This is a genomic window from Streptomyces sp. NPDC012510, from assembly GCF_042955065.1.
GTDB lineage: Bacteria > Actinomycetota > Actinomycetes > Streptomycetales > Streptomycetaceae > Streptomyces.
Window position 1 is genome coordinate 57,672 of the sequence record NZ_JBIBEN010000021.1, and the last position, 49,264, is coordinate 106,935.

General features: G+C 69.6%; 45 protein-coding genes and 2 pseudogenes (1 of these 47 running past the window's edge). 11 read left to right on the top strand and 36 right to left on the bottom strand.

What is annotated here, in order from left to right; all coding sequences use genetic code 11:
- From ACFY9I_RS32020 to ACFY9I_RS32035, 4 genes are all read left to right on the top strand, one after another.
- A protein-coding gene (locus ACFY9I_RS32020) for an ATP-binding cassette domain-containing protein (protein WP_391007914.1) crosses the window boundary here: on the top strand, positions 1 to 2 show a 2-nt sliver of it. 970 nt of this gene lie to the left of the window's left edge; a 2-nt sliver of its 972-nt coding sequence is all that appears in the window; its start codon lies off the left edge, out of view; the stop codon is cut by the window's left edge — 2 of its three bases fall inside, at positions 1 to 2.
- A gap of 4 nt (positions 3 to 6) precedes the next feature.
- Complete coding sequence (locus tag ACFY9I_RS32025) at positions 7 to 777, top strand: ABC transporter permease (RefSeq protein ID WP_391007916.1); 771 nt, start codon at positions 7 to 9, stop codon at positions 775 to 777.
- A gap of 168 nt (positions 778 to 945) precedes the next feature.
- Positions 946 to 2,211, top strand: a complete 1,266-nt coding sequence (locus tag ACFY9I_RS32030; RefSeq protein ID WP_391007918.1) for an ATP-binding cassette domain-containing protein — start codon at positions 946 to 948, stop codon at positions 2,209 to 2,211.
- Entirely contained in the window at positions 2,208 to 3,074 is an 867-nt protein-coding gene (locus tag ACFY9I_RS32035; protein WP_391007920.1) for an ABC transporter permease subunit, read from the top strand. Before ACFY9I_RS32030 ends, ACFY9I_RS32035 begins: the two co-directional genes overlap by 4 nt.
- A gap of 16 nt (positions 3,075 to 3,090) precedes the next feature.
- On the opposite strand, the gene ACFY9I_RS32040 is transcribed toward ACFY9I_RS32035, so the two are convergent.
- Positions 3,091 to 3,432, bottom strand: coding sequence for an ATP/GTP-binding protein (locus ACFY9I_RS32040; protein WP_391007922.1), 342 nt, complete (start codon positions 3,430 to 3,432; stop codon positions 3,091 to 3,093).
- Between the two features lie 221 nt (positions 3,433 to 3,653).
- On the opposite strand from ACFY9I_RS32040, the gene ACFY9I_RS32045 reads away from it, so the two are divergent.
- Positions 3,654 to 4,682 (top strand): LLM class flavin-dependent oxidoreductase, encoded by a 1,029-nt coding sequence (locus ACFY9I_RS32045; RefSeq protein ID WP_391007924.1) that lies wholly within the window; start codon positions 3,654 to 3,656, stop codon positions 4,680 to 4,682.
- 144 nt (positions 4,683 to 4,826) lie between these two features.
- On the opposite strand, the gene ACFY9I_RS32050 is transcribed toward ACFY9I_RS32045, so the two are convergent.
- Positions 4,827 to 5,219: an SCO5389 family protein gene (locus ACFY9I_RS32050; protein ID WP_005480204.1), complete on the bottom strand. Its 393-nt coding sequence runs from the start codon at positions 5,217 to 5,219 to the stop codon at positions 4,827 to 4,829.
- Positions 5,220 to 5,627: 408 nt separating this feature from the next.
- Between ACFY9I_RS32050 and nucS the strand changes: the two genes are divergently transcribed.
- A complete protein-coding gene (gene nucS, locus ACFY9I_RS32055; protein WP_391007926.1) occupies positions 5,628 to 6,299 on the top strand; it encodes an endonuclease NucS in 672 nt (223 codons plus the stop codon).
- A gap of 215 nt (positions 6,300 to 6,514) precedes the next feature.
- On the opposite strand, the gene ACFY9I_RS32060 is transcribed toward nucS, so the two are convergent.
- The 4 genes and pseudogenes from ACFY9I_RS32060 to ACFY9I_RS32075 form a co-directional block, all read right to left on the bottom strand.
- On the bottom strand, positions 6,515 to 9,070 hold the full coding sequence (locus tag ACFY9I_RS32060) for a PT domain-containing protein (RefSeq protein WP_391007928.1): 2,556 nt from the start codon (positions 9,068 to 9,070) through the stop codon (positions 6,515 to 6,517).
- Positions 9,071 to 9,389: 319 nt separating this feature from the next.
- Complete coding sequence (locus tag ACFY9I_RS32065; RefSeq protein WP_033526497.1) at positions 9,390 to 9,713, bottom strand: STAS domain-containing protein; 324 nt, start codon at positions 9,711 to 9,713, stop codon at positions 9,390 to 9,392.
- Positions 9,714 to 9,897: 184 nt separating this feature from the next.
- On the bottom strand, positions 9,898 to 10,746 hold the full coding sequence (locus ACFY9I_RS32070) for a 3-hydroxybutyryl-CoA dehydrogenase (protein ID WP_391007930.1): 849 nt from the start codon (positions 10,744 to 10,746) through the stop codon (positions 9,898 to 9,900).
- 129 nt (positions 10,747 to 10,875) lie between these two features.
- A pseudogene (locus ACFY9I_RS32075) lies at positions 10,876 to 11,141 on the bottom strand (TetR/AcrR family transcriptional regulator); the annotation flags it as partial.
- A gap of 31 nt (positions 11,142 to 11,172) precedes the next feature.
- Here ACFY9I_RS32075 and ACFY9I_RS32080 point away from each other — a divergent pair.
- A pseudogene (locus tag ACFY9I_RS32080) lies at positions 11,173 to 11,388 on the top strand (ABC transporter permease); the annotation flags it as partial.
- Between the two features lie 13 nt (positions 11,389 to 11,401).
- Positions 11,402 to 11,974: a cob(I)yrinic acid a,c-diamide adenosyltransferase gene (locus tag ACFY9I_RS32085; protein ID WP_391007932.1), complete on the top strand. Its 573-nt coding sequence runs from the start codon at positions 11,402 to 11,404 to the stop codon at positions 11,972 to 11,974.
- A 30-nt stretch (positions 11,975 to 12,004) separates the two neighbouring features.
- Here ACFY9I_RS32085 and ACFY9I_RS32090 read toward each other — a convergent pair whose 3' ends face one another.
- The gene (locus tag ACFY9I_RS32090) at positions 12,005 to 12,214 is read right to left on the bottom strand and encodes a DUF5708 family protein (RefSeq protein WP_391008076.1); all 210 of its coding nucleotides are present in this window, start codon (positions 12,212 to 12,214) and stop codon (positions 12,005 to 12,007) included.
- Between the two features lie 8 nt (positions 12,215 to 12,222).
- Positions 12,223 to 12,813, bottom strand: a complete 591-nt coding sequence (locus tag ACFY9I_RS32095) for a hypothetical protein (RefSeq protein WP_391007934.1) — start codon at positions 12,811 to 12,813, stop codon at positions 12,223 to 12,225.
- A 152-nt stretch (positions 12,814 to 12,965) separates the two neighbouring features.
- On the opposite strand from ACFY9I_RS32095, the gene ACFY9I_RS32100 reads away from it, so the two are divergent.
- From ACFY9I_RS32100 to ACFY9I_RS32110, 3 genes are all read left to right on the top strand, one after another.
- On the top strand, positions 12,966 to 14,162 hold the full coding sequence (locus ACFY9I_RS32100) for a histidine kinase (RefSeq protein WP_391007936.1): 1,197 nt from the start codon (positions 12,966 to 12,968) through the stop codon (positions 14,160 to 14,162).
- Complete coding sequence (locus tag ACFY9I_RS32105; protein ID WP_391007938.1) at positions 14,159 to 14,800, top strand: response regulator; 642 nt, start codon at positions 14,159 to 14,161, stop codon at positions 14,798 to 14,800. The genes ACFY9I_RS32100 and ACFY9I_RS32105 overlap by 4 nt, the downstream gene beginning before the upstream one ends.
- 138 nt (positions 14,801 to 14,938) lie before the next feature.
- On the top strand, positions 14,939 to 16,759 hold the full coding sequence (locus tag ACFY9I_RS32110) for a glycosyl hydrolase family 18 protein (RefSeq protein ID WP_391007940.1): 1,821 nt from the start codon (positions 14,939 to 14,941) through the stop codon (positions 16,757 to 16,759).
- Between the two features lie 118 nt (positions 16,760 to 16,877).
- On the opposite strand, the gene ACFY9I_RS32115 is transcribed toward ACFY9I_RS32110, so the two are convergent.
- From ACFY9I_RS32115 to lysA, 28 genes are all read right to left on the bottom strand, one after another.
- Positions 16,878 to 18,092, bottom strand: a complete 1,215-nt coding sequence (locus tag ACFY9I_RS32115) for a peptidoglycan-binding protein (RefSeq protein ID WP_391007942.1) — start codon at positions 18,090 to 18,092, stop codon at positions 16,878 to 16,880.
- 17 nt (positions 18,093 to 18,109) lie between these two features.
- Positions 18,110 to 19,384, bottom strand: a complete 1,275-nt coding sequence (locus tag ACFY9I_RS32120; RefSeq protein ID WP_391007944.1) for an IPT/TIG domain-containing protein — start codon at positions 19,382 to 19,384, stop codon at positions 18,110 to 18,112.
- Positions 19,385 to 19,550: 166 nt separating this feature from the next.
- Positions 19,551 to 20,297, bottom strand: a complete 747-nt coding sequence (locus ACFY9I_RS32125) for an IPT/TIG domain-containing protein (RefSeq protein WP_391007946.1) — start codon at positions 20,295 to 20,297, stop codon at positions 19,551 to 19,553.
- Between the two features lie 461 nt (positions 20,298 to 20,758).
- Positions 20,759 to 21,799 (bottom strand): right-handed parallel beta-helix repeat-containing protein, encoded by a 1,041-nt coding sequence (locus tag ACFY9I_RS32130; protein ID WP_391008078.1) that lies wholly within the window; start codon positions 21,797 to 21,799, stop codon positions 20,759 to 20,761.
- Positions 21,800 to 22,355: 556 nt separating this feature from the next.
- Complete coding sequence (locus ACFY9I_RS32135) at positions 22,356 to 22,808, bottom strand: DUF2550 family protein (RefSeq protein WP_391007948.1); 453 nt, start codon at positions 22,806 to 22,808, stop codon at positions 22,356 to 22,358.
- Positions 22,809 to 22,956: 148 nt separating this feature from the next.
- Positions 22,957 to 23,331 (bottom strand): F0F1 ATP synthase subunit epsilon, encoded by a 375-nt coding sequence (locus tag ACFY9I_RS32140; RefSeq protein WP_230220410.1) that lies wholly within the window; start codon positions 23,329 to 23,331, stop codon positions 22,957 to 22,959.
- Between the two features lie 131 nt (positions 23,332 to 23,462).
- On the bottom strand, positions 23,463 to 24,899 hold the full coding sequence (gene atpD, locus ACFY9I_RS32145; protein WP_391007950.1) for a F0F1 ATP synthase subunit beta: 1,437 nt from the start codon (positions 24,897 to 24,899) through the stop codon (positions 23,463 to 23,465).
- Positions 24,899 to 25,816, bottom strand: coding sequence for a F0F1 ATP synthase subunit gamma (locus ACFY9I_RS32150; protein WP_184899449.1), 918 nt, complete (start codon positions 25,814 to 25,816; stop codon positions 24,899 to 24,901). Before ACFY9I_RS32150 ends, atpD begins: the two co-directional genes overlap by 1 nt.
- 21 nt (positions 25,817 to 25,837) lie before the next feature.
- A complete protein-coding gene (atpA, locus tag ACFY9I_RS32155) occupies positions 25,838 to 27,433 on the bottom strand; it encodes a F0F1 ATP synthase subunit alpha (RefSeq protein ID WP_391007952.1) in 1,596 nt (531 codons plus the stop codon).
- Between the two features lie 134 nt (positions 27,434 to 27,567).
- Positions 27,568 to 28,383 (bottom strand): F0F1 ATP synthase subunit delta, encoded by an 816-nt coding sequence (locus tag ACFY9I_RS32160; RefSeq protein WP_391007954.1) that lies wholly within the window; start codon positions 28,381 to 28,383, stop codon positions 27,568 to 27,570.
- Complete coding sequence (locus ACFY9I_RS32165) at positions 28,380 to 28,928, bottom strand: F0F1 ATP synthase subunit B (RefSeq protein WP_391007955.1); 549 nt, start codon at positions 28,926 to 28,928, stop codon at positions 28,380 to 28,382. Before ACFY9I_RS32165 ends, ACFY9I_RS32160 begins: the two co-directional genes overlap by 4 nt.
- Before the next feature lie 40 nt (positions 28,929 to 28,968).
- Positions 28,969 to 29,202, bottom strand: coding sequence for an ATP synthase F0 subunit C (atpE, locus tag ACFY9I_RS32170; protein ID WP_003997868.1), 234 nt, complete (start codon positions 29,200 to 29,202; stop codon positions 28,969 to 28,971).
- 76 nt (positions 29,203 to 29,278) lie between these two features.
- Complete coding sequence (atpB, locus tag ACFY9I_RS32175) at positions 29,279 to 30,049, bottom strand: F0F1 ATP synthase subunit A (protein WP_391008080.1); 771 nt, start codon at positions 30,047 to 30,049, stop codon at positions 29,279 to 29,281.
- A gap of 273 nt (positions 30,050 to 30,322) precedes the next feature.
- On the bottom strand, positions 30,323 to 30,760 hold the full coding sequence (locus tag ACFY9I_RS32180; protein WP_391007957.1) for a hypothetical protein: 438 nt from the start codon (positions 30,758 to 30,760) through the stop codon (positions 30,323 to 30,325).
- Positions 30,761 to 31,193: 433 nt separating this feature from the next.
- A complete protein-coding gene (locus ACFY9I_RS32185) occupies positions 31,194 to 32,477 on the bottom strand; it encodes an MraY family glycosyltransferase (RefSeq protein WP_391007959.1) in 1,284 nt (427 codons plus the stop codon).
- 129 nt (positions 32,478 to 32,606) lie between these two features.
- Positions 32,607 to 33,869 carry a serine hydroxymethyltransferase gene (gene glyA, locus ACFY9I_RS32190; RefSeq protein WP_391007961.1) on the bottom strand — a complete coding sequence of 421 codons (1,263 nt, stop codon included), beginning with the start codon at positions 33,867 to 33,869 and terminating at the stop codon, positions 32,607 to 32,609.
- A 68-nt stretch (positions 33,870 to 33,937) separates the two neighbouring features.
- The gene (locus tag ACFY9I_RS32195) at positions 33,938 to 34,609 is read right to left on the bottom strand and encodes a low molecular weight phosphatase family protein (protein WP_033526518.1); all 672 of its coding nucleotides are present in this window, start codon (positions 34,607 to 34,609) and stop codon (positions 33,938 to 33,940) included.
- A complete protein-coding gene (locus ACFY9I_RS32200; protein WP_391007963.1) occupies positions 34,606 to 35,253 on the bottom strand; it encodes an L-threonylcarbamoyladenylate synthase in 648 nt (215 codons plus the stop codon). The genes ACFY9I_RS32195 and ACFY9I_RS32200 overlap by 4 nt, the downstream gene beginning before the upstream one ends.
- Before the next feature lie 86 nt (positions 35,254 to 35,339).
- Complete coding sequence (gene prmC, locus ACFY9I_RS32205) at positions 35,340 to 36,179, bottom strand: peptide chain release factor N(5)-glutamine methyltransferase (RefSeq protein WP_391007965.1); 840 nt, start codon at positions 36,177 to 36,179, stop codon at positions 35,340 to 35,342.
- 81 nt (positions 36,180 to 36,260) lie between these two features.
- Entirely contained in the window at positions 36,261 to 37,337 is a 1,077-nt protein-coding gene (prfA, locus tag ACFY9I_RS32210; protein ID WP_391007967.1) for a peptide chain release factor 1, read from the bottom strand.
- A 106-nt stretch (positions 37,338 to 37,443) separates the two neighbouring features.
- Positions 37,444 to 37,665: a 50S ribosomal protein L31 gene (rpmE, locus tag ACFY9I_RS32215; protein ID WP_028804216.1), complete on the bottom strand. Its 222-nt coding sequence runs from the start codon at positions 37,663 to 37,665 to the stop codon at positions 37,444 to 37,446.
- Between the two features lie 361 nt (positions 37,666 to 38,026).
- The gene (locus ACFY9I_RS32220; RefSeq protein ID WP_391007970.1) at positions 38,027 to 39,169 is read right to left on the bottom strand and encodes an LCP family protein; all 1,143 of its coding nucleotides are present in this window, start codon (positions 39,167 to 39,169) and stop codon (positions 38,027 to 38,029) included.
- A 223-nt stretch (positions 39,170 to 39,392) separates the two neighbouring features.
- Positions 39,393 to 41,090, bottom strand: coding sequence for a trypsin-like serine protease (locus ACFY9I_RS32225; protein WP_391008082.1), 1,698 nt, complete (start codon positions 41,088 to 41,090; stop codon positions 39,393 to 39,395).
- Between the two features lie 213 nt (positions 41,091 to 41,303).
- Positions 41,304 to 43,346, bottom strand: coding sequence for a transcription termination factor Rho (gene rho, locus ACFY9I_RS32230; RefSeq protein WP_391007972.1), 2,043 nt, complete (start codon positions 43,344 to 43,346; stop codon positions 41,304 to 41,306).
- Positions 43,347 to 43,754: 408 nt separating this feature from the next.
- Positions 43,755 to 44,708: a homoserine kinase gene (gene thrB / locus ACFY9I_RS32235; RefSeq protein ID WP_391007973.1), complete on the bottom strand. Its 954-nt coding sequence runs from the start codon at positions 44,706 to 44,708 to the stop codon at positions 43,755 to 43,757.
- 322 nt (positions 44,709 to 45,030) lie between these two features.
- Positions 45,031 to 46,089, bottom strand: a complete 1,059-nt coding sequence (gene thrC, locus ACFY9I_RS32240) for a threonine synthase (RefSeq protein WP_391007975.1) — start codon at positions 46,087 to 46,089, stop codon at positions 45,031 to 45,033.
- A gap of 6 nt (positions 46,090 to 46,095) precedes the next feature.
- Positions 46,096 to 47,388: a homoserine dehydrogenase gene (locus ACFY9I_RS32245; protein WP_391007977.1), complete on the bottom strand. Its 1,293-nt coding sequence runs from the start codon at positions 47,386 to 47,388 to the stop codon at positions 46,096 to 46,098.
- A 161-nt stretch (positions 47,389 to 47,549) separates the two neighbouring features.
- Positions 47,550 to 48,941: a diaminopimelate decarboxylase gene (lysA, locus tag ACFY9I_RS32250; RefSeq protein WP_391007979.1), complete on the bottom strand. Its 1,392-nt coding sequence runs from the start codon at positions 48,939 to 48,941 to the stop codon at positions 47,550 to 47,552.
- Between the last annotated feature and the right edge of the window lie 323 nt (positions 48,942 to 49,264).

Sequence of the window (49,264 nt, forward strand, 5' to 3'; positions counted from 1 at the left end):
GAGAGTATGGCCGCCACCCAGGTCGTCCGCTCGGAGTGGACCAAGATCCGGTCGGTGGCGTCCACGGTGTGGACGCTGTCGTTGGCCGTGGTCGTCACCATCGCGCTCGGTGTCCTCCTCTCCCTGCTGTCGAAGCACGAGTTCGACAGCATGAGCCGCGAGGACCGGCTCTCGTTCGACCCGACGTTCATCAGCTTCGCGGGGATGGGCCTGGGGCAGTTGGCGATGATCGTGTTCGGGGTGCTGGTGGTGTCGAACGAGTACAGCACCGGCATGATCCGGACATCGCTGGCCGCCGTGCCGCAGCGGGGCACCTTCCTCTTCGGCAAGATCGCGGTGGCCACCGCCCTCGCCTTCGTGGTGGGGCTCGCGACCAGCTTCGCCGCGTTCTTCCTGGGGCAGGCCATGCTCGGCGAGCACCGAGCCGGGATCGGCGACCCTGGCGTCCTGCGCGCTGTCTTCGGCGGCGGGCTCTATATGACCCTCATCTCCGTGTTCTCGATGGGCGTCGCGGCGATGCTGCGCAGCCCGATGCTGTCGCTCGGCATCCTGATGCCGTTCTTCTTCCTGATCTCCAACATCCTCGGCAACGTCGACGCCACCGAGAAGATCGGCCGGTACCTGCCCGACCAGGCCGGCAGCCGGATCATGCAGGTGGTCACCCCGCTCGACGACGACACCCCGTACGGGCCCTGGGGCGGTCTGGCCATCATGACGCTGTGGGTGGTGGCGGCCCTGCTCGGCGGTTATCTGACGCTGCGGAGGCGTGACGCATGACGTGCGGTTACGTACATGCCACATCGAACGCCGATGACCTGCGAGGTTTTACTTCGCCTTGGGCGGAACCGTCAACGCCCCGATAAGCTCCTACTCCTTACGGGGGCGTGTGCCCCGACGTCCTGAGACGAGTCCGAGACGTCCTGAACCGTTCGATGGGTGCGGAGCATGATCGAGGCAGTCGGCCTGACGAAGCGCTACGGCGCCAAGACGGCCGTGTACAACCTTTCCTTCCAGGTGCGGCCGGGGGCCGTCACCGGCTTCCTCGGGCCCAACGGCTCGGGCAAGTCGACGACGATGCGCATGATCCTCGGCCTGGACAATCCGACCTCCGGGCAGGTGACGATCGGCGGCTATCCGTACCGCAAACTGCCGAACGCGGCCCGTCAGGTCGGTGCCCTCCTCGACGCCAAGGCGGTGCACGGCGGCCGGCACGCCCGCAACCACCTGCTGTCCCTGGCGCAGCTCTCCGGCATCCCGGCCCGCCGGGTCGACGAGGTGCTCGGTGTCGTCGGCCTCCAGGACGTCGCCAAGAAGCGGTCCAAGGGCTTCTCGCTCGGTATGGGCCAGCGGCTCGGCATCGCCGCCGCCCTGCTCGGCGACCCCCAGGTGCTGCTCTTCGACGAGCCGGTCAACGGCCTCGACCCCGAGGGCATCCTCTGGGTCCGCAACCTGATGAAGGCACTCGCCGCCGAGGGCCGCACGGTCTTCGTCTCCTCGCACCTGATGAGCGAGATGGCGCTGACCGCCGACCATCTGATCGTGATCGGGCGCGGGCAACTGCTCTCCGACATGAGCGTCAAGAACTTCATCTCGGCGAACTCCGCCGACTTCGCGCGCGTACGGACGCCGGACGCCGAGCCACAGCAGCGCGAGAAGCTGTCGGCCGCGCTGACCGAGGCGGGCGGCCAGGTGCTGCCCGAGCAGGACGGCGCGCTGCGCGTCATGGGTCTGCCGCTCCCCCGGATCAGCGACCTCGCGCACGGCGCGGACGTACGGCTGTGGGAGCTGTCGCCGCACCAGGCCTCGCTGGAGGAGGCGTACATGCGGATGACGCAGGGCGCCGTCGACTACCGCTCGACGATCGACCAGAAGGCCGGTCTCCAGCAGCCCCTGCCGCCCGGCGCCCAGCCGCCGATGCCGGTGCCCGGGCAGGGCCAGCCGGGCTGGTACGCCCCGCCGGCACCGCAGAACGGCGGCCAGCCGTACGCGCCGCAGGGCCAGCCCGTACCGCAGGGGCCGCCGGCCGGTCCGTACGGGGCCCCGGCGCCCGCCGCCCCGGCTCCCGCACCCGGGCAGGCCCAGCCGAACCCGTACGCCCAGGCCGCGCCCCAGGCCCCCGCGCAGCCGTCCGCCGCGCCGGCCCCGGCACCGGCCGCCCCCGCCGCCCCCGCGCCCGCCGCCGACCTGACGAAGTCCGAGGACGCCCGATGAGCACGCCCCAGCCACCCGTCACCCAGCAGCCGCCGACCCCCAACTGGCAGGGGGTGCCCGCCGGTTCGTACACCTCGCCGATCCCGGTGGTGCGCACGCACCTCGGCCATGCGATCTCCTCCGAGTGGACGAAGATCAAGTCGGTCCGCTCGACGATGTGGACCCTGGGCGTCTTCGTCGCCCTGGTGATCGGCCTCGGCCTGCTCTTCGCGCTCATCGCCGCTAACACGGGCGCCAACATGGAGGGCGAGTCCCCGCTGGTCCTCGGTCTGTTCGGGCTGATGATCGGCAGCGTCTGCGTCATCACGCTCGGCGTGCTGACCACCGCCTCCGAGTACGGCACGGGGATGATCCGGACTACGATGACCGCGTGCCCGAGCCGTGGCCGGGTGCTCGTCGCCAAGGCGATCGTGTTCTTCGCGCTCTGCTTCACGGTCACCCTGGCCTCCACCGCGTTCGTCGGCTTCGCCCAGGTGGCGATCATGGAGGGCGACGGCGCCGCGAGCCCCGACGGCGAGGAGTGGTTCAAGGCCACGGTCGGCGTGAGCCTGTTCCTGGCGCTGTTCGGACTGCTGGCCCTGCTGGTGGGATCGCTGATCCGGCACTCGGCGGGCGCGATCACCATCATGCTCGGTGTCTTCCTCGCCCCGCTGGTCATCGCGATCTTCATGTTCTCGGAGTCGCTGAGGGAGGTGCAGGAGTTCCTGCTGGAGTACTCGATCCCGAGCCAGCTCAGCGTCTTCTACGGCTCGGAGCTCAGCCAGTCCGGCCCGTCCGGCTGGGACCCGCTGTGGATCATGCTCGGGCTGGTGGCGGCCGTGTTCGTCGGCGCTTGGGCCCTGCTGGAGAAGCGGGACGTGTGACAGGAGTCCGAGGGAATCAGAACCTCGGCGCGTTACGGGACCGCCGCACCCTCGTGGTGCGGCGGTCCTTCGCGTTCCAGCAGGCCTTGTGCCAGTGACGTCGCTCGTCCACGCCCGAGTGCTCGGGCCAGGCCACGACATGCGGCACCCCGGAAGGGATCATCTGGTCGCAGCCGGGGCAGCGGTAGGTCTTGCCCGCCGTGCTCGCGCCCGCCACATGACGCACGCTCCACTCCTCACCCTGCCAGGGCTCGCTGGTCTGCCAGCCGCCGTACCGGTCCGACCGGTCGCCATCCGCGCCGCGGCCTGAAGAACCCGACGGACCGTCGCCCTTGGGGCGGTTGCGACGCGGGGACAAGGGACACCTCACGGGGCTATACAGGGAGCAGGACGGGTGTCCAGCCTACGCGCGCCCGGTGGGGGTACGCGTACGTCACCAAACCCCTCAGAACGCCCTCCGTCCGGCGCATTCTGCAGACAATCCGCAAATCTCGTCGCCAGGCCGTGTCTTCGGCACGTGTCATGCGGTTATGCCGGTGGGGGAGCTCCCGAGTCGGAGCCGAGGAAGCAGGAAGAGCGATGCACGTAGGAACATTTGTACTGGGAGCCCAATTCCCCGGCCAGGGCCAGGGGGAAGCGCTCCACCGGGCGGTACGGACTGCGGAAGTGGCCGACGAGACCGGGCTGGACGCGGTCTGGCTGGCCGAGCACCATTTCGTGCCGTACGGCACCTGCCCGTCGGCCATCACCCTCGCCGCGTTACTGCTGGGGCGCACCCGGCGGATCCGGGTCGGCACGGCGGTCAGCGTGCTGCCGACCGTCCATCCCGTGGCCCTGGGCGAACAGGCCGCCCTGCTGCATGTCACCTCCAGCGGACGCTTCTCGCTGGGCGTCGGACGCGGCGGCCCCTGGGTCGACCTGGAGGTGTTCGGCTCCGGGTTGGAGGCGTACGAGAAGGGGTTCCCGGAATCACTCGATCTGCTCATGCGCTGGCTGCGCGACCCCACTGTCTCGGCGTCGGGGGAACGATTCAGCTTCCGTGCGGTCCCCGTCGTACCGAGGCCCTCGGAGGACCTGGACGAGACCCCGGGGCCCGAGGTCGTCGTCGCCTGCACCTCGCCGGCGAGCGTACGACTGGCCGCCGAACGCGGGCTGTCGATGCTCCTCGGGATGCACGTCGGGGACGAGGAGAAGGCCGAGATGGTCGCGATGTGGCGCAAGTGCGCCCGGGAGGCGGGCCGTTCACCGGAGGAGATCTCCGGCGCGGCCCATGTCTCGGCCGGTGTCTGCCAGATCGCCGACCGGCGCACCGACGCCGTGGAGGCGCTCACCAAGGCCATGCCGGGCTGGCTGAAGCAGGGCCTCGACGCGCATGTGACCGTCGACGGCCGCGCCCGCTCCATGCGGGACCCACTGGCCTACACCGAACTGCTCTGCGGGCTGCACCCGGTGGGGACTCCCCGGCTGTGCGCCGACCGGCTCGCGGCGACCAGCGAACGGACGGGCATCTCCCGCTTCGCGCTGCTCGTCGAGGGCACCGGCGATCTGTCGGCGACGGAGGAGAACGTACGGCGACTCGGTGCCGAGGTGCTGCCTCACCTCGGCTGAGCCAGGCCGTCCTGCTGAGCCTTGCCAAACCTTTCCTTGTGGTACCGGGTCAGTCGGACGGACCATGCCCGGCGTGGAGCTTGCCGCCCCGGTTACTGATGCACCTCCCGCGGTTGGAGCGGCAAGCCGTGCTGCCTCATGGCCTCAGCAGTCCCGGAGTTCCGGGGACTGGTTGAGGAGCTGGCCACGGATCGAGGTGAAGCGGGCCAGCCGGTCGTCCACGGACGGGTCCAGTGGGAACACCGCCACCCGGTGGCAGTTCTGGAAGGCCAGCCGTACACCGAAGTGCCGCTGCAGTGCGCCGCGAATCGCGTCACTGGCGAGCGCGCGCAGCAGTTGCCCGCGTGCCTGCTCGTCCGGCGGGGGCGTCTGGTTGTCGGCGAACTCTCCGCCGTCGACCTTCAGCTGGGCCACCAGAGAGCTGATCATCTCCCACGCGTAGGGCAGGGAGGTCCGGACGCAGTCGACGAAGGCGGCTTCGTCGACCTCGCCTCGCTCGGCCTGTTCGAGTAGGGCCGGTGAGACGTCGAGCGACATGGGTTCTCCTCTCGCACCCCCACAACAACAGGGGTTGACGGACAAGGTCGGAGATCGGGTCGACGAACACGCAGAGTGCACGCTTCACGACCTCCAGTTTCTACCGTAGGCAACCGGAGGGGGCGGCACTAGGAGGTTGCGCGCACCGACAGGGTGCAGGACGCACACAATCAGCCAATGCCGAACACAAGTTGACAGCGGCACATGCCGGGGGACGACGGAGGCCCACGTGAGGGGCAGGGGAGCGTGACGGAGGGCGACGGTCGTCCCGGAGTGCCCGACCGGTGTCGAAGCGAGCGTCGAATCGGTCGGTACGGCAGCCGTCACGTGGATCGGTGCGGCCGCCGAATCGGTCGGCACCGCCGTCGAATCGCGCGCACCCACCGGTGTCGAGTAGCGTTGCCGACCATGCGTCTCGTCATTGCCCGCTGTTCCGTGGACTACGCGGGCCGGCTCACCGCCCATCTTCCCTCGGCCCCTCGCCTGATCCTGGTGAAGGCGGACGGCAGCGTCTCGATCCACGCGGACGACCGGGCCTACAAGCCCCTCAACTGGATGTCGCCGCCCTGCACGCTGAAGGAGGGCACGGGTGACGAGGCGGGCGTCTGGACCGTCATCAACAAGGCGGGCGAGAAGCTCATCATCACCATGGAGGAAGTCCTCCACGACTCCTCGCACGAACTGGGCGTCGACCCCGGTCTGATCAAGGACGGCGTGGAGGCGCACCTCCAGGAACTCCTCGCGGACCGCATCGAGACCCTGGGTGAGGGCTACACCCTCATCCGCCGCGAGTACATGACCGCGATCGGACCCGTCGACATCCTGTGCCGGGACGCCGACGGCGCGACCGTCGCGGTGGAGATCAAGCGGCGGGGTGAAATCGACGGTGTCGAGCAACTCACGCGCTATCTGGAGCTGTTGAACCGCGACCCGCACCTCGCGCCGGTCCGCGGTATCTTCGCGGCCCAGGAGATCAAGCCCCAGGCCCGCGTCCTCGCCACCGACCGCGGCATCGGCTGTGCGGTCCTGGACTACGACGCCCTGCGCGGCATCGAGGACGACAAGCTCCGCCTCTTCTGAGGACCGGGCTTCCACCGGACCGTTCCTCTTCACCGGCCACGTCACTTGGCCGCTGTTTTCTGTCCGCCGCGACGGGCTCAGCCACGCGGCGGTCAGCCACGTCGGAGACCGGCGGCGCCGAACCGACCTGAGGTGGGTTCGGCGCCGCCGGGCAACACCGTTCGGGCCGATCCGCCGTCGCGGCGGACCCATGGGGCCGTAGCGGATCCGCGCCGTCAGGCCACCGTGCCACCGGGCGGGCCCACGTCACTCTCCGAGGCGCTCGGCGGGTCGACGGGGCCACCGGAGGCGGACGCGCTCGCGCTGGTGGTGGTGTCCGGCGGCGTGGGGTCGTCGGTCGGGTCGTCCGTCGGATCGTCGGTGGGATCGTCCGTCGGGTCGTCCGTCGGATCGTCGGTCGGGTCGTCGGTGGGATCGTCCGTCGGGTCGTCCGTGGGGTCGTCGGTCGGGTCGTCCGACGGTGTCGGCTTGGGGGACTTGGACGGGGACGACGTCGGGTCGTCCGGCTTCTTCGTCCCGGTCGGCCCGTCCGACGGCACCGCGCTGTTCGAGGGGGTCGGGTCGTCCGCGGTGCCGTAGGTGCCGTCGGGGCCCGGGTCCGTCGGCTCGGGCACCGTGCCCGGTTCGTCTGTGTCGCCGCCCTGCTTGGCCCGGTCGGCGTCGAGCCCGTCGTCGCCCACGCCCTCGCTCACCGACGGGTTCACCCCCACCCGCTCGGCCGGGGTCTCCCCGTTGCCGTCGGAGGTCGCGCCGAGGGTCACGACGGTGCCGAAGACGGCGGCGAGCAGCGCGCCCGCTCCGACGGCCACCAGGTTGCGCCGGGCGCCGCTGATGACACCCATGAGGCCGCCGGCCTTGTGCACGGGCGACGCGCCGATGCCGGGCCGGTGTGTGACGAGCGTCGTGTCGGGGGTCGGGGGCGGCCCGCCCAGCCCGGTCGCGCCGAAGGCCGCCGGTACATAGCCGGAGGGCACGCCCCCGGGCGGTGAGGCAGACTCCTCGTGCCGGGCGTCCGGCACCTCCTCCCCCGCGGCCGTACGCACGCCGGGCGGTGTCGCCCCGGAGCGGTCGGCGACGAGGGCGAGGGCCCTGCGGCCCGCGACCGTGCCGCGCTTGTCGGCGAGGACACCGCGCAACCCGATGGACGCCTCCAACTCGGCACGGGCCCGCTCCGGCTGCCCGGCGCAGAGCGCGAGGACACCCAGCTCGTGGTGGAAGTAGGCCTGTTCGCCGGTCTCCTCCGCCAGCCGGGCCGCCTCCGCGCCGGACCTGAGCGCCCCTTCCCAGGCACTCCAGGACAGCCCGGCCGCGAACGCGGGCGCCGCCTGGCGGGCGAGCTGCACCGCGACGCTCTCCTCACCCTCGCCGGGCGGGACCGTGGCGGGCACGAGCGCGGTCAGGGTGGCCAGTACGGCGTCCGCCTCGGCCGAGACCCGCTCGGGCGTGACCGAGGGGTGTCCGGCCCACCAGGCGTAGTGCCGGGCGGCGCTGCTGGCGCGCGACTCGACGTCGTCGGCGTACCCGGCGGCCTCCAGTTGGGTCCGCACGCCGGCCGCGAGCCGGTAGCGGGACCCGACCGGTGTCACCAGGGCGCACCCGACCAGTTCACCGAGGGCCGCGTCGGCGTGGGTGTCGCCGACCAGTGCGGGCAGATGGGCCTGGTGCGGTACCTCCCCGCCGAGCGCGACGGCGAACCGCAAGGTCTCGCGGGCCGAGTCGCTGAGCCGGGACGCGAGCAGCGCGGCGGGCGCGGCGCCCTCGGCGAGCGACGGCAGCGGTGGGTCGTGCTCGTCCGCGAGGGAGTCGAAGAACGCGTCGAGCGGCGGCGCGTCCTCGTAGACCCCGAACTCGTCGACGGCGCCGGCGCCGGCCCGGAGCCGGTCCCGCTGCCTGAGCAGCGCACCGGCCTGGGTGAACCGCAGCGGCAGCCCCTCGGACTCGAACCAGAGGTCACCGGCCCAGTTGGACTCCTCCTCGCTGAGCGCCCGCCCGACGGCGCGCTCCAGCAACCGCTCGCTCCCGGCTCGGTCGAAGCCACCGAGCACGATCTCTTCCAGCGGCGCGTCGGCGGACGGCAGCGGGGTGTCGGGGGTGGCGGCGATCAGGAACGCGCACTCGGGGGTCGCGTCGAGCAGCTCGTCGAGCGCGGCGCCGCCGAACTCGAGATCGTCCAGGACTACGACGGCGCCGATGTCCCGCACGATGTCGAGGATCTGCCGCTGGGCCGGCCGGAACAGCGGTGTGCTGTACACAGATGCGAACAGCTCGTACAGCAGGTCGTCGACCGAGCGCCGGAAGCCGCTGAGCCGTACGACGCCGTCGGGGGCGAGGTCGGCGCAGTCCTCGGCCACCGCGTCGAGGAGTGTGGTGCGACCGGAGCCGGGGGCTCCGGTGAGGCGGACGGAGCGGCCGCGCGCGAGGAGCCGTACGAGCCGCGCTCTCTCCTCGTCGCGCTGGAGCGGGGGCAGCCGGGGCAGCGAGGGGCCCGGAGGCACCGGCGGCCGGGCGGCGCGGTCGATCTCGGCGCGCTCGGCGGGCAGGTGTTTGACGGGCGGACCAGGCAGTTCGCTCGGCGGGCAGTTCTCTATCTCGCTGCCGTCGACGGGGTTGACGGTGAGCAGGAGGTCGCCCGAGACAAGCTGGACGGTGCGGGCGAGTGACGGTGCGTGCTGGGCGAAGTCCTGCGTCAGGGCATCACGGGGCGGCCGCTTGCTCGGCGCCCGTCCGTCGTCGTGGCCGTACTGCTCGGGTCCCCGGTTGGTCGGGTCCATCGGTTCTAGCCCCCCAAAAGCGTCTCGTGTGCTGGAGCCCCTCCCGGCCTTGTCGCACACCGCGCTGTCGCTTCTGGTCCGGAGCCCGCTCGAGGGTAGCTGGCAGCGGGCAGCCGAACCCTAAACCTTCGCACAGTATCTCCGACAGTCCGGGGTCCCACGCCGTCCGAGACATCACAGTCTCGTGAGGATTGCGCGCATGGTGCGTTTCGCCCTCATGGTTCCCACGATCCTCGTGGCTCCCATGGCGACCGGAAGCGACCATGCCGACCGGGTGTCCCGCACACACCGAGCCATACGTACGGGCCCGCACGCGCGTTCACACTCTGGGCAGGGATTCCAGTCCGATACCGCCCTCGATCGCCAGGATCCGGTGCAGCCGGGTGGCCACGAGCAGCCGCTGCATCTGCGGCGGCACATCGCGCAGCACCAGCCGCCGTCCGCACCGTCCCGCCCGCCGGTGGGCTCCCATGATCACCCCGAGTCCGGTGGCGTCCCAGGAGTCCAGCTCTGACAGGTCGAGCACCAGGTCGCCGGCTCCGTCGTCGACGGCCGAGTGCAGGACCGTACGGGCGTCCGCCGCGCTGCGTACGTCGAGGCGGCCCCCGACGACCAGCTCGGCGTGGTCGCCCCTGATGTACATAAGCGCTCCCCGTGAGTGCGTCTCGTACTCCGTGATGTGGGTGATGCAACGTCTGACGGCTTTTGACACCCTCAGGTTGCCGTCTGTGAGCGAACCGATACCGAATTCACCTCAAGGGGTGAGACCCGAGAGGCTCATGCGTTCACATGCGTGGGAAGTGCCGCTCGTGACACGCGCGTCGGCGTCAGTACGAGTAGAAGCCCTGCCCGCTCTTGCGTCCGATGTCACCGGCGTCCACCATCCGGCGCATCAGCTCCGGAGGGGCGAACTTCTCGTCCTGGGACTCGGTGTAGATGTTGCTGGTGGCGTGCAGCAGGATGTCGACGCCGGTGAGGTCGGCCGTGGCCAGCGGTCCCATCGCGTGACCGAAGCCCAGCTTGCAGGCGAGGTCGATGTCCTCGGCGGTGGCGACGCCCGACTCATAGAGCTTCGCGGCCTCGACGACGAGGGCGGAGATGAGACGGGTCGTCACGAAGCCGGCGACATCGCGGTTGACGACGATGCAGGTCTTGCCGACCGACTCGGCGAACTCCCGCGCGGTGGCGAGTGCCTCGTCGCTCGTCTTGTAGCCGCGGACCAGTTCGCAGAGCCGCATCATCGGCACCGGCGAGAAGAAGTGCACGCCGACGACCCGCTCGGGCCGCTCGGTGGCCGCCGCGATCTTGGTGATCGGGATGGCGGAGGTGTTCGAGGCGAGCACGGTGTCGTCGCGGACGATCTTGTCGAGGGTCCGGAAGATCTCGTGCTTCACTTCGAGCTTCTCGAAGACGGCCTCGACGACGATGTCCGCGTCGGCCGCCGCGTCGAGGTCGGTGGTGGCGGTGATCCGCCCCAGCGCCGCCTCGGCATCCTCGGCCGCCAGCTTCCCCTTGCCCACGAACTTGTCGAACGACGCCGTGATGCCGCCGATGCCACGGTCCAGCGCCTCGTCGGTGACGTCGCGCAGGACGACGTCCCAGCCCGCCTGCGCGGACACCTGGGCGATACCGGACCCCATGAGCCCGGCTCCGATGACGGCGAGCTTCCGTGCCACTGTGCGACTCCCCTGGTACGCGCTGTCGATGACTGACCTCTCGGCCGGACACTAGCGCTCACGAGCGGCTGTGTGAGCGCTTAGTAACGCGAGTCACGTCTCAAAGGACGGACATCACACCGGCGACACTCACTTGAAGGGTCGTACGGCGTAGTTGAGCACCTTCTCGCTCAACAGGCCCTCCATGTCGTCCAGGAGAAGAAGCACCTCTCGGGACACTTCGTCCGGATTGCGCCCGGCGAGCATCTCGCGCCCGATGACGGCCATCACCGTCTGGTGGACCCAGTTGATCTGACCGGCGATCAGGGTCGGGAGGGGTAGCCGGCAGGGGCGCCGGCCTCCTCTCCGAGGGCAGCCTCCAGGTTGTCCTGGACCTCCTGCTGGATGCTCCACAGTCAGGACCGCAGGGCGGGGCGCCTCGTGGACCTCTCGGGACTGATGCTCCCGATGTCACTGGCCCCCGGCTGGCTGGACGTCCTGTCGCACCTCGTCCCGTTCCGCTATCTGGTGGACGCGGTGCGGGACGCGTACGTCGGCGCGTACGCCACCCCGACCATGCTGTACGGCGTCCTGGTGGCCGTCGGCCTCACGGCGCTCCCCGTGACGGTGGGCACACGTGTCCTCCGGACGGCCGGGGCGTAACTACGCTGGTCGCATGGTCAATCTGACGCGCATCTACACCAGGACCGGCGACCAGGGCACCACCAACCTCGGCGACATGAGCCGGGTGCCCAAGACCGATCCGCGGATCTCGGCGTACGCGGACGCCAACGAGGCCAACGCGGCGATCGGGACGGCGATCGCGCTGGGCGGGCTGGAGGAGGAGATCGTCAAGGTCCTCGTCCGGGTCCAGAACGATCTGTTCGACGTGGGCGCCGACCTCTCCACACCCGTCGTGGAGAACCCCGAGTTCCCGCCGCTGCGGGTCGAGCAGTTCTACGTCGACAAGCTGGAGGCGGACTGCGACCGCTTCAACGGGGAGCTGGAGAAGCTGCGCTCCTTCATCCTGCCCGGCGGCACCCCCGGCGCGGCCCTGCTGCACCAGGCCTGCACGGTCGTACGCAGGGCCGAACGCTCGACCTGGGCGGCCCTCGAGGTCCACGGCGAGACGATGAACCCCCTCACCGCGACCTACCTCAACCGCCTCTCCGACCTCCTGTTCATCCTCGCGAGGACGGCGAACAAGGAGGTCGGGGACGTCTTGTGGGTGCCCGGCGGGGAACGGTAGCCGCTTTCGGCCGCGCTCACGCACTGCGGCTCAGCCACCGCCCGCCGTTCCGCGAGCCCGCTGGTAGAGACCCGTGGCGATGAGGACTCCCCCTACGCACATCATCACCAGGCCTACCTTGGTCAGGGTGACGACCGGGACCTCCACCCCCTCGGTGAAAAGCCACAGCACCAGGCCGATCACGAAGGTGCCGGCCCCTTCCACCAGGTTCCTCGTCGCCCGCCCGGCGGCCCTGTCCATCGTGCCGCTCATCGTCCGACCCGGTCCTTCGCGTACCCGGAGCCCCGGTCCTCGTCCTTCCGGCCGTCCGGTTCCTTCTTCGGCCAGATCGTGTAGGCGAGGGCCACCAGGCCGTGGATGCCCGCGACCCTGAGCGCGATCCACTGGAACGACCGCAGCGAGTCGATGTCGCCGTCGTCGCCGACGTACCAGACGGCCGCCTGGAGCAGCGCAAGCGCCACCCCGGTCGCCACCAGCGTCCGCGTCCACAGCCTGCCCTCGTGGCGGGCCCTGGCCAGGCCGTACTTCGGCGGCCCCACCGGCTTGGGCCCGCCCGCCAGGCGATGCGCCGCGTGGCCGTCCAGCCAACGGATCATGTAGTGGCCGTAGCCCACGGTGAAGCCGATGTAGAGCGCCGCCACGCCGTGCTCCCAGCTCGGCTCGGCGCCGTTCTTCAGGTCGATCGCGGTCACGACGAACAGCACCAGCTCCAGCACGGGCTCGCAGAGCAGCAGCACGACACTGGCCCGGCGCCGGTTCAGTAGGTAGCGGACGGCCAGGGCGAGTGCCAGCAGTACCCAGAAGCCGACCTCGCAGGCGATGATCAACGCGACGATCACGATGCGCTCCTCTCGTTCACCCTCCCAGACTCCCGGCAACCCGCCCCCGGTGCGTCGTCGGCGGTGACGAACCCGCCGTACATCGAAAGATGCAGTCAGGACCGTTCGCGAGCACAAGGCGGCGGGGGCCCGTCCCGTGTTGGATGGAGGACATGCCCGTACGACCGCCCCGCCCGCACCGCTTCGACCTGTACGCCGCCCTCGCCGGGCTGCTCGGCGGACTGCTGCTGTGGGCCCTGGGCCTCGACACCCGCACGGCCCGCGACGGGATCGTGGTGCTCGAGGACCACTGGTGGGTCCTGCCACCCCTCGTCGCGACGGCCGGCTGCGAGGCGCTGCGCCGCGTCATGCCGCGCACGGCCCTGCTGGTCGGATGGGCCGCGCTGACCCTGGACACCATCACCCAGGGCAACCTGATCACAGTCCTGATGTTCACCGACCTGGTCTACGCGGCCGTGCTGTACGGCCCGCCCGCCACGGCCCGCCGGGTGCCCTGGATCTCCGGACTGGTGACCGTCGCCTTCACCGTGGTCCCGATCGCGGCCTTCCGGAAGCCGGAGGCGCTGCTGATCGGGGTGGTCGTCGGCCTGGTCTCCCTGACGCCCGCCATCACCGGCTGGATCGTCCGCAACCACCGCGACGCCGCCGAGGCCGCGAGGCTGCGCGCCGAGCAGACCGCGTTGCTCGCCGAGATGGACCGCAGCCAGGCCGTGGTCGCCGAACGGGCTCGTATGGCACGGGAGTTGCACGACATGGTCGCCAATCACCTCTCGGCGATCGCGATCCACTCCACGGCCGCGCTCTCCCTCGACGACCCGGGCACCTCCACGCAGGCCCTTCGAGTCATCCGCGAGAACAGCGTGGAGGGGCTCGCCGAGATGCGGCGGCTGATCGGCATCCTGCGGGATTCGAGCGACGACACCGAGCCGTCCGTCGCGCCCACGCTCGACGGACTCGGCACGCTCGTCGACGGAGCCCGCACCAACGGGCTCGACGTCACCCTGGACGCCGACCACGGCGACACCCTCCCCGCCCCCGTCGAACTGGCCGCCTACCGCATCGTCCAGGAGTCGTTGACCAACGCCCTGAAGCACGCCGGCCCCGGCCGGGTCACGGTGGCCCTGCACCAGGCGGACGGTTCCCTCGCCATCGCCGTGACCAGCCCGTACGGCGACCGGGACGGCCCGAGCGCGCCCGGTTCGGGCGCGGGCCTGGTGGGCATGCACGAGCGCGTCGCGCTGCTGAACGGCACCTTCGAAGCAGGCCCCACGGTGGATCCGGCGGCGGCCGGGGGCAAGAGCTGGGCCGTACGCGTCACCCTTCCCGTCACCGAAGGAGAACCCGCATGATCCGCGTCCTCGTCGCCGAGGACCAGTCCGCCGTACGGGCGGGGCTGGTCCTCATCCTGGGCAGTGCGCCGGACATCGAAGTGGTCGGTGAGGCGGCGGACGGCGAGCGGGCGGTGGCGCTCGCACGGGAGCTGCGGCCGGACCTGGTGCTGATGGACGTCCAGATGCCCAGGCTGGACGGGGTGTCGGCGACCCGGCAGGTGGTCTCCGAGGGCCTGGCCGATGTGCTCGTGCTCACCACCTTCGACCTCGACGAGTACGTCTTCGGGGCGCTGCGGGCGGGCGCCTCCGGGTTCCTGTTGAAGAACACGGAGGCGAAGGACCTGATCGAAGCGGTACGGACGGTGGGGCGCGGCGAGGGGCTGATCGCGCCGACGGTGACCCGGCGGCTGATCGCCGAGTTCGCCGGCCGGACCGTGCGCGCGCCCTCGGTCGATCCGGCGGTCCTCGACACCCTGACCCGCCGTGAGCGGGAGGTGCTCTCTTGTCTGGGCGAAGGGCTGTCGAACGCGGAGATCGCGGCCCGGCTGGACATGGCCGAGGCGACGGTGAAGACGCACGTCAGCCGCCTGCTGGGGAAGCTCGATCTGCGCAGCCGGGTACAAGCGGCCGTACTGGCCCGGGAGTTGGGGGTCTGATCGCGGGCTGCCGTCCCCGGGGGGCCCGGCGTGAGCGCATTGGTCCAGACCCATTGACCTCTGGTCCAGACCTTTCTATATTCGGCCGCACCGCGCCACGTCATGCTCATGCTGAAGACATCCCACAAGGAGGCGCACATGCGCTTCAGGCACAGAGCCATAGCGGGCTTCGCCGCCCTCCTCCTCCCCCTCGCCGGGCTGGTCGGTCTCGCCACCCCCGCGCAAGCGGCCACGGCGGCGACCGCCACCTACGCCAAGACCCAGGACTGGGGCACCGGCTTCGAAGGCAAGTGGACCGTCAAGAACACCGGGACGACCACGATCAGCTCCTGGACGGTCGAGTGGGACTTCCCCTCCGGCACGTCCGTCACCTCGGCGTGGGACGCCGACGTCACCTCCTCCGGCACCCACTGGACCGCGAAGAACAAGGCCTGGAACGGCACCCTCGCGCCAGGCGCCTCCGTCTCCTTCGGTTTCAACGGGAGCGGCTCAGGCTCCCCGGCCAACTGCGCGCTGAACGGCACAAGCTGCGACGGCGGCCCGTCCGTCCCCGGTGACGCGGCACCCTCCGCCCCCGGCACCCCGACCACGTCGAACATCACCACCACCTCGGTCCGGCTGAGCTGGAGCGCGGCCACCGATGACAAGGGCATCAAGAACTACGACGTCCTGCGCGGCGGCACCAGGGTCGCCACCGTCGCCGGCACCACCTACACGGACACCGGCCTGGCCGCCGGCACGGACTACTCGTACGCCGTCCGGGCCCGCGACACCGCCGACCAGACCGGCCCGGTGAGCGGCGCCGTCACCGTCCGCACGACCGGCGGCACCGAACCGAACCCCGGCTCGAGGATCAACCTCGGCTACTTCACCGAATGGGGTGTCTACGGCCGCGACTACCACGTGAAGAACCTGGTGACCTCGGGCTCCGCCGCGAAGATCACGCACATCAACTACGCCTTCGGCAACGTCAAGAACGGTCAGTGCACGGTCGACGACACCTATGCCGCCTACGACAAGGCCTACACCGCCGACAAGTCCGTCAGCGGCACCGCCGACACCTGGGACCAGCCGCTGCGCGGCAACTTCAACCAGCTCCGCCAGCTCAAGGCCAAGTATCCGCACATCAAGGTCCTGTACTCCTTCGGCGGCTGGACCTACTCCGGCGGCTTCGGCCAGGCCGCGCAGAACCCGGCCGCCTTCGCCAGGTCCTGCAAGGCCGTCGTGGAGGACCCGCGCTGGGCCGATGTCTTCGACGGCATCGACATCGACTGGGAGTACCCGAACGCCTGCGGTCTGACCTGCGACACGAGCGGGCCCGCCGCCTTCAGGAACCTCATGTCCGCCCTGCGTACCGAGTTCGGCGCGAACTACCTGGTCACCGCCGCGATCACCGCCGACGGCTCCTCCGGCGGCAAGATCGACGCGGCGGACTACGGCGGCGCCGCGACCCATCTGAACTGGTACAACGTGATGACGTACGACTACTTCGGCGCCTTCGACGCGGACGGCCCGACCGCCCCGCACTCGCCGCTCACCGCGTACCCCGGCATCCCGGCGGCGGGCTTCAACTCCGCCGACGCCATCGCCAAGCTGAAGTCGAAGGGCGTCCCCGCCTCGAAGCTGCTGCTCGGCATCGGCTTCTACGGCCGCGGCTGGACCGGCGTCACCCGATCCGCTCCCGGAGGCTCGGCGGCCGGCGCGGCCGCCGGCACCTATGAGGCGGGCATCGAGGACTACAAGATCCTCAAGAACTCCTGCCCGGTCACCGGCACCATCGCCGGCACGGCGTACGCGCACTGCGGCACCAACTGGTGGAGCTACGACACCCCGTCCACCATCGCCGGAAAGATGACCTGGGCGAAGAGCCAGGGCCTGGGCGGCGCGTTCTTCTGGGAGTTCAGCGGCGACACGAGCAAGGGAGAGCTGGTGAACGCGATCAGCAACGGACTCAAGTAGACCGGCTACCGGCTGAAGCAGTCGACCGTCGAAGGATCAGGCTCAGTGACGCTGCCCCGGACTTCGTCCGGGGCAGCGTCACGTGAGGCAACCGGTCATCACTTCGCCCCTTTTCCGTTCATCCGATGACGGTGAAGCCATGTCTGTCGCCGAGCCGGGCCAAGGAGTCCCTGCCCGGTACCCCGTCGGCGTCACTGCCCCGGTACGAGCCGCCTGCTCTGCTGCGCTGCCATGCGGCGTAGGCCGCGAGGGTCCGGGTCCCGAACGAGCCGTCCACATACTCGTGTTCCAACAGCCCCTCGGCGGCGAGCGCCTCCTCCACCAGGCGGACGTCCCTCGGATACGTGCGGTGACGGCCGGGTGCCGGGGGGTCCTCCTTGGCGGCCGCCACGACCCGAGCGAGGCTCACCCCCGGACGGGTTCCACCCTGATTGCCGGTGCCCGTTCCCAGGGACAGAACCTTCGCGGTGTCGATCGCTCCCGGATCACCATGGTCGTTGCCGGGTATGTGACAGTGGCCGAAGTGTCCGCCCTCGGACTGCCACACCGAGCGGGTGCGGGCCGACGAGCCTTTGGGGTACGGCACGGGAGGGCCCATCGGCCAGTCGTCCGGCACTCCCCAGGAGCGGATGGCGGCCCGAATCCGCTGCCATCCCGGCTTCTCCCGTGGGTCCCAGGCATCGGTCCAGGGCGTGGAGGCGCGCCCGAGGACCTCGATCTGGACACAGACCAGGCCCTCTCGATTCGTACGACGAGAACCGTCGTTGCGCAGGGCGCGGGCCGAGTGGTGCAAGGGGCCGAACTGGCCGACGCGATCGGTGACGGGGCAGTACACGAGGTGCGGTTCGGCGGCCACTTCGATCAGGTACGACGCCACCGCCTCCAGGTACTTCCCTCCGGCCGGGGACTCGGTGGTGTGGTGAACCACCCGGGGCGGATTGCGGGGCGTGTCCATCGGGCCGCCGATCACTCCGTCACCGAACCGGATGACGGCATCGATCCACACCGTGCCCGGGTCCCGGACGGTGAGCGGAACCTCGCCGGTGATCGCGCCGGCCCCGTCCCGTTCCTGCCCGAAAACGTGGGCGGGCGGTGCCGGGGCCCGGGGGCGTACCAAGGGCGGGGCGGTGTCGACGGGCTGGTACCAGTCCAGGTCGCCGTCCGCGCGCAGGACGAACACCGAGCCGGGACGGCCCGGATGCTCGACGACGTGGTGGGGCGTGGCGGGCAGAGCGGCCATGGCTCGCACGGTCCGCAGATGGTCCGTGCCGACGGTGCCGCAGTAGGTGACGGACCGATCGGCGTGGACGACTGCGGCGTGGAAGGACCTCATCTCGGAATCCCGGCGCATCAGATGCTGGGCGCGGCGAACCGCGTGTACGTCAAGCCGTTGCTGGTGCCGGCGGGTGTGGTCACCGTGACGGGGACCGGCCCGGGGGGGCCGGTCGGAACAACGGCCGTGATCTGCGTCGGTGAGGCCACGATGAACGACGCCGAGAGGGCACCGAAGTGGACTGCGGTGGCGGTCGCGAGATCGCTGCCCGTCAGCGTGACGATCGTAAAGGTGTCCGTCGGCCCCAAGGCAGGCACGAGGGAGACGAGCACGGGAGCGTTGAGGTAGACGTAGTCGACGGGGTTGCTGGTGCCGCCGGGGGTGGTCACCGTGACCGCCACGGCGCCCGCCGCATGGGCGGGAGCCACCGCCGTGATCTGCGTACCGCTGTCGACGGTGAACGACGCCGCCGCCACCCCGCCGAACTGCACCGCCGTCGCGGCAAGGAGGTCGCTGCCGGTGAGTGTGACCGCGGTGCCGCCCGCCGTGGGTCCGGAGGGAGGCGCGAGGACCGTCAGCAGGGGCTGCGCGGCGTAGAAGAAGAACGCGTTGGGATCGGCGGCGCTGCTGGTGCCGCCGGGGGTGGTCACCGTGACGGCCACGGCGCCGGCCGCATGGGCGGGAGCCACCGCCGTGACCTGCGTACCGCTGTTGACGGTGAAGGACGCCGCCGCCACCCCGCCGAACCGCACCGCCGTCGCACCGGAGAAGTTCGCGCCCGTCAGCGTCACCGTCGTCCCCCCGGCCACCGGGCCCTGATTCGGCGACACGCCGGTGACCGAGGGAGTGGCGATGTAGGTGAAGGTGAGCGCGTTGCTGGTGCCACCGGGGGCGGTCACCGTGACCGCCGCGGCGCCGGCCGCATGGGCGGGAGCCACCGCCGTGATCTGCGTACCGCTGTTGACGGTGAAGGACGCCGCCGCCACCCCGCCGAACTGCACCGCCGTCACACCGGAGAGATTCGCGCCCGTCAGCGTCACCGTCGTGCCCCCGGCCACCGGGCCTTGGTTCGGCGACAGGCCCGAGAGGGAGGGGGTTGTGACGTAGGTGAACAGCGCCGCCTGGGAGCTCGTGCCCTGGTTGGTGCTGACGGTGACGTTCACGGTGCCTAGGCCCGAGGGCGTGACCGCCGTGATCTGGGTGGAACTGTCGACGGTGTACGACGTGGCCGGCTTGGCTCCGAACCGGACGTTGGTCACTCCTGTGAAACCGGATCCGGTCACGGTGACCGTCGTACCACCCAAGGTCGATCCCTGGTTGGGACTGACCGAAGAGACCACAGGGGGAGCCATGGCTGTACTCCTTCCGCTGGAACGGGGTTGAGGAGGCGGCCACGTCGCGGCGCGGCCACGTCGCGGCGTGGCCGCGGGGGGGTTCGAGCCCGTCCGGGCGGAGGGGGGACTGCCGCCCGGACGGGTGTTCCTCGGCCTCCCTGTGTCACGGAGGCGCTGGGACCGGTCAGATACCGGGGCCGGCGACGTAGGTGAAGCCGCCGACCGCGGTGGCCGATCCCGCGGGGTTGGTCAGGACCACGTCGACCGCTCCCGCGGTACCGGGCGGAGTGACCGCGGACAGCGTCGTCGAGTTGATCACCGAGAACGGCGCCGGGACGCCGTCGAAGGTGACCGAGTCCGTGCTGTCCAGGTTGGTGCCGGCGATGGTCACCGCCGTCCCACCCGAGGTCGGACCCTCGTCCGGGGCGATGGTCCCGATCGTGGGGGTGTCGACGTAGGTGTAGCTGAGGCCGTTGTTGGTGCCGCCCGCGGTGGTGACGCTCACCGACACCGGCCCGGCCGCAGCGCCCGCCGGCACGGTGACGCTGAGAGAGCTGTCACTGGTCACGGTCGGCGTGGCGGTGACCCCGCCGAAGGACACACTGGTGGCCGTCGACAGGCCGGTACCGTTGAGGGTGATGGTGTTGCCGCCGGCCAGCGGCCCGGAGTTGGCGCCCAGGGACGACTTGAACGGGGCGCCGATGTAGAAGAACGACAGCGGGTTGCTGGTCCCGCCCGGGGTGGTCACCGTGACGCCGACCGTGCCGGTCCCCGAGGGGGAGACGGCGGTGACCTGCGTCGGGGAGACGTTGGTGATGCTCGTGGCGGACTTGCTGCCGAACTTCACGTCGCTGGTGTTGGACAGGTTGGTGCCGGTGATCGTCACCGGGGTCCCGCCCCCGGTGGAACCCTGATTGGGAGAGATAGGCATGAGGAAGCTCCTCGCTGGTTGATGGGGACATGCGAGAAACCGGCAGGAGCGGCCAGCCATCGACTGAGACGTCCTCAGGAGGGGACCCGCCGACGGGACGCACGTCGACCTCTGCCCGACTCCTTGATGCGGCGAGCACTGAGCAACAGCGCGTCCGCCCCCGGGTGAACGAACCCACACAGGCGCCCTCGCCCGCCCGGCCGAGCGGACAAGCAGCCTCCGCCATCTCCTCTGGGCAAGGAAAAACCGGCAAGCGCTGCCTGATCGAACGTTCCCCCGGCTCGGGGATGGGCAGCCCGCCGGTTCACACTCTTAGTGACCCACGCATCCAATCGAGTGACAAGACATCGTCCCCCACATCACCCGAAAGGAGTAATGTTTCGTTCCTTTCCCTAGCTTCGTTTCCTTCTGCCGACCCGGACGGCCAAGCTCCGGGCGCCCCGGGGCCTGGCCGGCCGCCGTTACGCCGCGCAGCCGGGGACTCCGGGCGGCGGTGCGCAGTTGTCCGGGGTGTTGTTCACGACGGGCGTTCCGGTCAGGACGACCGAGCCGCCGCCCCGGAAGATCCCACCGCCCTGGCCACCCGCGACATTGTTGGTGACCCTGCCGCCGATCAGGATGGACGTGCCTGCCTGCTGGTAGAGACCGCCGCCGTCGAGGCTGCTTTCGTTGTCGTCCACGATGGTGCTCTGCAGTCGCAGGGCGCTTCCGGAGTTGGCGATGCCTCCGCCGTACGAGGCGGTCTGGTTCCCCGTCACGAAAACGCCGTTCAGGGTGAGGGGACCTTGCCCCGTATAGATGCCGCCACCCTCGAAGTTCTCGGTACGGTTGCCCCTGACTGCCGTGCCGTTGAGGACCGTGGTGCCGAAGTTGGCCAGCCCTCCACCGAGGAACGTCGCCTCGTTGCTCTGGATGGACCCTGCGGTCATGGTCAGCCGCGCGGAACCACCCACATGAACGCCTCCACCGTCACCGGCGCCGTTGTCGGACACGGTCGTGCCGGCGAGGCGCGCCGTCGCACCGGACGCGACCGCGATCCCTCCGCCTAGGACGGAAGCGGTGTTGCCCGTGATCCGGCTCGCGACCAGGGCGAGCGTCCCCTCGGTGAGGATGCCGCCGCCGACCGTGGCGGAGTCCCCGGTCGCGCTGCCGCCCGACACGGTGATCCCGCTGAGGGTGAGGTATCCCTGCGGAGCGACTTCGGCGATCCGGAACGGCGTGGATGACTGACGGGTGATCGTCACTTGACTACCGGTGACGGCGACGTTGCCGGTGATGGTCGGCAGCCCGTTGGCGCCACCCGGCACGGCCGGAGCAGTGAGCGCGTATGTGCATCCCGACGACAGCACGATACTTCCCCGCCCCCGTGCGTTCGCCTCGTTGATCTGCTCGATCAACTCCGCGATGTCCCCGCACGGCACCGCTCTCGCCTGGAGCGCGGGCGAAGACGCTGTGGCCGGTGTGGCAACAGCGGACACGGCTGCGCCCACCAGCGTGGCCACGGCCAAGATCCGAGTGTTCTTCCAGGACAGCACCGGTTCTCCCTTCGGTCGTTGTGGTTCAACCTGATCGGGAGCGCCGCCTCTCGGCACCCAGTGAGATCCGGACGGGTGAAGGAGTACGGCGGTGTGACCCAGCGGTCGCGGTGTCCCGCCAACGGTCGCGTCACGGATGTCACGGATGTCACTGCTGTGAGCTGAGGAAATCGGTGCGTGACAGCAACGGCAAGCGGTGCGAGCGATGGACCATTCGAGTGACATATGCGAGAACGCTCGCAACTGTCGGCGCGAGCGTGGGTTACTGAGATGGATCCGACCGGTGGGCGGCCCATTCTCACCGGGGGGTGCGGGAGTCGGACTGCCTGCCGCCTTTCTGCAGAGGCACAGGTGACCGCGCCGACATACCGCGATGGGCACCCCCGTGGAGAATTTGGATCCCGATCAGCCGACGCTGTTCGCGGCGCCGGCTGATCGGCAAGCTGATCCCGACCGCCGCCCCCGCCTCACACCCGGGCCGCGAGCCCGCCGCATTGAGGGCCGCAGGATTCCTAACCGGAGGCTACGCCACATTCACGCGCTGTCCGGGCGGGGCTGCCTCCAGCCACGCGAGGAAACCGGTCAGCGCGTCCTCGCTCATCGCCAGCTCCAGACGGGTCCCCCGGTGCAGACACGCGAGGATCACCGCGTCGGACAGCAGCGCCAGTTCCTCCTCGCCCTCGGGGGTACGCCGGCCGGCCACCTCGATCGACGCGCGCTCCAGGACGCGGCGGGGGCGGAGGGAGTACGAGAAGACGCGGTACCACTCGATCCGGTCGCCGTTGTAGCGGGCGACTCCGTAGCCCCAGCCCTTGCCGTTCTCGTCGTCGCCGGGTTTCTCGGGGGCGTTCCAGCGCAGACTGCAGTCGAAGGTGCCGCCGGAGCGCTGGATGAGACGGCGGCGCAGTCCGAAGACGAAGAGCCCCACCACCACGAGCGCGATCACCGACCCGCACACAGTCAGAGCGAGGACCATCGACACCGACCTCCTCGTCTCCTGGGTAAGGGAACTGCTAGGTAATGAAACGTAAAAAACACCCATATTTGCCTCAGCCGCGGCTGGGTCGGGATGAAACATCCAGACCCAGCCGCGGCTGAGGTACAGCATCACACGGCGTTCGCGCTCAGCGCGCACCCGCCGTACGCAGTCGTACATCCGCGCGGCGCTCGGCGGCGGCGTCGCCCTCCGCCTTCGCACGCTCCAGCTCGCGCTGGGCGCCCTGGACGTCGATCTCGTCGGCCAGCTCGGCGACCTCGGCCAGCAGGGACAGCTTGTTGTCCGCGAACGAGATGAATCCGCCGTGCACGGCGACGACGACGGTGCCGCCCTCACTCGTACGGATGGTCACCGGGCCCGACTCCAGCACACCGAGCAGCGGCTGGTGACCGGGCATGACGCCGATGTCGCCGGACGTGGTGCGCGCGACGACCAGAGTGGCCTCGCCCGACCAGACCTCTCGGTCGGCCGCGACCAGCGCGACGTGCAGCTCAGCAGCCAAGGTGGCTCCTCGGGTCACCACCCGGCGCCTCCGCCGGGTGTTGGGATCAATTCTAGAGGGAGTACAGAGGGGGGCGGGACGCACCCCATGAGGTGTGGTCTCGCCCCCCACTGTTCACAAGTCGCCGGGCGTCAGCTGACGCCGAGCTCCTTCGCGTTCTTCTTCAGGTCCTCGATACCACCGCACAGGAAGAAGGCCTGCTCGGGGAAGTGGTCGTACTCGCCGTCGATGATCGCGTTGAACGCGGTGATCGACTCGTCCAGCGGGACGTCCGACCCGTCGACGCCCGTGAACTGCTTGGCGACGTGGGTGTTCTGGGACAGGAAGCGCTCGACGCGACGGGCACGGTGGACGGTGAGCTTGTCCTCCTCGCCCAGCTCGTCGATACCGAGGATCGCGATGATGTCCTGGAGGTCCTTGTACTTCTGCAGGACCGTCTTGACGCGCATCGCGGTGTTGTAGTGGTCCGCCGCGATGTAGCGGGGGTCCAGGATGCGGGACGTGGAGTCCAGCGGGTCCACGGCCGGGTAGATGCCCTTCTCGGAGATCGGACGGGAGAGAACCGTCGTCGCGTCGAGGTGGGCGAACGTGGTGGCCGGGGCCGGGTCGGTCAGGTCGTCCGCGGGGACGTAGATCGCCTGCATCGAGGTGATCGAGTGACCACGGGTCGAGGTGATGCGCTCCTGGAGGAGACCCATCTCGTCGGCCAGGTTCGGCTGGTAGCCCACCGCGGAGGGCATACGGCCGAGCAGGGTCGACACCTCGGAACCGGCCTGGGTGAAGCGGAAGATGTTGTCGATGAAGAACAGCACGTCCTGCTTCTGCACATCGCGGAAGTACTCCGCCATGGTCAGACCGGCGAGGGCCACGCGCAGACGGGTGCCCGGGGGCTCGTCCATCTGACCGAAGACCAGGGCGGTCTTGTCGATGACGCCCGAGTCGGCCATCTCCTCGATGAGGTCGTTGCCCTCACGCGTGCGCTCACCGACACCGGCGAACACGGAGACACCGTCGTGGTTGTTGGCGACGCGGTAGATCATCTCCTGGATGAGCACCGTCTTGCCGACGCCGGCACCACCGAACAGGCCGATCTTTCCACCCTTGACGTACGGGGTGAGAAGGTCGATGACCTTGACGCCGGTCTCGAACATCTCGGTCTTCGACTCGAGCTCGTCGAAGTTGGGGGCCTTGCGGTGGATGCCCCAGCGCTCGCCCGTGTACTGCTCGTCAGTGTTCAGCACCTCACCGAGGGTGTTGAACACCTTGCCCTTGGTGAAGTCGCCGACCGGCACCGTGATGGAGGCGCCGGTGTCGGTGACCGGGGCCTGGCGGACCAGACCGTCGGTGGGCTGCATGGAGATCGTGCGGACCAGGCCGTCACCCAGGTGCTGGGCGACCTCCAGGGTCAGCGTCTTCTTCGCGCCGTCCTCGGCCGGGTCGGCCACCTCGACGTGAAGGGCGTTGTAGATGTCGGGCATGGCGTCGACGGGGAATTCCACGTCGACGACCGGGCCGATGACCCGGGCGACGCGGCCCGTGGCAGCGGCCGTCTCAACTGTCGTCGTCATTACTTGTCACTCCCCGCGTTCGCGTCGGCCAGGGCTGCGGAGCCACCGACGATCTCGCTGATTTCCTGGGTGATTTCGGCCTGGCGGGCCGCGTTGGCAAGGCGGGAGAGCGTGTTGATCAGCTCGCCCGCGTTGTCGGTGGCCGACTTCATCGCGCGGCGGGTGGCGGCGTGCTTGGAAGCGGCCGACTGGAGCATCGCGTTGTAGATACGGCTCTCGACGTAGCGCGGCAGCAGGGCGTCGAGGACGTCCTCCGCCGACGGCTCGAAGTCGTACAGCGGAAGGATCTCGCCCTTCGGCGTGGCCTCCGCCGCCACCTCGTCGAGGCTGAGCGGCAGCAGCCGGTCGTCGAGCGCCGTCTGCGTCATCATCGAGACGAACTCGGTGAAGACGATGTGGAGTTCGTCCACCCCGCCGTCCGCCGTGTCCTTCTCGATGGCCTCGATCAGCGGAGCAGCGACCTTCTTGGCGTCCGCGTAGCTGGGCTCGTCGGTGAAGCCCGACCACGACTCCACGACCTTGCGCTCGCGGAAGTTGTAGTGGGCCAGACCGCGGCGGCCGACGATGTACGTGTCGACCTCCTTGCCCTCCGCCTCAAGGCGCGCCGTCAGCTGCTCGGCGACCTTGATGGCGTTGGAGTTGAAGGCGCCGGCCAGTCCGCGGTCGCTCGTGAGGAGCAGCACCGCGGAACGGGTCGCCGTCTCCGCCTCCGTGGTCAGCGGATGCTTGGTGTTCGAACCGGTACCGACCGCCGTGACCGCGCGGGTGAGCTCGGTCGCGTACGGCGTGGAGGCCGCCACCTTGCGCTGCGCCTTGACGACGCGCGAGGCGGCGATCATCTCCATCGCCTTGGTGATCTTCTTGGTCGCGGTGACGGATCGGATGCGACGCTTGTAGACCCGGAGCTGGGCTCCCATGAGTCAGGTCCCTTCCTTACGTCACTTGGAGACGTTGACGGCCGGGGCGTCCTCGCCGAGCAGCTTGCCGTCCGAGGTCTCGAACTGCTTCTTGAACTCGGCGATCGCGTCGGCGACAGCGGTCAGGGTGTCGTCCGACATCTTGCCGCCCTCCTTGATGGAGGTCATGAGGCCCTGCTCCTTGCGGTGCAGGTACTCCAGCAGCTCCTTCTCGAAGCGGCGGACGTCGGCGACGGGGACGTCGTCCATCTTGCCGGTGGTACCGGCCCACACGGAGACGACCTGGTCCTCGGTCGGCATCGGCTGGTACTGCGGCTGCTTCAGCAGCTCGACCAGACGCTGACCGCGCTCCAGCTGCGCCTTCGACGCGGCGTCCAGGTCGGAACCGAAGGCGGCGAACGCCTCCAGCTCACGGTACTGGGCGAGGTCGAGGCGCAGACGGCCGGAGACCTGCTTCATCGCCTTGTGCTGCGCGGAACCACCGACTCGGGAGACGGAGATACCGACGTTCAGCGCGGGGCGCTGACCGGCGTTGAAGAGGTCCGACTCCAGGAAGCACTGGCCGTCGGTGATGGAGATGACGTTGGTCGGGATGAACGCCGAGACGTCGTTGGCCTTCGTCTCGACGATCGGCAGACCGGTCATCGAGCCGGCACCCAGGTCGTCGGAGAGCTTCGCGCAGCGCTCAAGGAGACGGGAGTGCAGGTAGAAGACGTCACCCGGGTAGGCCTCACGGCCCGGCGGGCGGCGCAGCAGCAGCGACACGGCGCGGTAGGCGTCGGCCTGCTTCGAGAGGTCGTCGAAGATGATGAGGACGTGCTTGCCCTCGTACATCCACTGCTGACCGATGGCCGAACCGGTGTACGGCGCCAGGTACTTGAAGCCGGCCGGGTCGGACGCCGGGGCGGCGACGATGGTCGTGTACTCCAGCGCGCCGGCCTCTTCGAGGGCGCCACGCACGGAGGCGATGGTCGAGCCCTTCTGGCCGATGGCGACGTAGACGCAGCGGACCTGCTTGTTCACGTCACCGGAACGCCAGTTGTCGCGCTGGTTGATGATCGTGTCGACGGCCAGGGCGGTCTTGCCGGTCTGGCGGTCACCGATGATCAGCTGACGCTGGCCGCGGCCGACCGGGGTCATGGCGTCGACGGCCTTGTAACCGGTCTCCATCGGCTCGTGCACCGACTTACGGGCCATGACGCCGGGAGCCTGCAGCTCCAGGGCGCGGCGGCCGGTGGTCTCGATCTCGCCGAGGCCGTCGATCGGGTTGCCGAGCGGGTCGACGACGCGGCCGAGGTAGCCCTCGCCCACGGCGACCGACAGCACCTCGCCGGTACGGCTGACCGGCTGGCCCTCCTCGACACCGCTGAACTCACCGAGGACGATCGCGCCGATCTCGCGCTCTTCCAGGTTGAGCGCGAGGCCGAGGGTGCCGTCCTCGAACTTCAGCAGTTCGTTGGCCATGGCCGAGGGAAGACCCTCGACCTTCGCGATGCCGTCGCCGGCAAGGGTGACCGTACCGACCTCCTCGCGCGAGGCCGCGTCCGGCTGGTACGACTGGACGAAGTTCTCCAGCGCGTCCCGGATCTCCTCCGGCCGGATCGTGAGCTCCGCCATCTGGGTTCCCTGCTCTCCTTGTTGGGCCCGAAGTTTCACTTTGGGGGGATGGGGACTCCCCCCTGAAAGAGGTGAATCCTCTGCACGGCCCAACCGGGCCGCAGACATACGTACGTACTGCTATGAAGTTTGTGCTAGCTCGCCAGGCGGCGGCCGGCGTCCTCAAGTCGGTCCGCGATCGAGCCGTTGATGACCTCGTCGCCGACCTGGACCCGGATCCCGCCGAGGACACCGGGGTCCACGTCGAGGTTCAGGTGCATGGGACGGCCGTAGAGCTTCGCCAGGGCGGCGCCGAGGCGTCGCTTCTGCGGGTCGCTCAGCGGGACCGCCGAGGTGACGACGGCGACCATGCGGTCCCGGCGCTCGGCGGCGAGCTTGGACAGGGACTCGAGTCCCCCCTCCAGGCTACGTCCACGCGGCGCGGTCACGAGGCGCGTCACCAGACGCTCGGTGGTGGCCTTGGCACGGCCGCCGAGCAGGCTGCGCAGCAGCTCGCCCTTGGCCGAGGCGCCGGCGGCACGGTCGGTCAGCGCGGACCGCAGCTCGGTGTTCGAGGCGACGATCCGGCCGAAGCGGAACAGTTCGTCCTCGACGTCGTCGAGCGTGGCCGACTGCTGCGCGGCCGTGAGGTCGGCGATGTCGGCCAGCTGCTCCAGCGCGTCCACCAGGTCGCGGGGCTGCGACCAGCGCGAACGCACCAGGCCCGACACCAGGTCGGCGGTGGTCGCGCCGACCTGGCCGCTGAGGATGCGGCCGACCAGCTCGGCCTTGGCCTCGCCGGGCTGCGCCGGGTCGGTGAGGACCCGACGCAGCGACACCTCGCGGTGGAGCAGAGCGGTGACGGCGGCCAGCTCGTCGGCGAGCCGCGCCGCGTCCGCGGACGTGGAGTCCGTCAGCGCGTCGAGACGCTCACGTGCGGCTGCCAGGGCCTCGCGGCTCGCTCCGTTCATCGCGTGGCCTCGGCCTTCTCCTCGAGGTCGTCGAGGAAGCGGTCGATGACACGGCTCTGCCGGGCGTGGTCCTCCAGGGACTCGCCGACGAGCTTGCCGGCCAGGTCGGTGGCGAGCTTGCCCACGTCCTGACGCAGCGCCGAAGCGGCGGCCTTGCGGTCGGCCTCGAGCTGCGAGTGACCGGCGGCGATGATCTCCTCGCGCTGCCGCTGGCCCTCGGCCCGCATCTCGGCGATGAGCACGGCGCCCTGCTCCTGCGCCTCCTGGCGCAGCCGCGCGGCCTCGTGCCGAGCCTCGGCGAGCTGAGCCTTGTACTGCTCAAGGACGCTCTGGGCCTCGACCTTCATGCGGTCGGCTTCTTCGATACCGCCCTCGATCGCCTCGCGGCGCTCTTCCAGAACCTTGTTGATGTTCGGGAGCGCCTTCTTCCAGAAGAAGAAGAAGACGATGGCGAAGGCGATGGCGCCCACGAGCAGCTCGGGGCCCGGCGGGATGAGCGGGTTCTGCTCTTCCCCGGCCGCCAGCTGTACCAGGTTGGCGATCACATCAGTGCCTTTCGTTGAAAGGTTTGCTCGTCAGGGTTCGTCAGTTGTAGACGAACGGCATGACGATGCCGATGAGGGCGAGCGCCTCACAGAAGGCGAAGCCGAGGATCTGGTTGGCACGGATCAGGCCGGCGGCCTCGGGCTGGCGGGCCAGGGCCTGGGTGCCGTTGCCGAAGATGATGCCGACGCCGACGCCGGGGCCGATGGCGGCGAGGCCGTAGCCGATGGAGCCGATGTTGCCGTCGACGGCGGCGAGGGTCTCAAGGGCAGCCATGCTGATTCTTCCTTCTCTTTCAGGACCGGCGGGGGTTGGCCACCGGACGTTCTGGGGGGTTGGTGGAGCGCGGTGCTCAGTGGTGCTCGGCGAGCGCGCCCTGGATGTACGAGCAGGCGAGGAGCACGAAGACGTACGCCTGGACGGCCTGCACGAAGAGCTCGAAGAGGATCATGACGATGGTCATGATGAAGGAGACACCGGCCGCCGGGATCATCCAGCTGTTCAGCAGGTACCAGGAGGCGACGGTGAACATGACCAGCATCAGGTGGCCGGCGAACATGTTGGCGAACAGTCGCACCGCGTGCGTGAACGGGCGGACCAGCAGGTTCGAGAAGAACTCGATGACCACCACGAGCGGCAGCACCGGGCCGAGCGACTTGTCGTAGCCGGTGACGTTCTTGAAGAAGCCGACGAAGCCGTGCTTCTTGAAGGTCAGCGAGACCCAGACCACGTAGACGACGGCGGCCAGAACCATCGGGTAGGCGATGATCGACGACACCGGGAACTGGGCCAGCGGGATCACGGACCAGATGTTCATGAGCCAGATGAAGAAGAACAGCGAGACCATCAGCGGGACGTACTTCTCGCCCTCCTTCCGGCCCAGCGTCTCGTAGACGATGCCGCGGCGTACGAAGTCGTAGCCCGCTTCGCCGATCATCTGCAGCTTGCCCGGGACCACCTTCGCCTTGCCGAAGGCGAGGGTGAAGAAGGTGATCACCAGGAGGGTGGTGATGAGCGCGAGCAGCATCACCTTGTTGAACTCGAACCCGCCGACCGTGGCGATCGGCTTGAAGAGGAACGAGTGCAGGCCCGGAGCCGGGAAGCCACAGCCGTTGTCGGACATGATCCGACAGCTCCAGTCAAAGGCGAGCTGGGTCTGGTCAGCACTCACCGCGGGCTCCTTCGGCGTGACGCATGGGTACGGCAACCTCGTTGTGTCGGCGCGGCGCGCAGCCGCGGGTCGGCACCGGACAGGTGTTACGGATGTGGGGGCGGCTGGGGGGCATCGAGCCTCGCGATTGAGCAGGCGTCAGCTCAGATGCCCGCGCCCGCGATGCCGCAGTTGGCACCGGACGATAGCAGGAGTTCGCACACGCCCTTATCCCGGCCCTACTCCTCACGACGAGTGCCCCGATTTTTCGGGCTTGTTGCCCGTCGGCGCATCGGGTTCGACATAGAGGATCTTGGCCTTCATATGGGCACGCGTCTGTGCGGTGATCCACACGAGAGTGGTGCCGACGAGCGTGAACGCGAAGGCCCTGGGGTGGAACAGAGTCGTGTCCTTGAAGGCGGACAGGAAGATGAACAGCAGCAGGATCTGTGCCGCGTAAAGCATGAGGCCCATCATCTGGAACAGATGAGGAAGCGATTTGGCAGTGCGCTGCAGAACGTAGAGCCCGATTCCCATGAAGAGGATCGTGATCACCGCCGCGACGATGGCGCCGACGGCCCCCTTGCCCCCGACGACCACACCGCTGACGACGGCGCCGATCGCGCCGGCGGCAGCCGTGGGCACGGCAGCTTGAAGGAGGATCCGGACGTCATTGGACGGCATGGCGGCAACTCCGCTTGCTAAGGGGGCAGGGTGTCGTCATGGACGAGCGTAGACCCCGGGGGCGAGCGGAAACCTCGCGCCAATGGACCGTCGCAGTGCGGTCCTTCGACTCTGTCCCGGGTTCTCGTGAACCGTATCACAAACTATTTGATGAGGTCTTTACCTGAATGCTGTGCCAGGTGTCACACATGAGAGTGAACCTGCCCGCCTGAGCAAAAACAGCACCGACTTGTCTGGTATAAGGGCGGTTTGCACCACCAGGCTCATGCATGGCCTCGGCAAAGCGTTAGTCAGATTCTTACCTTCCCGTCAGCGCGACGCCCCGCCGTGCGTCCGCACGACGGACGGCCGGAGGCCGTGTGCGAGATGCCGCACACGGCCTCCGGCCGGTTCTCCGATCAGGGCGACGAGGATCGCGACGCGAGAGTGACTCTCAGTGGCGCGCACCCGCGGGGCTGCGTTCCGCTTCGTGGGCCCGGGCGCCGATCGCCGTCGCGCCGTTGAGGGAGGGCGTCCAGTCGGGGAGGGGCTCCGCTGCGACCGGAGGGACCACGCGCCGACGGTAACGGGGCGGTACGAAGCGCTGAGCCCAGCGCGGGGCGCGGGGGGTGAAGCGGGGCAGCAGGAGAAGGAAGAGGCCGACACCGCTGAGCATGGCGATGGCGAGGACGATCCACATCGACGCCGCGTTCACCGTGTAGGCGAGAGTGCCGAAGGCGATCACCGCCGACCAGAAGTACATGATCAGCACGGCCCGGCTGTGCGAGTGCCCGACCTCCAGGAGCCGGTGGTGCAGGTGGCCCCGGTCGGCGGCGAACGGCGACTGCCCACGCCAGGTGCGGCGCACGATCGCGAGGATCAGGTCGGCCGCCGGGATCGCGATGATGGTCAGCGGCATCAGCAGCGGGATGTAGACCGGCACCATCGAGTAGACCGTGGTGCGCTCCGAGCCGTACAGGTTCATCACGTCCGGGTCGACCTGCCCCGTGATGGAGATCGCGCCGGCCGCCAGCACCAGGCCGATCATCATCGAACCCGAGTCGCCCATGAAGATCCGGGCCGGGTGCATGTTGTGCGGCAGGAAGCCCAGGCACATGCCCATCAGGACGGCAGCGAACAGTGTGGCGGGGGCCGCGGCCTCGATGCCGTAGCTGTACCAGAGGCGGTAGGCGTACATGAAGAACGCGGCGGAGGCGATGCAGACCATGCCGGCCGCGAGACCGTCGAGGCCGTCGACGAAGTTCACCGCGTTGATGGTGATGACGACCAGGGCGACCGTGAGCAGGGTGCCCTGCCACTGGGTCAGCGCGACGATCCCCACGCTGGGGATGGGCAGCCACAGGATCGTCAGACCCTGCATCACCATCACACCGGCGGCGATCATCTGGCCGCCGAGCTTGATCAGGGCGTCGATCTCGAACTTGTCGTCCAGGACGCCGATGAGCCAGATCAGCGCTGCCCCGGAGAGCAGCGCACGTGGTTCGTTGGACTCGGCGAAGACCTCGCTGAGGTTGGTCAGGTGGTCGGCGACCAGCAGACCTGCGCAGAGACCGAAGAACATCGCGATGCCGCCGAGGCGGGGCGTGGGCTCACGGTGGACGTCGCGCGCACGGATCTCCGGCATGGCTCCGGCCACGATCGCGAACTTCCGTACCGGCCCTGTCAGCAGGTACGTGACCGCGGCCGTGATGCAGAGCGTCAGGAGGTATTCACGCACGGGCTTCCCCACAGGTCTCGCTGGCCATCACAGCCCCACACCCTAGCGATGCGCGCATATGGTTGGGGACTTCCGGGTAGCGACGATGGTTGCACGTGATGCTGTGTGCAGTGGTGCGTCTACCCCACCTCAGCGCGGATACGGCGGAAATCTTCCGGCCAGGTCCCGCACTTCTTCACGGGTCCGCCTGCCGTCGACGCCGTCCCGCAGCACCTGCGCGAACAGCGTGGCAAGGCGGGTCATCTCCGCCTCGCCCATGCCCTGCGTGGTCAGCGCGGCCGTGCCGAGCCGCAGGCCACGGGCGTCTCCGGCGGTGACGTCGATGGCGCCGCCATGGGGCAGCGCACAGCAGTCCAGGACGATCCCGGCGGCCGCGAGCCGTCCCCGCGCGGTGCGGCCGTCCACACCGAGTGGCGCGGGATCGACGGTGAGGAGATGGGTGTCGGTGCCACCGGTGACGACCACGAGGCCCTCCCTGGCGAGTCCCTCGGCCAGGACGCGGGCGTTCGCGACCACCTGATGGGCGTACGCGGTGAACGCCGGCGTCCCCGCCTCCCCGAACGCGACGGCCTTCGCGGCGATGGTGTGCATCTGCGCGCCGCCCTGGGTGAACGGGAACACCGCCCGGTCCACGCGCTCGGCCAGCTCGCCCCCGCACAGCAGCATCCCGCCGCGCGGCCCGCGCAGCACCTTGTGCGTGGTGGCGCAGACGATGTCGGCGTACGGCACCGGGTTGGGCGCCGCTCCCCCGGCCACCAGCCCGATCGGATGGGCGGCGTCGGCGATCAGATACGCCCCGACCTCGTCGGCGACCTCGCGGAAGAAGGCGTAGTCGATGTGCCGGGGGTAGGAGATCGAGCCGCACACGATGGCCTTGGGGCGGTGCGTACGGGCCAGGGTGCGCACCTGCTCACGGTCGATGAGCCCGGACTCGGCCTCCACGCCGTACCCGACGAAGTCGAACCAGCGGCCGGAGAAGTTGGTGGGCGACCCGTGGGTGAGATGGCCGCCGAAGTGCAGCCCCATCGCCAGCACCGTGTCACCGGGGCGCAGCAGGGCGGCGTACGCGGCCAGCACGGCCGAAGACCCGGAATGCGATTGCACGTTGGCGTGCTCGGCCCCGAACAGAGCCTTGGCCCGCTCCACCGCCAGCCGTTCGGCGACGTCCGCCATCTCGCAGCCGCCGTGGTACCGCGCTCCCGGATAGCCCTCCGCGTACTTGTTGGCGAGCGGCGACCCCAGCGCGGCCAGCACCGCGGGCGAGGTGAAGTTCTCGGCGGCGATCAGCTGCAGCGTCGTCGCCTGCCGGTCGAGTTCCCCGAGCAGGATGTCGGCCAGCTCGGGGTCCTGCCGCCGCAGGACATCGGCCTCTAGGACAGGGGTGACCGACATGATGGACTCCGGGGCGTCGACGGTGACGTACGACCAATGTAGGCCCGCGCGCGCCGGGGCGCCCGGTGTTACGCCCGAGCGGGCACCCCGGTCAGCGCCGTCACCACGGGATCGAGCGCCTGGTGTATCTCGTCGCCCACCGAGCGGAAGAACGGCAGGGGCGCCCCGTAGGGGTCGTAGACCTCGTCCGCCTCCGCGGTCGGGGCCAGGAGCCACCCGCGTAGAGCGGCCGCGGCGCGGACCAGCGCACGCGCGCGGACGACCATGCCCTCCTCCAGGGGAGGCAGGGTGGTCGGGTCGATGGCCCGGACGAGGCGGGTGAACTCCTTCAGGGTGAAGGTGCGCAGCCCGGCGGAGTGCCCCATGGAGATGACCTGCGCCCGGTGGTCACGGGTGGCCGTCAGTACGAGGTCGGCCCGGATGACGTGCTCGTCCAGCAGTTCCCGCCCCGTGAAGCCGGAGGCGTCCGCGCCGAAGTCCGCGAGGACCGCCTCGGCGTTGGCCTCCATGGGCGCCCCCTCGTGCCCCCAGGTGCCCGCGCTCTCGACGATCAGGCCTCCCCACAGCGGGTCCCCGAGCCGGTCCGCGAGGGCATGCCGGGTCAGCCGCTCGGTGATGGGCGAGCGGCACACGTTGCCGGTGCTGACGTGGAGGATGCGAAAGGTGTCACGCGGCAGCCCCGTGAAGGTCCGCGTCTCTTCCCCGTCCCATATGCCACGCCCCGCGTCAGGGGCCGTCAATTCGCCACCTCGAGGTCGGGTACGACCTTGCGCAGCTCCTCCGCCGACAGGGCGCCCGCCCGCAGCAGCACCGGCACCTTGCCCGTGACGTCCACGATGCTGGAGGGCACGTTGCCGGGGGTCTGGCCGCCGTCGAGGTAGACGGAGACGGAGTCACCGAGCATCGCCTCGGCGGCGTCGCAGTTCTCCGGCGCCGGGTGCCCGGTCAGGTTGGCCGAGGAGACCGCCATGGGTCCGACCTCGGTCAGCAGCTCGATGGCGACGGGGTGCAGCGGCATACGCACGGCGACCGTGCCCCGGGTGTCGCCGAGATCCCACTGGAGCGACGGCTGGTGCTTGGCGACGAGCGTGAGCGCGCCCGGCCAGAAGGCGTCGACCAGTTCCCAGGCCATCTCGGAGAAGTCCGTGACGAGGCCGTGCAGGGTGTTCGGGGAGCCGATGAGGACGGGCGTGGGCATGTTGCGGCCCCGGCCCTTGGCCTCCAGGAGGTCGGCGACGGCCTCGGAGGTGAACGCGTCCGCGCCGATGCCGTACACGGTGTCCGTCGGCAGCACCACGAGCTCGCCCCGGCGAATGGCGGACGCGGCCTCGCGCAGACCGGTGGCGCGGTCGGTCGCGTCGTTGGTGTCGTATCGCCGTGCCATCTAGCGGGCCTCCTCGTACACGTACTGCTGGGCATCCAGAGAAACTGTCGTCGGGCGCGTGCTCATGCGCGCGCTCATCAGCGTGTTCACGGCAGCGCCTTGCGGGCGGTCGCGAACCGCGGCCGGTTGTTGAGGTCCGGGTGGTCGGCCGCGTCGGCCCAGCCCCGCTCCTCGGTGAAGATCCAGGGCACCTGGCCGCCCTGGGTGTCGGCGTGCTCGATGACGACGACACCCCCGGGACGCAGGAGCCGATGCGCCGTACGTTCGAGGCCACGGATGAGATCCAGACCGTCCTCCCCTGAGAACAGGGCGAGTTCGGGATCGTAGTCGCGGGCCTCGGGTGCCACGTACTCCCACTCCGTGAGCGGGATGTACGGCGGGTTGGAGACCACGAGGTCGACCTGGCCGTCGAGGTCGCGGAAGGCGTCCAGGGCGTTGCCCTGGCGCAGGTCGACGCGCGAGCCCGCCATGTTCTTGCGGGTCCAGGTCAGGGCGTCCTCGGACAGCTCCACGGCGTGCACACGCGAGCGCGGCACCTCCTGCGCGAGGGCGAGCGCGATGGCGCCGGAGCCGGTGCACAGATCGACGATGAGCGGCTCGACGACGTCCATCGCGCGGACGGCGTCTATGGCCCAGCCGACCACCGACTCGGTCTCGGGCCGGGGCACGAACACCCCGGGTCCGACCTGAAGTTCGAGGTAGCGGAAGTAAGCGCGCCCGGTGATGTGCTGGAGCGGCTCACGCTGCTCTCGCCGGGCGATGACCTCCCAGTACCGGGCGTCGAAGTCGGAGTCCCTGACGGTGTGCAGCTCGCCCCGCTTGACGCCGTGCACGAACGCGGCGAGTTCCTCCGCGTCGTTGCGCGGCGAGGGCACGCCGGCGTCGGCCAGGCGCTGGGTGGCCTGGGCCACTTCCGCGAGCAGCACGCCGCGGGGGTTGGGGGGTCGACCCCCAATATGTTGCTGCACGCAAGTCCTCCGTCGTACTTCTTCGTGCTCGTACGTGCCTTACGCGGCTGCCAGCTTCGCGGCCGAGTCCGCGTCGACGCAGGCCTGGATCACCGCGTCGAGTTCGCCGTCCAGGACCTGGTCCAGGTTGTAGGCCTTGAAGCCGACGCGGTGGTCCGAGATGCGGTTCTCCGGGAAGTTGTACGTGCGGATCTTCTCGGAGCGGTCGACGGTACGGACCTGGCTGCGGCGGGCGTCGGCGGCTTCCTTCTCCGCCTCCTCCTGCGCCGCGGCGAGCAGCCTGGAGCGCAGGATACGCATCGCCTGCTCCTTGTTCTGCAGTTGACTCTTCTCGTTCTGGCAGGAAGCGACGACTCCGGTGGGAATGTGCGTGATGCGCACCGCGGAGTCGGTGGTGTTGACGGACTGTCCGCCGGGCCCGGAAGAGCGGTAGACATCGATGCGCAGATCGTTCGGATTGATCTCGACGTCGATCTCCTCGGCCTCGGGTGTGACGAGCACACCCGCGGCGGAGGTGTGGATACGGCCCTGGGACTCGGTCGCGGGCACACGCTGCACGCGGTGCACACCGCCCTCGTACTTCAGCCGGGCCCAGACGCCCTGGCCGGGCTCGGTGGCGCCCTGCCCGCCCTTGGTCTTCACGGCGACCTGGACGTCCTTGTAGCCGCCCAGCTCGGACTCGGTGGAGTCGATGATCTCGGTCTTCCATCCGACGCGCTCGGCGTACCGCAGGTACATCCGCAGCAGGTCACCGGCGAAGAGCGCGGACTCGTCGCCGCCGGCGCCGGCCTTGATCTCCAGGATGACGTCCTTGTCGTCGGACGGGTCCCGGGGCACGAGCAGCAGCCGCAGCTTCTCCGTCAGCTCCTCGCGCTGCTTCTCCAGGTCCTTGACCTCGGCCGCGAAGTCCGGGTCGTCCGCGACGAATTCGCGGGCGGTGTCGATGTCGTCGCCGGTCTGCTTCCAGGAGCGGTACGTGCCGACGATCGGGGTCAGCTCCGCGTAGCGCTTGTTCAGCTTGCGCGCGTTGGCCTGGTCCGAGTGGACCGACGGGTCGGCGAGCTTCTTCTCCAGGTCGGCGTGTTCCCCGACCAGTTCCTCGACCGCCTCGAACATCTCTCCGGCTCCCTGTACGACGTACGACGTTGTGAGTGGGCTGCACCGCAAAGCGCCGGTCCCGACGCCCCCGATGGGGGCACCGCGGACCGGCGCTGGGGGCTCGCTACTTCTTGGCAGCGGCAGCCTTGCCGAAGCGGGCCTCGAAGCGGGCCACACGGCCACCGGTGTCGAGGATCTTCTGCTTGCCCGTGTAGAACGGGTGGCACTCGGAGCAGACCTCGGCACGGATGGTGCCGCTCTCGATCGTGCTGCGGGTGGTGAACGACGCGCCGCAGGTGCAGCTGACCTGCGTCTCGACGTACTCGGGGTGGATGTCGCGCTTCAAGGTGTCTCCTAGTTTCGGGAGGGCGCCGGGTCGCGTCCGCGGGGTGCGGGCGCGTGAACCGGAGCCGACGTACCAGTCTGCCAGGACTGGTGCCATCTCCCAAAACCAGGGGGTGCCGCCAGGTATTCCCTCACCCGACCACACTCCCGAGCGCCGCTTCCCCGCCGACCCGCCCCGCGACCCCGCACCGCTTCCCCGCCGACCCGCCCGCCCCGCTGCTTCCCCGCCCCCACCCGGCTGCGCGCCGCACGCCGCCGCCCCGCCCTACCCACTTGCGTGGCAGTCGTGCCGCTGGGGCGGCACGGGTGGGCGCAGCGGCACCCTGTCAGCGCCGGTGAGCGCCCCTCCCCCGCAGGCGCCCTCAGGAGGAAGCCACGACTCCGTCGGCCGAACCCGTCGCCGTTCCCTTCGTCGCCGACTTCGGGATCTGCTTGTCGGCCTTGAGCGCGGCCCAGACCTGCTTGGCCTTGGCCTCGTCCACCAGCACCCGGTTCGCGTCGGCGGGGTCGTACTGGACCGGCATCGTGACCATGGTCATGTTCTTGGAGCTGATCCCCTTGAGCCCACCCGCGAAGGAGGCGAGGTCCTTGACGGAGTCGAGGTCGGAGTCGGTGGTGACGGCGTCGGTCGCGGTCTCGGCGAGGTCGTAGAGCTTCTTGGGGCTGGAGAAGATGCCGACCTCCTTGACCTGCTCGATGAGGGCCTTGATGAACGCCTGCTGGAGCTGGATGCGCCCGAGGTCGGACCCGTCGCCGACCCCGTGCCGGGTGCGCACGAGCCCGAGCGCCTGCTTGCCGGTCAGGGTGTGCTCGCCGGCCTTCAGGTCCAGATGGCTCTCGGGGTCCTCGATGTCCTTGGTGGTCGTGATGTCGACTCCGCCGAGGACGTTGATCAGCTTCTCGAAGCCGGCGAAGTCGACCTCGACGTAGTGGTCCATGCGCATGCCGGACAGGGACTCGACGGTCTTGACCGCGCACGCCGCGCCGCCCGTGGAGTACGCGGAGTTGAACATCGCCATGTTCGCCGCCGGATGCGTCCTGCCGTCGGCGTCGGTGCACTCGGGGCGCTCGACGAGGGTGTCCCGGGGTATGGAGACCACGCTGGCCCTCTTGTGTCCCTCGTAGACGTGCACGACCATCGCCGTGTCGGAGCGGGCGGTGCCGTCGTCGACACCGCCGCCGAGCTTCTTGTTGCTGCCCGAGCGGGTGTCGGAGCCCAGGACGAGGATGTCCTGCGAGCCGTTGTCGACGTCCAGGGGCCGGTCGGTGCCGAGGGCCTGGTTGATGTCGACGCTCTTGATGTTGCCGTTGAGCTTGAAGTACAGGTAACCGATTCCGGTGCCGCCCAGCACCAGGACGCCGGCGGCGGTCCAGACGACGGCGAGCGCTGCTCTGCTGTGCCCCTCGCGCGGCTTACGGCGGCGGCCCTTGGCCGCGCGGTGGCGCGGTCCCGTGAAGCCGGACTGTCCCGGGGTGGCGGGTTCCGGCGTGGTGTCGGCGGACATCTGCTCCTCGTTCTCTTTCCGGTCGGTTACCCCCTGCGCTCAGGCCCAGGCCTGTCGGGTCGGACGAGGCCATGACACTCGACTCGACGCTCCATGGCCGCTCCGCCCGGTCAGACGGGATATTCCGGGAAAGGGTTGCACGACGAACGGTGCCCATCGCATCAAGCGCGATGGGCACCGTGTGTGACGGGTGAGACCGGCGGGGCCGGTCTCACCTGCCGTTTCAGCCGAGGAGGTCGTACTGGGCGTAACTCGTGCCGACCGAGGCCCGTGTGCTGAAGATCTCGCTCGTGGCCTTGCCGGTGCCCTTGTACAGGTACAGCGTGCCGGCCGGCGTACGGGCCAGGAGGTCCGCCTTGCCGTCGCCGCTCACGTCACCGGGAGTGAGGAGCGTGTTGTAGGCGCTCCAGTCCGAGCGGACCTTGATCCGGGTGGCGAACGCGCCCGTGCCGGACTTGCCGGCGCCCTTGTAGAGGTAGACGTTCGATCCGGTCTTGGTGCGTGCGATCAGGTCGGCCTTGCCGTCGCCGGTGAAGTCGCCGTGACCGAGCACCGCGTTGTACGTGTTCCAGCCCGTGCCGACCTTGACCCGGGTCGAGAAGGACCCGTTGCCCTTGCCCGGGTAGATCCACAGGGCGCCCGCCGAGTCGACGGAGAGCAGGTCGGGCAGGGCGTCGCCGGTGACGTCGCCGGGCGTGAGGATCCGGGTGCGGGTCTTCCAGTTGTCGAAGATCTGCGTGGTCGTCCAGGTGCTGGACGAGGCCGACCGCCGCCGCCAGAAGACGTCACCGTCGGAGGAGCGGCGCAGGACGTAGTCCTGGTAGCCGTCCCGGTTCAGGTCGGTCTGCTGGACCAGGTTGTAGCCCTGCCAGCTGCCCTCGTCGGTCAGGGCCGCGCGGTCGCCGAGCTTGGAGCCCGTGGACGCGCGGACGTAGCCCTTGCCGGTCTCCTTGTTGCGCAGGAAGACGTCGGCCTTGCCGTCCCCGGTGATGGCCGTGTCGTCGACCCTCGGGTAGGTCACGCCGACGTACTTGCTGACCTTGGCGAGGACCGGGTACGCGTACTTCGCCACGCAGTCCTTGACGCCCCACGAGACGACGCCGATGATCTTGCCGCCGACCACGAGCGGGCCACCGGAGTCACCGTTGCAGGTGGCGGTGGTCGTGGCGTCGGAGCCGCCGGCGGGCTTGCCCGCGCAGAACATGTGCCCCTTGATGAAGTAGCTTCCCCAGGTGTTCTGGCAGTTCGTGTCGCTGACGACCGGCAGCGTGGCCGTCTTCAGCTTCTGCGAGATGTTCTGGTTGGTGGAGCTGGTACGGCCCCAGCCGTAGACCTTGGCGCTGGTGCCCGCCGTGTACGAGGACGTGTCGGTGGACGTCGTCATCCTGATCGGCGTGGCCTTGACGGGCTCGGTCAGCGTGAGGACCGCGACGTCGTTGTCGATCAGGTCCTCGTTCCACGAGGAGTGGTTCCACTGGCGCGAGACCTTGCTGTGGGCACCGCCGTGGTAATCCATGCTCACGAGGTTGCCGTCCTCGTCGTGGACGGCCGTGGGCAACTGGTCGGTGCCGGTGACGATCTCGCCGTACTTGACCCAGTCGTAGTGGTTCTTGTCGACACAGTGCGCGGCGGTGAGGATCTTCGTCGGCGAGACGACCGTGCCGCCGCAGAAGAAGCCGAGGTCCTGGGTCCCGTCGTAGTACCAGAGCTGGGCCATCCACGGCGCCGAGGCGATCGTGGTCGTCGAGCCGCCGATGATCTGGGCGGACGGCTGCAGGCCACTGCCCGAACTCGCGGTGGACGACGGCTCCCGCGTCGGCATACCGGCGGTGTCGTCCGCCTCCATCGCCTTGGCGATCCGGACATCCGCCTCGTCGGGCGGCGAGGCGGTGTCGGCGCCCGCCCCGCTCGCGGACGACATCAGCAGCGTCCCGGTTATCGCGGCGGCTATGGCTCCGGACAAGGGTCTAGCCACTCAATTCCCCCCTGGGAGTGCAACGGTTGTTCAGAGCATGAAGACCGTGATCGTACACGTGTCCCCTACAGACAACCGGGGCCACCCTCATGTGTGAGGGTGGCCCCGGTGACTGCGCCTCTACCGGTCGGCTGTTTCCGCCTGCACCGGTCGGCGTTACTAGTCGCCGTTCCCCGGCGTGGGCGTCGTCTTCTGGATCTGCATCAGGAACTCGACGTTCGACTTCGTCTGCTTCATCTTGTCCAGCAGCAGCTCGATCGCCTGCTGCTGGTCGAGCGCGTGCAGCACCCGGCGCAGCTTCCAGACGACCGCCAGCTCCTCGTTGCCGAGCAGGATCTCTTCCTTACGGGTACCGGACGCGTCCACGTCCACCGCCGGGAAGATCCGCTTGTCCGCGAGCTTGCGGTCGAGCTTGAGCTCCATGTTTCCGGTGCCCTTGAACTCCTCGAAGATCACCTCGTCCATGCGGGACCCGGTGTCCACCAGGGCGGTGGCGAGGATGGTCAGCGAGCCGCCGTCCTCGATGTTCCGGGCCGCACCGAAGAAGCGCTTCGGCGGGTACAGGGCGGTCGAGTCGACACCACCGGACAGGATGCGGCCGGAGGCCGGGGCGGCGAGGTTGTACGCACGGCCCAGACGCGTGATCGAGTCGAGCAGCACGACCACGTCGTGGCCCAGCTCGACGAGCCGCTTGGCGCGCTCGATGGCGAGCTCGGCGACCGTCGTGTGGTCCTCGGCCGGGCGGTCGAAGGTCGAGGAGATGACCTCGCCCTTCACCGACCGCTGCATGTCGGTGACCTCTTCCGGACGCTCGTCGACGAGGACGACCATCAGGTGGCACTCGGGGTTGTTGTGCGTGATCGCGTTGGCGATCGCCTGCATGATCATGGTCTTGCCGGTCTTCGGCGGGGCCACGATCAGACCGCGCTGGCCCTTACCGATGGGCGAGACGAGGTCGATGATGCGGGTGGTGAGCACGCCCGGGTCCGTCTCCAGACGGAGGCGGTCCTGCGGGTACAGCGGCGTCAGCTTGTTGAACTCCGGGCGGCCACGGCCGTGTTCGGGCGCCATGCCGTTGACGGAGTCCAGACGGACCAGCGCGTTGAACTTCTCGCGGCGCTCGCCCTCCTTGGGCTGACGCACGGCACCGGTGACGTGGTCACCCTTGCGCAGGCCGTTCTTGCGGACCTGGGCGAGGGAGACGTACACGTCGTTCGGGCCGGGCAGGTAGCCCGAGGTGCGGATGAAGGCGTAGTTGTCGAGGATGTCCAGGATGCCCGCGACGGGGATCAGGACGTCGTCCTCGGCGAGCTGCGGCTCGGGGCCGCCCATGTCGTCACGGCCGCGACGGCCACGACGGTCACGGTAACGGCCGCGACGGCCCCGGCGGCCGCCGTCGAAGTCATCGTCGTCCTGCGGGCCGTTGTCACGCTGACGGTCCTGACGGCCGCCGCCCTGCTGCTGGCCCTGCTGCTGGCCGCGGTCGCGCTGCTGCTGACCGCCGCCGCCCTGCTGCTCGTCGCCCTTGCCTCGACGGCCGCGGTCACCGCGCTCGCCGCGGTCGCCACGCTCACCGCGGTCACGGCCGCGCTCGCGGCGGCCCTGGCGGCCTTCGGCACCCTGGTCACCGGCCTCGGCCTTGACCTCGGCGGGAGCGGCCGGCGTCTCGGCCTTGGGCTCGCTCTTCGCCTCGGCGGCGACCGTCTCGGGGCTGCCCGCCTCGGCGGTGGCACGACGACGGCGGCGCTCGGTGGGCGCCTCGTCGCCACCGGCCGGCTGGCCGGGGATCTCGATCTGCTGCTGGGCCACGGCCTTCTCGGCCTTGTCGGCCTTCTCGGCGGGCGCCGCGGTCTTCTTGGCGGTGGCCTTCTCGGCCGGGGCGGCGTCGTCGCCCGTGCGCGCCTTCGAGGTGGCACGGCGCTTCGGCTTGGTCTCGGTGGCTGCCTCGGCCTTGGGAGCCGCGGCACCCCCTCCGGCCTGCGCCTCCTTGATGACCTCGATCAGCTGGCTCTTGCGCATACGCGCGGTGCCCCTGATGCCGAGGCCGGATGCGACCTGCTGCAGCTCGGCCAGCACCATGCCCTCGAGGCCGGTGCCACGGCGCCGCCGGGAGCCGGCACCGCTGGCAGGCGCGGCGTCCGTGGCGGGCGCGGCAGCGGTGTCCTCGACACGTGCGCCCATCAGATCGGTGGTGTCGCTCACGAAGGGTCCTTCCCTGGAGCGGACGTCGGCCTTCTGGCTCGGCGACCGTTTGTGCTGTCCGGCTTCGGTCCTGTTCGGGTGGACCGTGCCGGGGCGGTGGTCCGCCAAAGGCGGCGGAGGAGAATTTCTGGTGATTCGGCGCTTTCCGGACCGTGGTGGCACTGAGTGTCTGTGTCACGCGGCTCGGCAACGCCGGTTCCGGAGCCTGCTCGGCAGACCGCTCAGTGCCTGCGTACGGCGTACAGCTTGACGTACGAAGCACAGTGCGGCTTGGGAGACTCCCGGAAGAATGGTTGTCCCGGACGGGGACGATAAGCACCTCGCCATGGCTGAGGCAGGTGCAGACTTGAGGTTAACACTACCGGATCCAACAAACATTCCCCCTCTCGAAATCCGGCAACCGCGCCCCTACGCGTCGCCGGTGTCGACGCCGGTCTCGGCGACGGTGGTGGTGAGCGGCAGGACGCACGCCCCTCGGGCGTCGAGGTCCAGCCGGTTGGCGGCCCAGCCCTCGCCCGCGAGGTCGGCCACCTTGTCGGCACTGGCCTCGTCGGCCAGGGCCAGGACCGTGGGTCCGGCGCCGGAGATGACCGCCGGGACGCCGTCGGCCCGCAGTCGTTCGACCAGGGCCGCGCTCTCCGGCATGGCGGGCGCCCGGTACTCCTGGTGCAGCCGGTCCTCGGTGGCGGGCAGCAGCAGCTCGGGGCGCCTGGTCAGGGCTTCCACGAGCAGGGCCGCGCGGCCGGCGTTGGTCGCTGCGTCGACGTGCGGGACGGTGCGCGGGAGCAGTCCGCGCGCCGTCTCCGTCAGAACCGGCTTTCCGGGGACGAAAACCACCGGAACGATGGAATCGGCGGGATCCATCCTGATCGCCCGGGCGGAGCCGCCCTCCATCCAGGAGAGCGTGAAGCCGCCGAGAAGGCAGGCCGCGACATTGTCGGGGTGGCCCTCGATCTCCGTGGCCAGTTCGAGCAGCGCGGCGTCGTCGAGCCGGTTGTCGCCGCCTATGGTGACGGCGCGGGCGGCGACGATGCCCGCGCAGATGGCGGCGGAGGAGGAGCCGAGGCCTCGGCCGTGCGGGATGCGGTTGGCGCACACGATCTCAAGACCGCGGGGCTGACCGCCCAGCAGGTCGAAGGCGGTGCGCAGGGAGCGGACGAGCAGATGCCGCTCGTCGCGCGGGAGCGTCTCGCTGCCCTCCCCGGCGATGTCGACGTGCAGGCCGGAGTCGGCCACCCGGACGACCACGTCGTCGTAGAGCCCCAGCGACAGGCCGAGGGCGTCGAAGCCCGGGCCCAGGTTGGCGCTGGTGGCGGGGACGCGCACCCGTACGGCGGCGGCGCGGAACGCTGGACCGGCCATCGCTCGATGACTCTCCTTGAGCTGCGAGATTGACGATTGTCCATGTCGATTGCCGAATGACGTTCGACAGGTGTGGGAACCCTGCGGCCGCTCAGGACGGCACGGCGCCGCGCCCCGTGCGGGGCATATGCGGCGGGCGGGTTCACCACAGCCTATCGAAGGAAGGTTCTGTGGCGACATAGGGCGCACAGGAGGCGCACGATGCGTGTCGTAAGCCCCCTGTGCACCCCCTGTCGGGTCCTGTCAGGGTTATCCCCCGAGAATCGGCGTCTACGCGCGACTCTCAGGCCTTTCGAACGGCTGGGCGACAGACTACGCGGGACTACGCGAGACCGAGGCGCTCGGCGGCCGTCGGCGCGTCCACGGGGACCGTGACGGGCTGCGGGGCGCCCGCGACGGCCCAGTCGGGGTCCTTGAGGCCGTTGCCGGTGACCGTGCAGACGATGGTCTGCCCGGGGTCGACCTTGCCGTTCTCGGCGGCCTTCAGCAGGCCGGCCACCGAGGCGGCGGAGGCGGGCTCCACGAAGACACCTTCCTGGGCGGCCAACAGCCGGTAGGCGCGCAGGATCTCACGGTCCGTCACCTCGTCGATGAACCCGCCCGACTCGTCCCGGGCGGCGAGGGCGTACTGCCAGGACGCCGGGTTGCCGATCCGGATCGCGGTGGCGATCGTCGACGGGTCCTTGACGACCTCCCCGCGCACGATCGGCGCGGAACCGGAGGCCTGGAAACCCCACATACGGGGCGTCTTGGCGGCGATCCCGTCGGCGGCGTACTCCTTGTAGCCCTTCCAGTAGGCCGTGATGTTGCCCGCGTTGCCCACCGGCAGGACATGGATGTCGGGCGCGTCGCCGAGCATGTCCACGATCTCGAACGCGGCGGTCTTCTGACCCTCGATGCGTACCGGATTGACCGAATTGACCAGGGCCACCGGGTAGTTGTCGCTCAGTTCACGCGCGAGGGTGAGGCAGTCGTCGAAGTTGCCGTCGACCTGGAGGATCTTCGCGCCGTGCACGAGGGCCTGGCCCATCTTGCCCAGCGCGATCTTCCCCTGCGGAACGAGCACGGCCGAGACCATGCCCGCACGGACGGCATAGGCGGCCGCCGAGGCGGAGGTGTTGCCCGTGGAGGCGCAGATGACGGCTTTCGCGCCCTCTTCCTTCGCCCGGGTGATGGCCATGGTCATACCGCGGTCCTTGAAGGACCCGGTCGGGTTGGCGCCCTCCACCTTGAGGTGGACCTCGCAGCCCGTGCGCTCGGAGAGCACCTGCGCGGGCACGAGGGGCGTGCCGCCCTCGCGGAGCGTCACGACCGGCGTGGTGTCGGAGACGGGCAGGCGGTCCCGGTACTCCTCGATGATTCCGCGCCACTGGTGGGTCATTGCTGGTTACTCTCCTTCAACGCGCATGATGCTGGCGACACCCCGCACGGTGTCGAGGTTGCGCAGCGCCTCGACGGTCCCGGTGAGGGAGGCGTCGGAGGCACGGTGGGTGACGACGACGAGAGAGGCCTCGCCGTCCTTGCCCTGCTGGCGAACCGTATCGATCGACACACCGTGCTCGGCGAACACGGTCGCCACCTGGGCGAGAACTCCCGGTTTGTCGGCGACGTCGAGGCTGATGTGGTAGCGCGTGACGACCTCGCCCATCGGCGAGACCGGCAGGGCGGCGTAGGCGGACTCGCCGGGCCCGGTGGCGCCCGTGAGCCGGTTGCGGCACACGGCCACGAGGTCGCCGAGGACGGCGGAGGCCGTGGGGGCACCGCCCGCGCCCGGCCCGTAGAACATCAGCTGACCGGCGGCGTCCGACTCCACGAACACGGCGTTGTAGGCGCCGCGTACGGAGGCGAGCGGATGGGTCAGCGGGATCATCGCCGGGTGCACGCGCGCGGTGACGGAGCCGCCGTCCGCGGCCCGCTCGCAGATGGCGAGCAGCTTGATGGTGCAGCCCATGTTCTTGGCGGAGGCGAAGTCGGCCGCCGTCACCTCGGTCATGCCCTCGCGGTACACGTCGTCGAGCCGTACGCGCGAGTGGAAGGCGATACCGGCGAGGATCGCGGCCTTGGCGGCGGCGTCGAAGCCCTCGACGTCGGCGGTCGGGTCGGCCTCCGCGTATCCCAGCGCGGTGGCCTCGTCGAGGGCCTCCTGATAACCCGCGCCCGTGGTGTCCATCTTGTCGAGGATGAAGTTGGTCGTCCCGTTGACGATGCCCATCACCCGGTTGATCTTGTCGCCGGCGAGGGACTCGCGCAGTGGCCGGATCAGCGGGATGGCGCCGGCGACGGCGGCCTCGTAGTAGAGGTCCTTGCCGTGCTGGTCGGCGATCGCGTGCAGGGCGGCGCCGTCCTGGGCGAGGAGGGCCTTGTTGGCGGAAACGACGGAGGCGCCGTGCTCGAACGCGGTGGTGATGAGGGAGCGGGCCGGCTCGATACCGCCGATCACCTCGACGATGACGTCGATGTCCCCTCGTTTGACCAGGGCGGTCGCGTCGGTGGTGACGAGCGCCGGGTCGATGCCCTCACGCACCCGGGAGGGACGCCGGACCGCGACGCCCGCCAGCTCGACCGGGGCGCCGATACGGGCGGCGAGATCGTCGGCGTGCGTCGTCATGATGCGCGCCACCTCTGAGCCGACAACCCCACAGCCCAGCAGCGCCACCTTCAGCGGACGCGTACGCATCATCCGACCTCGTTTCCTCACATACCGACATACCGAATACGGTGGGACCAGTCTCACTCACCGGACGGGGGTTTCTGCCCCTCGTCCGGATCGTGAGACATGTATTTCATTTTCTCAGGGCCGGAAGACGAAGATCTTTCGGCCTGACGTGTTGGTGGCGCCAATCACCCGACGTCGAGCCGGAGAAGATCCTCCTCCGTCTCGCGGCGAACGATGACCCGGGCCTCTCCATCATTGACGGCGACGACCGGCGGGCGCAGCACGTGGTTGTAGTTGCTGGCCATCGAACGGCAGTACGCGCCGGTGGCCGGTACGGCGATCAGGTCACCCGGTGCCAGGTCCGCCGGCAGGAACGCGTCCTTCACCACGATGTCACCGCTCTCGCAGTGCTTGCCGACCACCCGGGCGAGCATCGGCTCGGCGTCGGAGGCGCGGGACACCAGCGCGACGCTGTACTCGGCGTCGTACAGCGCGGTCCGGATGTTGTCCGACATGCCGCCGTCCACGGAGACGTACGTCCGCAGCCCGTCCAGCGGCTTGATGGTGCCGACCTCGTAGAGCGTGAAGGCGGTCGGGCCGACGATGGCACGGCCCGGCTCGACGGAGATGCGCGGCGTGCGCAGCTTGGCGGCTTCGCACTCCCTCGTGACGATCTCGGTGAGCGCCTTGGCGATCTCGTGCGGCTCACGGGGGTCGTCGTCACTGGTGTACGCGATCCCGAGCCCGCCCCCGAGGTCGATCTCGGGCAACTCGACGCCGTGCTCGTCACGGACCTCCTTGAGCAGCCCGACCACGCGGTGCGCGGCGACCTCGAATCCGGAGGTGTCGAAGATCTGCGACCCGATGTGGGAATGGACCCCGATGAGTTCGATCCCGTCGAGCTTCAGCGCCCGCCGTACGGCCTCCGCCGCCTGCCCGCCCGCGAGCGGGACCCCGAACTTCTGGTCCTCGTGCGCGGTGGCGATGAACTCGTGGGTGTGTGCCTCGACGCCGACGGTGACACGGATCTGCACCTTCTGCCGCTTGCCCAGCGACTGGGCGATGTGCGCGACCCGCACGATCTCCTGGAACGAGTCGAGCACGATCCGGCCGACGCCGGCCTCGACGGCACGGTGGATCTCGTCAGTGGACTTGTTGTTGCCGTGGAAGGCGATGCGGTCGGCGGGCATACCGGCGGAGAGCGCGGTGGCGAGTTCGCCGCCCGAGCAGACGTCGAGGTTGAGCCCCTCCTCGTGCAGCCAGCGCACGATGGCCCGGGACAGGAACGCCTTGCCCGCGTAGAACACGTCGGCGTCCTGCCCGAACGCCGTACGCCAGGCCCGCGCCCGGGTCCGGAAGTCGACCTCGTCGACGAAGTACGCGGGCGTGCCGAACTCCTCGGCCAACGCCTTCACGTCGACCCCGCCGACGCGGACGACTCCGTCGGCGCCACGGGTGACGGTCTGGGCCCACACCTTGGGGTCCAGCGTGTTCAGGTCGGCGGGCGGAGCGGAGTAGTGGCCCTCCGGGAGAACGTCGGCGTGACGGGGCCCGGCGGGGTGTGCGGAACGGCTCATGTGTGGAGTGCTTTCTCTGTATCTCTCTGGTGCTCTGCGCGCGGGGCTCAGGGGCGGCGGGCTCAAGCGGTTCGGGCTGGGGCGTGAGCTTTCGGCTTGGGCTTGGGCTTTCGCTTTCGCTTGGGCTGTGGCTTTGGCTGTGGCTTCGCTTTGGCTTTCGCTTGGGCTGTGGCTTTGGCTGTGGCTTCGCTTTGGCTTTCGCTTGGGCTGTGGCTTTGGCTGTGGCTTCGCTTGGGCTGTGGCTTTGGCTGTGGCTTCGCTTTGGCTTTCGCTTGGGCTGTGGCTTTGGCTGTGGCTTCGCTTTGGCTTTCGCTTGGGCTGTG

What these genes read in the sequence shown, in the direction of transcription:
- lysA (WP_391007979.1), bottom strand. Translation starts at nt 48,941, where the DNA reads ATGAGCCGTTCCGCACACCCCGCCGGGCCCCGTCACGCCGACGTTCTC.
- atpE (WP_003997868.1), bottom strand. Translation starts at nt 29,202, where the DNA reads ATGGCTGCCCTTGAGACCCTCGCCGCCGTCGACGGCAACATCGGCTCC.
- ACFY9I_RS32065 (WP_033526497.1), bottom strand. Translation starts at nt 9,713, where the DNA reads ATGTACATCAGGGGCGACCACGCCGAGCTGGTCGTCGGGGGCCGCCTC.
- ACFY9I_RS32060 (WP_391007928.1), bottom strand. Translation starts at nt 9,070, where the DNA reads ATGGACCCGACCAACCGGGGACCCGAGCAGTACGGCCACGACGACGGA.
- ACFY9I_RS32045 (WP_391007924.1), top strand. Translation starts at nt 3,654, where the DNA reads ATGCACGTAGGAACATTTGTACTGGGAGCCCAATTCCCCGGCCAGGGC.
- ACFY9I_RS32115 (WP_391007942.1), bottom strand. Translation starts at nt 18,092, where the DNA reads ATGAGGTCCTTCCACGCCGCAGTCGTCCACGCCGATCGGTCCGTCACC.
- atpD (WP_391007950.1), bottom strand. Translation starts at nt 24,899, where the DNA reads ATGACGACGACAGTTGAGACGGCCGCTGCCACGGGCCGCGTCGCCCGG.
- nucS (WP_391007926.1), top strand. Translation starts at nt 5,628, where the DNA reads ATGCGTCTCGTCATTGCCCGCTGTTCCGTGGACTACGCGGGCCGGCTC.
- ACFY9I_RS32225 (WP_391008082.1), bottom strand. Translation starts at nt 41,090, where the DNA reads ATGTCGTCCGCGAGCGGGGCGGGCGCCGACACCGCCTCGCCGCCCGAC.
- ACFY9I_RS32025 (WP_391007916.1), top strand. Translation starts at nt 7, where the DNA reads ATGGCCGCCACCCAGGTCGTCCGCTCGGAGTGGACCAAGATCCGGTCG.
- ACFY9I_RS32090 (WP_391008076.1), bottom strand. Translation starts at nt 12,214, where the DNA reads ATGGACAGGGCCGCCGGGCGGGCGACGAGGAACCTGGTGGAAGGGGCC.
- ACFY9I_RS32085 (WP_391007932.1), top strand. Translation starts at nt 11,402, where the DNA reads ATGGTCAATCTGACGCGCATCTACACCAGGACCGGCGACCAGGGCACC.
- ACFY9I_RS32110 (WP_391007940.1), top strand. Translation starts at nt 14,939, where the DNA reads ATGCGCTTCAGGCACAGAGCCATAGCGGGCTTCGCCGCCCTCCTCCTC.
- ACFY9I_RS32030 (WP_391007918.1), top strand. Translation starts at nt 946, where the DNA reads ATGATCGAGGCAGTCGGCCTGACGAAGCGCTACGGCGCCAAGACGGCC.
- ACFY9I_RS32220 (WP_391007970.1), bottom strand. Translation starts at nt 39,169, where the DNA reads ATGTCCGCCGACACCACGCCGGAACCCGCCACCCCGGGACAGTCCGGC.
- ACFY9I_RS32120 (WP_391007944.1), bottom strand. Translation starts at nt 19,384, where the DNA reads ATGGCTCCCCCTGTGGTCTCTTCGGTCAGTCCCAACCAGGGATCGACC.
- ACFY9I_RS32180 (WP_391007957.1), bottom strand. Translation starts at nt 30,760, where the DNA reads ATGCCGTCCAATGACGTCCGGATCCTCCTTCAAGCTGCCGTGCCCACG.
- atpB (WP_391008080.1), bottom strand. Translation starts at nt 30,049, where the DNA reads ATGTCCGACAACGGCTGTGGCTTCCCGGCTCCGGGCCTGCACTCGTTC.
- ACFY9I_RS32105 (WP_391007938.1), top strand. Translation starts at nt 14,159, where the DNA reads ATGATCCGCGTCCTCGTCGCCGAGGACCAGTCCGCCGTACGGGCGGGG.
- ACFY9I_RS32125 (WP_391007946.1), bottom strand. Translation starts at nt 20,297, where the DNA reads ATGCCTATCTCTCCCAATCAGGGTTCCACCGGGGGCGGGACCCCGGTG.
- glyA (WP_391007961.1), bottom strand. Translation starts at nt 33,869, where the DNA reads ATGTCGGTCACCCCTGTCCTAGAGGCCGATGTCCTGCGGCGGCAGGAC.
- ACFY9I_RS32160 (WP_391007954.1), bottom strand. Translation starts at nt 28,383, where the DNA reads ATGAACGGAGCGAGCCGCGAGGCCCTGGCAGCCGCACGTGAGCGTCTC.
- thrB (WP_391007973.1), bottom strand. Translation starts at nt 44,708, where the DNA reads ATGGCCGGTCCAGCGTTCCGCGCCGCCGCCGTACGGGTGCGCGTCCCC.
- ACFY9I_RS32100 (WP_391007936.1), top strand. Translation starts at nt 12,966, where the DNA reads ATGCCCGTACGACCGCCCCGCCCGCACCGCTTCGACCTGTACGCCGCC.
- prfA (WP_391007967.1), bottom strand. Translation starts at nt 37,337, where the DNA reads ATGTTCGAGGCGGTCGAGGAACTGGTCGGGGAACACGCCGACCTGGAG.
- ACFY9I_RS32035 (WP_391007920.1), top strand. Translation starts at nt 2,208, where the DNA reads ATGAGCACGCCCCAGCCACCCGTCACCCAGCAGCCGCCGACCCCCAAC.
- ACFY9I_RS32050 (WP_005480204.1), bottom strand. Translation starts at nt 5,219, where the DNA reads ATGTCGCTCGACGTCTCACCGGCCCTACTCGAACAGGCCGAGCGAGGC.
- ACFY9I_RS32245 (WP_391007977.1), bottom strand. Translation starts at nt 47,388, where the DNA reads ATGATGCGTACGCGTCCGCTGAAGGTGGCGCTGCTGGGCTGTGGGGTT.
- ACFY9I_RS32200 (WP_391007963.1), bottom strand. Translation starts at nt 35,253, where the DNA reads ATGGCACGGCGATACGACACCAACGACGCGACCGACCGCGCCACCGGT.
- ACFY9I_RS32135 (WP_391007948.1), bottom strand. Translation starts at nt 22,808, where the DNA reads ATGGTCCTCGCTCTGACTGTGTGCGGGTCGGTGATCGCGCTCGTGGTG.
- atpA (WP_391007952.1), bottom strand. Translation starts at nt 27,433, where the DNA reads ATGGCGGAGCTCACGATCCGGCCGGAGGAGATCCGGGACGCGCTGGAG.
- thrC (WP_391007975.1), bottom strand. Translation starts at nt 46,089, where the DNA reads ATGACCCACCAGTGGCGCGGAATCATCGAGGAGTACCGGGACCGCCTG.
- ACFY9I_RS32150 (WP_184899449.1), bottom strand. Translation starts at nt 25,816, where the DNA reads ATGGGAGCCCAGCTCCGGGTCTACAAGCGTCGCATCCGATCCGTCACC.